56 protein-coding genes, 3 tRNA genes and 1 other annotated feature (2 of these 60 running past the window's edge) are annotated in these 57,333 nt (G+C 54.4%); of the genes, 17 read left to right on the plus strand and 42 right to left on the minus strand.

Translation table 11 applies throughout. From position 1 onward, the window contains the following. The 5 genes from ispH to ribF all read right to left on the minus strand — a co-directional run. Positions 1 to 353: the 5' portion of a 4-hydroxy-3-methylbut-2-enyl diphosphate reductase gene (gene ispH, locus ACMYSK_RS15505; RefSeq protein WP_434636614.1), read on the minus strand. It extends 598 nt beyond the left edge of the window; the window shows 353 of its 951 coding nt (coding positions 1-353); the start codon lies at positions 351 to 353; its stop codon lies beyond the left edge, outside the window. 1 nt (position 354) lies between these two features. Continuing rightward, on the minus strand, positions 355 to 804 hold the full coding sequence (gene fkpB / locus ACMYSK_RS15510) for an FKBP-type peptidyl-prolyl cis-trans isomerase (protein WP_434636617.1): 450 nt from the start codon (positions 802 to 804) through the stop codon (positions 355 to 357). Between the two features lie 112 nt (positions 805 to 916). Then, complete coding sequence (lspA, locus tag ACMYSK_RS15515) at positions 917 to 1,414, minus strand: signal peptidase II (protein WP_434636619.1); 498 nt, start codon at positions 1,412 to 1,414, stop codon at positions 917 to 919. Then, positions 1,414 to 4,230, minus strand: coding sequence for an isoleucine--tRNA ligase (gene ileS / locus ACMYSK_RS15520; RefSeq protein WP_434636620.1), 2,817 nt, complete (start codon positions 4,228 to 4,230; stop codon positions 1,414 to 1,416). Before ileS ends, lspA begins: the two co-directional genes overlap by 1 nt. A 44-nt stretch (positions 4,231 to 4,274) precedes the next feature. Next, positions 4,275 to 5,213 (minus strand): bifunctional riboflavin kinase/FAD synthetase, encoded by a 939-nt coding sequence (ribF, locus tag ACMYSK_RS15525; RefSeq protein ID WP_434636622.1) that lies wholly within the window; start codon positions 5,211 to 5,213, stop codon positions 4,275 to 4,277. A gap of 330 nt (positions 5,214 to 5,543) precedes the next feature. On the opposite strand from ribF, the gene rpsT reads away from it, so the two are divergent. After that, the gene (rpsT, locus tag ACMYSK_RS15530; protein ID WP_003018940.1) at positions 5,544 to 5,807 is read left to right on the plus strand and encodes a 30S ribosomal protein S20; all 264 of its coding nucleotides are present in this window, start codon (positions 5,544 to 5,546) and stop codon (positions 5,805 to 5,807) included. 61 nt (positions 5,808 to 5,868) lie between these two features. On the opposite strand, the gene nhaR is transcribed toward rpsT, so the two are convergent. From nhaR to dnaK, 4 genes are all read right to left on the minus strand, one after another. Further along, on the minus strand, positions 5,869 to 6,768 hold the full coding sequence (gene nhaR / locus ACMYSK_RS15535; protein WP_434636624.1) for a transcriptional activator NhaR: 900 nt from the start codon (positions 6,766 to 6,768) through the stop codon (positions 5,869 to 5,871). A gap of 53 nt (positions 6,769 to 6,821) precedes the next feature. Further along, positions 6,822 to 7,994, minus strand: coding sequence for a Na+/H+ antiporter NhaA (gene nhaA / locus ACMYSK_RS15540; protein WP_434636626.1), 1,173 nt, complete (start codon positions 7,992 to 7,994; stop codon positions 6,822 to 6,824). A gap of 224 nt (positions 7,995 to 8,218) precedes the next feature. After that, on the minus strand, positions 8,219 to 9,355 hold the full coding sequence (dnaJ, locus tag ACMYSK_RS15545) for a molecular chaperone DnaJ (RefSeq protein WP_434636628.1): 1,137 nt from the start codon (positions 9,353 to 9,355) through the stop codon (positions 8,219 to 8,221). An 87-nt stretch (positions 9,356 to 9,442) separates the two neighbouring features. After that, positions 9,443 to 11,359, minus strand: a complete 1,917-nt coding sequence (gene dnaK, locus ACMYSK_RS15550; protein ID WP_434636629.1) for a molecular chaperone DnaK — start codon at positions 11,357 to 11,359, stop codon at positions 9,443 to 9,445. Between the two features lie 441 nt (positions 11,360 to 11,800). Here dnaK and satP point away from each other — a divergent pair, with 441 nt between their 5' ends. After that, positions 11,801 to 12,367 carry an acetate uptake transporter gene (gene satP / locus ACMYSK_RS15555; protein ID WP_045860029.1) on the plus strand — a complete coding sequence of 189 codons (567 nt, stop codon included), beginning with the start codon at positions 11,801 to 11,803 and terminating at the stop codon, positions 12,365 to 12,367. A 47-nt stretch (positions 12,368 to 12,414) separates the two neighbouring features. Here satP and ACMYSK_RS15560 read toward each other — a convergent pair whose 3' ends face one another. The 3 genes from ACMYSK_RS15560 to tal all read right to left on the minus strand — a co-directional run bounded on the left by ACMYSK_RS15560 (position 12,415) and on the right by tal (position 15,495). After that, complete coding sequence (locus ACMYSK_RS15560; RefSeq protein WP_434636631.1) at positions 12,415 to 13,722, minus strand: MFS transporter; 1,308 nt, start codon at positions 13,720 to 13,722, stop codon at positions 12,415 to 12,417. 122 nt (positions 13,723 to 13,844) lie between these two features. Further along, positions 13,845 to 14,432, minus strand: coding sequence for a molybdopterin adenylyltransferase (gene mog / locus ACMYSK_RS15565; RefSeq protein WP_032689545.1), 588 nt, complete (start codon positions 14,430 to 14,432; stop codon positions 13,845 to 13,847). A gap of 109 nt (positions 14,433 to 14,541) precedes the next feature. Beyond that, positions 14,542 to 15,495, minus strand: coding sequence for a transaldolase (gene tal / locus ACMYSK_RS15570; protein WP_434636633.1), 954 nt, complete (start codon positions 15,493 to 15,495; stop codon positions 14,542 to 14,544). A 203-nt stretch (positions 15,496 to 15,698) separates the two neighbouring features. Between tal and ACMYSK_RS15575 the strand changes: the two genes are divergently transcribed. Beyond that, on the plus strand, positions 15,699 to 17,129 hold the full coding sequence (locus ACMYSK_RS15575; RefSeq protein ID WP_434636635.1) for an alanine/glycine:cation symporter family protein: 1,431 nt from the start codon (positions 15,699 to 15,701) through the stop codon (positions 17,127 to 17,129). Positions 17,130 to 17,206: 77 nt separating this feature from the next. Continuing rightward, positions 17,207 to 17,983, plus strand: coding sequence for a peroxide stress protein YaaA (gene yaaA / locus ACMYSK_RS15580; RefSeq protein ID WP_434636637.1), 777 nt, complete (start codon positions 17,207 to 17,209; stop codon positions 17,981 to 17,983). A gap of 41 nt (positions 17,984 to 18,024) precedes the next feature. Here yaaA and ACMYSK_RS15585 read toward each other — a convergent pair whose 3' ends face one another. From ACMYSK_RS15585 to yjjY, 7 genes are all read right to left on the minus strand, one after another. Next, entirely contained in the window at positions 18,025 to 18,315 is a 291-nt protein-coding gene (locus tag ACMYSK_RS15585; protein WP_434636639.1) for a DUF2502 domain-containing protein, read from the minus strand. A gap of 223 nt (positions 18,316 to 18,538) precedes the next feature. Then, a complete protein-coding gene (thrC, locus tag ACMYSK_RS15590; protein ID WP_434636641.1) occupies positions 18,539 to 19,825 on the minus strand; it encodes a threonine synthase in 1,287 nt (428 codons plus the stop codon). 3 nt (positions 19,826 to 19,828) lie between these two features. After that, positions 19,829 to 20,758, minus strand: a complete 930-nt coding sequence (gene thrB / locus ACMYSK_RS15595) for a homoserine kinase (RefSeq protein ID WP_434636643.1) — start codon at positions 20,756 to 20,758, stop codon at positions 19,829 to 19,831. 1 nt (position 20,759) lies between these two features. Continuing rightward, positions 20,760 to 23,222, minus strand: a complete 2,463-nt coding sequence (gene thrA, locus ACMYSK_RS15600) for a bifunctional aspartate kinase/homoserine dehydrogenase I (RefSeq protein WP_434636645.1) — start codon at positions 23,220 to 23,222, stop codon at positions 20,760 to 20,762. A 25-nt stretch (positions 23,223 to 23,247) separates the two neighbouring features. Then, positions 23,248 to 23,365: a sequence feature (Thr leader region), on the minus strand. Further along, a complete protein-coding gene (thrL, locus tag ACMYSK_RS15605; RefSeq protein ID WP_434644158.1) occupies positions 23,304 to 23,372 on the minus strand; it encodes a thr operon leader peptide in 69 nt (22 codons plus the stop codon). Its footprint overlaps the feature before it by 62 nt. A gap of 212 nt (positions 23,373 to 23,584) precedes the next feature. Continuing rightward, positions 23,585 to 24,271, minus strand: a complete 687-nt coding sequence (locus ACMYSK_RS15610; protein WP_434636646.1) for a tRNA/rRNA methyltransferase — start codon at positions 24,269 to 24,271, stop codon at positions 23,585 to 23,587. Positions 24,272 to 24,668: 397 nt separating this feature from the next. Further along, entirely contained in the window at positions 24,669 to 24,809 is a 141-nt protein-coding gene (gene yjjY, locus ACMYSK_RS15615) for a protein YjjY (RefSeq protein WP_049268126.1), read from the minus strand. 95 nt (positions 24,810 to 24,904) lie between these two features. On the opposite strand from yjjY, the gene arcA reads away from it, so the two are divergent. After that, positions 24,905 to 25,621 carry a two-component system response regulator ArcA gene (gene arcA / locus ACMYSK_RS15620; RefSeq protein ID WP_002887843.1) on the plus strand — a complete coding sequence of 239 codons (717 nt, stop codon included), beginning with the start codon at positions 24,905 to 24,907 and terminating at the stop codon, positions 25,619 to 25,621. Positions 25,622 to 25,708: 87 nt separating this feature from the next. Here arcA and creA read toward each other — a convergent pair whose 3' ends face one another. Further along, positions 25,709 to 26,182, minus strand: coding sequence for a protein CreA (gene creA / locus ACMYSK_RS15625; protein WP_434636652.1), 474 nt, complete (start codon positions 26,180 to 26,182; stop codon positions 25,709 to 25,711). Between the two features lie 209 nt (positions 26,183 to 26,391). Here creA and robA point away from each other — a divergent pair, with 209 nt between their 5' ends. After that, on the plus strand, positions 26,392 to 27,261 hold the full coding sequence (gene robA, locus ACMYSK_RS15630) for an MDR efflux pump AcrAB transcriptional activator RobA (protein WP_434636655.1): 870 nt from the start codon (positions 26,392 to 26,394) through the stop codon (positions 27,259 to 27,261). Here robA and gpmB read toward each other — a convergent pair. Further along, positions 27,258 to 27,905, minus strand: a complete 648-nt coding sequence (gene gpmB / locus ACMYSK_RS15635; protein WP_434636656.1) for a 2,3-diphosphoglycerate-dependent phosphoglycerate mutase GpmB — start codon at positions 27,903 to 27,905, stop codon at positions 27,258 to 27,260. The two genes, robA and gpmB, sit on opposite strands and share 4 nt — an antisense overlap. 113 nt (positions 27,906 to 28,018) lie before the next feature. Here gpmB and yjjX point away from each other — a divergent pair, with 113 nt between their 5' ends. Continuing rightward, a complete protein-coding gene (yjjX, locus tag ACMYSK_RS15640; RefSeq protein WP_434636658.1) occupies positions 28,019 to 28,534 on the plus strand; it encodes an inosine/xanthosine triphosphatase in 516 nt (171 codons plus the stop codon). On the opposite strand, the gene trpR is transcribed toward yjjX, so the two are convergent. Together trpR and sltY are read right to left on the minus strand one after the other, a co-directional pair. Then, positions 28,521 to 28,847, minus strand: a complete 327-nt coding sequence (gene trpR, locus ACMYSK_RS15645; protein ID WP_015585187.1) for a trp operon repressor — start codon at positions 28,845 to 28,847, stop codon at positions 28,521 to 28,523. The genes yjjX and trpR overlap by 14 nt on opposite strands. A 127-nt stretch (positions 28,848 to 28,974) precedes the next feature. Then, a complete protein-coding gene (sltY, locus tag ACMYSK_RS15650; protein ID WP_434636660.1) occupies positions 28,975 to 30,912 on the minus strand; it encodes a murein transglycosylase in 1,938 nt (645 codons plus the stop codon). A gap of 358 nt (positions 30,913 to 31,270) precedes the next feature. On the opposite strand from sltY, the gene ettA reads away from it, so the two are divergent. Next, positions 31,271 to 32,938, plus strand: coding sequence for an energy-dependent translational throttle protein EttA (ettA, locus tag ACMYSK_RS15655; RefSeq protein ID WP_434636662.1), 1,668 nt, complete (start codon positions 31,271 to 31,273; stop codon positions 32,936 to 32,938). Positions 32,939 to 33,006: 68 nt separating this feature from the next. Here ettA and nadR read toward each other — a convergent pair whose 3' ends face one another. The 3 genes from nadR to serB all read right to left on the minus strand — a co-directional run bounded on the left by nadR (position 33,007) and on the right by serB (position 36,764). Continuing rightward, entirely contained in the window at positions 33,007 to 34,239 is a 1,233-nt protein-coding gene (gene nadR, locus ACMYSK_RS15660) for a multifunctional transcriptional regulator/nicotinamide-nucleotide adenylyltransferase/ribosylnicotinamide kinase NadR (protein ID WP_434636664.1), read from the minus strand. Between the two features lie 160 nt (positions 34,240 to 34,399). Then, entirely contained in the window at positions 34,400 to 35,782 is a 1,383-nt protein-coding gene (gene radA / locus ACMYSK_RS15665; RefSeq protein ID WP_434636665.1) for a DNA repair protein RadA, read from the minus strand. A 10-nt stretch (positions 35,783 to 35,792) separates the two neighbouring features. Further along, entirely contained in the window at positions 35,793 to 36,764 is a 972-nt protein-coding gene (serB, locus tag ACMYSK_RS15670; RefSeq protein WP_434636667.1) for a phosphoserine phosphatase, read from the minus strand. A gap of 103 nt (positions 36,765 to 36,867) precedes the next feature. Between serB and ACMYSK_RS15675 the strand changes: the two genes are divergently transcribed. Both ACMYSK_RS15675 and lplA read left to right on the plus strand, forming a co-directional pair. Further along, positions 36,868 to 37,509 carry a YtjB family periplasmic protein gene (locus tag ACMYSK_RS15675; RefSeq protein WP_434636669.1) on the plus strand — a complete coding sequence of 214 codons (642 nt, stop codon included), beginning with the start codon at positions 36,868 to 36,870 and terminating at the stop codon, positions 37,507 to 37,509. 11 nt (positions 37,510 to 37,520) lie between these two features. Continuing rightward, positions 37,521 to 38,537, plus strand: coding sequence for a lipoate--protein ligase LplA (lplA, locus tag ACMYSK_RS15680; RefSeq protein WP_434636671.1), 1,017 nt, complete (start codon positions 37,521 to 37,523; stop codon positions 38,535 to 38,537). Between the two features lie 101 nt (positions 38,538 to 38,638). Here the strand turns inward: lplA and deoD are convergent, their stop codons facing one another. The 12 genes from deoD to ACMYSK_RS15740 all read right to left on the minus strand — a co-directional run bounded on the left by deoD (position 38,639) and on the right by ACMYSK_RS15740 (position 49,980). Beyond that, the gene (gene deoD / locus ACMYSK_RS15685; RefSeq protein ID WP_434636673.1) at positions 38,639 to 39,358 is read right to left on the minus strand and encodes a purine-nucleoside phosphorylase; all 720 of its coding nucleotides are present in this window, start codon (positions 39,356 to 39,358) and stop codon (positions 38,639 to 38,641) included. Positions 39,359 to 39,460: 102 nt separating this feature from the next. Then, entirely contained in the window at positions 39,461 to 40,684 is a 1,224-nt protein-coding gene (gene deoB / locus ACMYSK_RS15690; protein WP_434636674.1) for a phosphopentomutase, read from the minus strand. Between the two features lie 52 nt (positions 40,685 to 40,736). Next, positions 40,737 to 42,059: a thymidine phosphorylase gene (deoA, locus tag ACMYSK_RS15695; protein WP_434636676.1), complete on the minus strand. Its 1,323-nt coding sequence runs from the start codon at positions 42,057 to 42,059 to the stop codon at positions 40,737 to 40,739. 55 nt (positions 42,060 to 42,114) lie between these two features. Further along, the gene (gene deoC, locus ACMYSK_RS15700) at positions 42,115 to 42,894 is read right to left on the minus strand and encodes a deoxyribose-phosphate aldolase (protein WP_434636677.1); all 780 of its coding nucleotides are present in this window, start codon (positions 42,892 to 42,894) and stop codon (positions 42,115 to 42,117) included. Between the two features lie 483 nt (positions 42,895 to 43,377). Continuing rightward, on the minus strand, positions 43,378 to 44,157 hold the full coding sequence (locus tag ACMYSK_RS15705; protein ID WP_434636680.1) for a TatD family hydrolase: 780 nt from the start codon (positions 44,155 to 44,157) through the stop codon (positions 43,378 to 43,380). Then, a complete protein-coding gene (locus ACMYSK_RS15710; protein ID WP_434636681.1) occupies positions 44,154 to 45,227 on the minus strand; it encodes a patatin-like phospholipase family protein in 1,074 nt (357 codons plus the stop codon). The genes ACMYSK_RS15705 and ACMYSK_RS15710 overlap by 4 nt, the downstream gene beginning before the upstream one ends. Positions 45,228 to 45,458: 231 nt before the next feature. After that, positions 45,459 to 45,620: a DUF1328 domain-containing protein gene (locus ACMYSK_RS15715; RefSeq protein ID WP_004857650.1), complete on the minus strand. Its 162-nt coding sequence runs from the start codon at positions 45,618 to 45,620 to the stop codon at positions 45,459 to 45,461. A gap of 241 nt (positions 45,621 to 45,861) precedes the next feature. Further along, positions 45,862 to 46,473 carry a molecular chaperone OsmY gene (gene osmY, locus ACMYSK_RS15720; RefSeq protein ID WP_434636683.1) on the minus strand — a complete coding sequence of 204 codons (612 nt, stop codon included), beginning with the start codon at positions 46,471 to 46,473 and terminating at the stop codon, positions 45,862 to 45,864. A gap of 218 nt (positions 46,474 to 46,691) precedes the next feature. Then, positions 46,692 to 48,281 (minus strand): peptide chain release factor 3, encoded by a 1,590-nt coding sequence (gene prfC, locus ACMYSK_RS15725; protein WP_434636686.1) that lies wholly within the window; start codon positions 48,279 to 48,281, stop codon positions 46,692 to 46,694. A 91-nt stretch (positions 48,282 to 48,372) separates the two neighbouring features. Further along, a complete protein-coding gene (gene yjjG / locus ACMYSK_RS15730) occupies positions 48,373 to 49,050 on the minus strand; it encodes a pyrimidine 5'-nucleotidase (RefSeq protein ID WP_434636688.1) in 678 nt (225 codons plus the stop codon). 101 nt (positions 49,051 to 49,151) lie between these two features. Next, on the minus strand, positions 49,152 to 49,598 hold the full coding sequence (gene rimI / locus ACMYSK_RS15735) for a ribosomal protein S18-alanine N-acetyltransferase (RefSeq protein WP_434636691.1): 447 nt from the start codon (positions 49,596 to 49,598) through the stop codon (positions 49,152 to 49,154). Further along, positions 49,567 to 49,980 (minus strand): DNA polymerase III subunit psi, encoded by a 414-nt coding sequence (locus ACMYSK_RS15740; protein ID WP_434636692.1) that lies wholly within the window; start codon positions 49,978 to 49,980, stop codon positions 49,567 to 49,569. Before ACMYSK_RS15740 ends, rimI begins: the two co-directional genes overlap by 32 nt. 193 nt (positions 49,981 to 50,173) lie before the next feature. On the opposite strand from ACMYSK_RS15740, the gene rsmC reads away from it, so the two are divergent. The 4 genes from rsmC to ACMYSK_RS15760 all read left to right on the plus strand — a co-directional run bounded on the left by rsmC (position 50,174) and on the right by ACMYSK_RS15760 (position 51,690). Next, positions 50,174 to 51,202, plus strand: a complete 1,029-nt coding sequence (gene rsmC, locus ACMYSK_RS15745; protein WP_434636694.1) for a 16S rRNA (guanine(1207)-N(2))-methyltransferase RsmC — start codon at positions 50,174 to 50,176, stop codon at positions 51,200 to 51,202. 170 nt (positions 51,203 to 51,372) lie between these two features. Then, positions 51,373 to 51,459: transfer RNA gene (locus ACMYSK_RS15750), tRNA-Leu, on the plus strand. Positions 51,460 to 51,487: 28 nt separating this feature from the next. Then, positions 51,488 to 51,573, plus strand: a tRNA-Leu gene (locus tag ACMYSK_RS15755). Between the two features lie 31 nt (positions 51,574 to 51,604). After that, positions 51,605 to 51,690 (plus strand) — tRNA-Leu (locus tag ACMYSK_RS15760). A gap of 21 nt (positions 51,691 to 51,711) precedes the next feature. Here the strand turns inward: ACMYSK_RS15760 and ACMYSK_RS15765 are convergent. Then, the gene (locus ACMYSK_RS15765; RefSeq protein ID WP_434644161.1) at positions 51,712 to 51,951 is read right to left on the minus strand and encodes a DUF1435 domain-containing protein; all 240 of its coding nucleotides are present in this window, start codon (positions 51,949 to 51,951) and stop codon (positions 51,712 to 51,714) included. 263 nt (positions 51,952 to 52,214) lie between these two features. Between ACMYSK_RS15765 and ACMYSK_RS15770 the strand changes: the two genes are divergently transcribed. Together ACMYSK_RS15770 and fhuF are read left to right on the plus strand one after the other, a co-directional pair. Next, complete coding sequence (locus tag ACMYSK_RS15770) at positions 52,215 to 53,261, plus strand: GGDEF domain-containing protein (protein ID WP_434636696.1); 1,047 nt, start codon at positions 52,215 to 52,217, stop codon at positions 53,259 to 53,261. Between the two features lie 111 nt (positions 53,262 to 53,372). Next, positions 53,373 to 54,161, plus strand: coding sequence for a siderophore-iron reductase FhuF (fhuF, locus tag ACMYSK_RS15775; RefSeq protein ID WP_434636698.1), 789 nt, complete (start codon positions 53,373 to 53,375; stop codon positions 54,159 to 54,161). A gap of 43 nt (positions 54,162 to 54,204) precedes the next feature. On the opposite strand, the gene ACMYSK_RS15780 is transcribed toward fhuF, so the two are convergent. Beyond that, positions 54,205 to 55,548 (minus strand): PTS sugar transporter subunit IIC, encoded by a 1,344-nt coding sequence (locus ACMYSK_RS15780; RefSeq protein WP_434636700.1) that lies wholly within the window; start codon positions 55,546 to 55,548, stop codon positions 54,205 to 54,207. 340 nt (positions 55,549 to 55,888) lie between these two features. Here ACMYSK_RS15780 and ACMYSK_RS15785 point away from each other — a divergent pair, with 340 nt between their 5' ends. Continuing rightward, on the plus strand, positions 55,889 to 56,347 hold the full coding sequence (locus tag ACMYSK_RS15785) for a YbaK/EbsC family protein (protein WP_434636702.1): 459 nt from the start codon (positions 55,889 to 55,891) through the stop codon (positions 56,345 to 56,347). A gap of 15 nt (positions 56,348 to 56,362) precedes the next feature. Here the strand turns inward: ACMYSK_RS15785 and bglJ are convergent, their stop codons facing one another. Then, positions 56,363 to 57,040 carry a DNA-binding transcriptional activator BglJ gene (bglJ, locus tag ACMYSK_RS15790; protein WP_434636704.1) on the minus strand — a complete coding sequence of 226 codons (678 nt, stop codon included), beginning with the start codon at positions 57,038 to 57,040 and terminating at the stop codon, positions 56,363 to 56,365. Beyond that, on the minus strand, positions 56,989 to 57,333 hold the 3' portion of the coding sequence (locus ACMYSK_RS15795; protein WP_434636705.1) for a LuxR C-terminal-related transcriptional regulator. It continues 408 nt past the right edge of the window; only the last 345 of its 753 coding nucleotides appear in the window; its start codon lies beyond the right edge, outside the window; its stop codon occupies positions 56,989 to 56,991. The genes bglJ and ACMYSK_RS15795 overlap by 52 nt, the downstream gene beginning before the upstream one ends.

A 57,333-nucleotide genomic window follows, 5' to 3' on the forward strand; every position in this document is an offset into this window, starting at 1 on the left:
AGGATCGACTCTTCGCCCCGACGGCTCGCGCGAGCGACTTCCATATGCACTTTGGTCACCAGCGGGCAGGTCGCGTCAAAGACCGTCAGGTCGCGGCTTTTCGCTTCGTTACGCACTGCCTGGGAAACGCCGTGCGCGGAGAAAATCAGGATCGCGCCGTCAGGTACTTCACTAATCTGTTCGATAAAAATCGCGCCGCGCTTACGCAGGCTATCGACCACATAGCGGTTATGCACCACTTCATGACGCACATAGATCGGCGCGCCGTAAAGCGTCAGCGCATTTTCGACAATGCTGATAGCGCGGTCAACGCCGGCGCAAAAGCCGCGCGGGTTAGCCAACAGGATCTGCATTTCACCCCTCCAGCGCCGGATCGATTTCCAGCACTTCAATATCAAAATGGACGGTGCGCCCGGCCAGCGGGTGGTTGAAATCAACGGTGATGGAATCGCCGTTCACTTCACGAATCACGCCAGGCATTTCGCTGCCATCCATTGCGGTAAAGAGCATAATCGCGCCGATTTCCGGCTCGCCCGCGTCGATAAACTCGCGACGGGAGAAATACTGGATAAGATCCGGGCTTGGCACGCCAAATGCGGCATCCGGCTCCAGTGAAAACGTAGTTTTATCTCCGGCTTTCAGCCCCAGCAGATGCTGTTCCAGGCCTTCGGAAAGTGATGCATCGCCGAGACGAAACAGCGCCGGTTTACCGTTGTTACGCGTAGACTCTGCGGTGGAACCATCATCAAGTTTCAACGTGAAGTGCACCAGCACCGCGCTGTTGCTTTGTACAGATTTAGACATGCAGGTTTGCTCTAAAGTTTAGGCTGTTTGCCCGGTGGCGCTAGCGTCAGCGGGCAAACAAAAGCGATGTAAACCGTAGGCCGGGTAAGCGCTAGCGCCACCCGGAAATTTTTTACGCTTGCTTCTTCGCGGCGTTTGGCAGGAACCCTTCCAGAACAATCAGCGCCGCACCGATACAAATCGCCGTATCGGCCAGGTTGAAAGTGGCGAAGTGCCAGTCTCCGACATAGAAATCAATCATATCGACGACGAAACCATGCCATAGCCGGTCGAACAAGTTCCCCAGCGCGCCGCCAATAATCAGCGCGTAGGCGATATTGTTCAGCTTTTGCGTGGCCTTCGAGCGGTACATCAAGACCGCCAGTATCACGCAGATACCGATAGCGATGCCGGCAAAGAACCAGCGCTGCCAGCCGCCGCTGTCGGCGAGGAAGCTAAAAGCCGCGCCATAGTTTCGCGCATAATGCAGATTAAGAGACGGGAACAGCGATACCGTATCCCCCAGAGCAAAGCTCTGGAGGATCAGGAATTTGCTGCCCAGATCGATAATCAGCACGGCTACGACGACCCAAAGCCAGCGTAGCCCCGTTGAACAGACAGATTTACTCATCAGGCAAACTTACGTTGTTCGCCGTCACCGGCGACGTTGCTGACACAGCGACCGCAGATTTCTGCGTGTTCCGCCACCTTGCCGACGTCGCTGGTGTAGTGCCAGCAGCGCGGGCATTTCTCGCCCTCGGCTTTATTCAGCACGACTTTCAGCCCTTTCAGCAGTTCACTCTGCCAGGCATCAGCCGGCGCCTGCGCATCGTCGGCAACTTTCGCCCCGGAGGTCAACAGGACAAAACGCAGTTCATCGCCCAGCGCATTCAGCTTCGCTGACAGCGCAGCATCCGCATATAGCGTCACAGCGGCTTCCAGAGAACCACCGACCAGTTTGTCGGCGCGCGCCTGTTCGATAACCTTGTTGACTTCGCCGCGCACCTGCAGCAGCTCGTCCCAGAAGCCGTCGTTCATTGCTTCGTCGTCAGCCAGACCAAATAGCCCTTCATACCACTCACCGGTGAAGACGTATTTCTCACGGGAACCCGGCAGGTAACCCCAGATTTCATCGGCGGTAAAGGACATGATCGGTGCCATCCAGCGAACCAGCGCTTCCACGATATGGAACAGCGCGGTCTGACAGCTGCGGCGTGCCACGCTGTCCGCTTTCGCGGTGTACTGGCGGTCTTTGATGATGTCGAGATAGAACGAGCCCATTTCGATGGAGCAGAAACGCATCAGGCGCTGCACCACTTCATGGAAGTCATAAGATTCGTAGGCCTTCAGGATATCTTCCTGCGCCGCTTTCGCGCAGCCTACCGCCCAGCGGTCCAGTACCACCATCTCTTCCGGTTTCACCATGTCTTTTACCGGATCGAAACCGTTAAGGTTCGCCAGCAGGAAGCGCGCGGTGTTACGGATACGACGATAGCTGTCGGCAGCACGTTTGAGGATCTCGTCAGAGACCGCCATCTCCCCGGTGTAGTCGGTAGACGCGACCCACAGACGCAGAATATCGGCGCCCAGCTTGTTCATCACATCCTGCGGAGAAACGGTGTTACCGATGGATTTGGACATTTTACGCCCCTGACCATCGACGGTGAAGCCGTGGGTCAGTACCTGGCGATACGGCGCTTTGCCCTTCATCGCCGTGGAGATCATCAGCGAGGACATGAACCAGCCACGATGCTGGTCTGAACCTTCCAGATACATATCGGCGGCATGACCGGAGAATTCCGGACGCACGTCAACGACGGAGGAGTGGGTAGACCCGGAGTCGAACCACACGTCCAGGGTATCAGGCACTTTCTCATAGGTATCAGCATCGTCGCCAAGGATGTCGCGAGCGTCGAGATCCCACCAGGCCTGAATGCCGTCGGTTTCTACGCGTTTAGCGACTTCTTCCATCAGTTCCAGCGTGCGCGAGTGCAGCTCCTGAGTCTCTTTGTGTACGAACAGAGACATCGGTACGCCCCAGGTACGCTGGCGGGAGATACACCAGTCCGGGCGGTTGGCTACCATGGATTCAATACGCGCCTGGCCCCAGTCCGGGATCCACTGCACGCCTTTGATCTCTTTCAGCGACTGCGCGCGCAGGCCTTTCTGGTCCATGCTGACGAACCACTGCGGTGTCGCACGGAAGATGATCGGTGATTTGTGGCGCCAGCAGCACGGGTAGCTGTGCTGCATTTTTTCCACGTGCAGCAGCGCACCGCTTTCACGCAGCATCTCAACGATGATGTCGTTCGCTTTAAAGACGTTAATACCATCCAGCGCCGGATAGGTGCCAGGCAGGTAAGCGCCGTCCGGGCCGACCGGGTTGGCAATTTCCAGGCCGTACTTCTGGCTGATGGTGTAGTCGTCCGGACCGTGGCCACCGGCGGTGTGGACCGCACCGGTACCTGCATCCAGAGTCACGTGATCGCCGAGGATCGCCGGCACGTCGAAGTCGAGGAACGGGTGCTTAAAGCGCATCAGTTCGAGCTCGTCACCTTTCACGACTGCCAGAAGGGTGTAATCCGCGATATCCGCGCGTTTCATGACGCTTTCAACGAGGTCTTTCGCTACGATCAGCGCCTGGCCGTCAACCTGCACCAGCGCATAGTCGAATTCCGGTGACAAGGAGATCGCGCGGTTTGCCGGCAGCGTCCACGGCGTCGTGGTCCAGATAACCAGGGAGACCGGGCCGGTGACGTCGGCAATACCGAATTTCGCCAGCACCGCAGCTTTGTCTACTGCGTTAAACGCCACGTCGATAGACGGAGAAGTCTTGTCGTAATACTCCACTTCCGCTTCCGCCAGCGCGGAACGACAGTCGACGCACCAGTGCACCGGCTTCGCGCCTTTGTGCAGGTGGCCGTTGCCGATGATTTTACCCAGCGCACGGATGATGTTGGCTTCGGTTTTGAAATCCATGGTCAGGTACGGACGCGACCAGTCACCCAGCACGCCCAGGCGAATAAAGTCTTTACGCTGCCCGTCCACCTGAGTCGCCGCATATTCACGGCACTTGGCGCGGAATTCTGCTGCGGTGAACTTCTCACCCGGCTTACCGAATTCCTGCTCCACTTTCAGCTCGATCGGCAGACCATGGCAGTCCCAGCCCGGAACATAAGGAGAATCATAGCCCGTCAGTCCTTTGGACTTAACGATAATGTCTTTCAGAATCTTGTTAACCGAGTGACCAATATGAATGCTGCCATTCGCATATGGAGGGCCATCATGCAGAATGAAGGTTTTTTTGCCTTTTTTCGCTGCACGGATGATGCCGTACAGGTCATCATCGGTCCAACGCGCCAGCATTCCCGGTTCGCGCTTGGCGAGATCGCCACGCATCGGGAACCCTGTTTCCGGCAAATTCAGGGTGGATTTATAGTCACTCATCAGATTCTCGGTTCCGTATTTCGGTTTGATAAACACCAACAGGCTTATGCCTGCCTGGCCAGCCCAAAGAACTCGCGGGCCGTTAACTCATCACGTGCAATTTGCGCCTTCAGCTCATCAAGCGACGCAAATCGCTGCTCGTTACGTATTTTTTTACGCAGTATTACATCTATATGGCGACCATAGAGGTCCATTACAACGTCCAGAAGATGCACTTCCAGCTGCTGGCGCACGCCAGCCACCGTGGGACGGGTGCCAATGTTAGCGACGCCCACCAGCGGTTTGTCGCCCAGTCCTGTTACTTCAACCGCATAGACCCCTTTTACCGGGGAAACCTGACGACGCAGCGGTAAGTTCGCCGTCGGAAAACCAATAGTGCGCCCCAGCTCATCGCCGTGGACCACGCGTCCGGAAATGGTAAAGGGGTGGCCCAGCAGGGTTTCCGCCTGAACAAGGTCATCATCCGCCAGCGCCTGGCGCACCGCCGTGCTGCTGATACGTACGCCACCTTCACAGAAGGTTTGGGTACTGGTTACGTCAAAGCCGTATTCGGCACCCGCTTTCTGTAATAACAAGAAATCCCCCTGGCGGCCAGCGCCAAAGCGGAAATCATCACCCACGGCGAGGAACTGCACGCCTAAACGACGCACCAGCAGTTCACTGATAAAATCCTGGGCGGTCAGGGCGGCGAAGCGCCGGTCAAAGCGCACGCACAGCACGTAGTCGACGCTGCTTTCAGCCAGATAGCTCAGCTTTTCCCGCAGGCGCGTCAAACGCGCTGGCGCCTTATCGGCGGCGAACAGCTCCAGCGGCTGTGGTTCGAAAATCATCACCACCACCGGTAACCCCCGCTGGCGGCCCTCGGCGCGCAAACGCTGCAACAGCGCCTGATGCCCGCGATGCACACCGTCAAAATTACCAATGGTCAGCACGCACCCGTGCGGCGCCTGACTGAGATTATGTATGCCGCGTATCAGCTTCATGTCTGGCTCAAAACAGTGAAAATCGTCCGAGTATACCTTGTACAACTGACGACGTTAACCAGCGATTGCACCTCTTCGCCGAAAGATCCCGGGAATTCATCAACTCAGCGCGAGAATGCGGCAAAAACTGCCGGGCCCCATCGTTTTTTATGGTGGAAAGGCTGTATTCGCCAGCAACAAGCTGGTAGAATCTTGCGCCATCACTACGTAATAAAGCGTCGTTGTTTTAAGCGGCGCTTATTTGCACAAATCCATTGACAAAAGAAGGCTAAACGGGCATATTCCTCGGCCTTTGAATTGTCCATATAGAACACATTTGGGAGTTGGACCTTGGCTAATATCAAATCAGCTAAGAAGCGCGCCGTTCAGTCTGAAAAGGCCCGCAAGCACAACGCTAGCCGTCGCTCTATGATGCGTACTTTCATCAAGAAAGTATACGCAGCTATTGAAGCTGGCGACAAAGCTACTGCACTGAAAGCATTTAACGAAATGCAACCAATCGTGGATCGTCAGGCTGCTAAAGGTCTGATCCACAAAAACAAAGCTGCGCGTCATAAAGCAAACCTGACCGCTCAGATCAACAAACTGGCTTAATCGCCCGGCTGTTGTCGCTTTGAAAAAAACCCGCGAAAGCGGGTTTTTTTATGTCTGTGATTTACGCCTGCGGCGTGATGAACAGTGACGAATAGTCGCGATTGCAGATCCGCTGCACCGCCGGATGCTGAATCATCCTTTCGGCAAAAATAGCGTGATACTCTTCCATCACATTATCCATCCGACCGATCTCAATAATCGACTCATCCTGATAGAAGTCGTGCGCATAAAGCGTCGGCGCGACAAAAATCGCATTGTGCGCCGCACCGAACGCCTTCATCAGTGCCGCATCGTCAAACTCACCGAGAATCTCCACCTTCAGCCCCTGTGAATTGAACCAGTTAAGGAGCTTGCGCCCCAGCATCGAGCGACGGCCAGGGATTAGCAAACGGCGCTCCTCCAGACAGGCGGGGAACGGTTTTTCCGGCGGCGGATTCATACACCAGAAGCTGACGCTGCACTCGCCGATACGCACGGAAAACAGCCCTTCCTGCTGGGTAGAATCAATGGGACAGTCGGAGATAATCATATCGAGCTTATGCTGGCTGAGCTGTTCCAGCAGCATTTCGTGGGTCGACTCAAAGCAACGCAGGTGAATCTGTTCATTATCCACGACCGCCGCATCAAGTATCCCGCTCACCAGCCTTTTCGATAACGCATCGGCAACGCCGACGTCGAACAGCAGGTTAGACTCTTTGCGATAGTTCACAATATCGAGCATCTCCTGGCTTAGCGTGAACATGCGATCCGCATAGCGGAACACCAGCTCGCCCAGCTCGCTCGGTTCAAGCCCGCGCCCCTTGCGTTTAAACAATTTACCCTGCAAACGCTCTTCAAGCGCCTTGATTTGCCCGGTGATAGTTTGCGGTGTCAGGAACAGAGCCTCGGCTGCGCCGACAACAGAGCCTTCTTTATAAACGTGCCAGAAGTAGTACAGGTGGTTGTAATTAATATGCGACATGTTTCTCTCCCTGATAATGCCAGGGGGAGCCCTGGCAGGCTCCCCATCGAATGTTAAGCCATAGGGGTATCCGCGACACGCCTACGCAGTATCATATATCCGGTCACGGCCGACAGAACTGAACCAATCAGGATGCCAAGCTTGGCCCAGTTAATTAATCCAGGGTCAACGCTGCTAAAGGCCAGACTGGCGATGAAAATCGACATCGTGAAGCCAATCCCGCACAGAATACCGACCGCCACAATCTGCTTGCAGGTCGTCCCTTCCGGCAGTGAAGCCCACTTCAGCTTGAGCGCCAGCCAGCAGAACAGGCTGATACCCAACGGCTTACCGATAAACAGCCCGGCAATAATGCCCAGCGGCAGGAGTGACGTCAGCCCTTCGATCGTTACCCCTTGCAGCGAGACGCCCGCATTTGCGAAGGCGAAAAGCGGCAGAATCAGATAAGCCACCCACGGATGCAGAACATGCTCAAGCTGCTTCGCCGGCGATTTGCCGCCTTGCTCCTTCAGCGGGATCATAAAGCCTACGATCACCCCGGCTAACGTTGCGTGCACGCCGGATTTCAACACCGCAGTCCATAGCACCGCACCGACCAGGATATAGATACCGGTGCGCCGGACGCCGCACAGATTAAGCCCAGCCAGCACTACGATTGCCCCTGCTGCCACGGCCAGCGACAGAACGGAAAGATCATTGGTATAAAACAGGGCGATAATAACGATGGCGCCCAGGTCGTCGATAATCGCCAGCGCCATCAGGAAGATTTTCAACGCCGGCGGCACGCGGCTACCCAGCAGCGCCAGGACACCCAGTGCAAAGGCAATATCGGTCGCCGCCGGAATGGCCCAGCCCTCACGGGTAATAGGATCCTGAGCATTAAACGCCAGGTAGACCAGCGCCGGGACAATCATCCCCCCCAGAGCGGCCACAACCGGGAAAACAGCCTGACGACGGCTGGCCAGCGCCCCCTGGATCATTTCACGCTTCACTTCCAGGCCAATCAGCAAGAAGAAGACGGCCATCAGTGCATCGTTAATCCACAGCAGCATGTTCTTATTGATTTCTAACGCACCCACACGCAGCTGGACGGGGGTTTCCAAAAAGGAATGATAAAGACCGCTGGTCGCACCAGTATTAGCCAGCACCATAGCCAACGCGGCGGCAAAAATGAGGATTATGCCCCCTGAAGCATCGCTACTGAAAAAACGCTGCAGATGTTTCACTTTTACTCTCTCTATAAGGCTAATTCATCGATTAAACTATTCTAATCGCCATAACACTTCGAAAAAACAAGTTTATTATTGCGTTATAGCTCGATTTTTACGATATAAAGCAGGCGGCAAAGTCAGACTCTGACCGGGAAGATTTCAGCCATCATTAACAGATAGCGGGCTATAAACAAAAAAGCCACTTTAGCAATAAAGTGGCTTTTCAGAATTGCAGAAACTTAGCGCGTCAGGTCGTCGAAGAATTTCTTCACGCCATCAAAGAAACTTTTGGAGCGCGGGCTGTTTTTCTCACCCGTCGGGCCGCCAAAACTTTCCTGAAGATCTTTCAGCAGCTGCTTCTGTTTTTCATTCAGCCCTACCGGCGTTTCGACCACTACGCGGCACAGCAGATCGCCCTGCGCGCCACCGCGTACGGATTTCACACCTTTACCACGCATGCGGAATAGCTTACCGGTCTGCGTTTCGCCAGGCACTTTCAGATTGACCCTACCATCCAGCGTCGGGACTTCAATCTCGCCGCCGAGGGCAGCCATGGTGAAGTTGATCGGTACTTCGCAGTACAGGTTATTGCCTTCACGCTCAAAGATCGCATGCTGCTTAACCTGTACCTGTACGTACAGATCGCCCGCCGGAGCACCGTGCTCGCCCGCTTCGCCTTCGCCTGACAGACGAATACGATCGCCGGTATCAACACCCGCCGGGATTTTGACCGACAGGGTTTTGGTTTTCTCTACGCGTCCGTGACCGTGGCATTTATTGCACGGGTCTTTAATCAGCGTACCGCGCCCCTGGCAGTGTGGACAGGTCTGCTGAACGGCGAAGAAGCCCTGACGCATCTGCACCTGACCCGCACCGTGACAGGTTGGGCAGGTTTGCGGTTTGCTACCGGCTTTAGCACCGCTGCCGTGGCAAACATCACATTCTTCCAGCGTCGGGATGCGAATCTCTTTGGTCACGCCGCGAACGGCTTCTTCCAGCGTCAGTTCCATGTTGTAGCGCAGATCGGCGCCACGCGCTGCGCGCTGACGACCACGACCGCCGCCGAAGATATCGCCGAACACGTCGCCAAAGATATCGCTAAAATCGGCACCGCCGCCAAAACCGCCGCCGCCTCCGCCCATACCACCTTGTTCAAAGGCGGCGTGGCCGTACTGATCGTAGGCCGCACGCTTCTGGTCATCAGTCAGGATTTCATACGCTTCTTTAATTTCTTTAAATTTCGCTTCGGCCTCTTTATCACCCTGATTGCGGTCCGGGTGGAATTTCATGGCCAGGCGCTTGTAAGCCTTTTTGATTTCACGCTCTTCCGCTGTTTTGGAAACGCCTAAAATCTCGTAATAATCTTGCTTTGCCATTGGTGTTTTTCAGCCCCTTAACATGCGTGCACGGGCGGAGAGGAAACCTCTTCGCCCGTGCCAGTGTTTTACCCGTTCAAAGGGCGATTATTTTTTGTCTTTCACTTCTTCAAACTCCGCATCAACGACATCGTCGTCCTTCGCGTTGCTTTCGGAAGCTTCAGCACCGCCAGCCTGCTGCTGAGCGTGTTGCTGCTGAGCAATTTCCATCAGCTTCTGGGAAGCCTGGGCCAGCGCCTGCATTTTCGCTTCAATGTCCGCTTTATCTTCGCCTTTCAGAGAAGTTTCCAGTGCGGTCAGTGCAGACTCGATAGCGGTTTTGTCGTCGGCCGGCAGTTTGTCGCCCGCTTCTTCAACCTGCTTACGGGTGCTGTGCAGCAGATGGTCACCCTGGTTACGGGTCTGAACCAGCTCTTCGAACTTACGGTCAGATTCCGCGTTTGCTTCCGCATCGCGAACCATTTTTGCAATTTCTTCTTCGTTCAGACCAGAAGAAGCTTTAATGGTGATTTTCTGCTCTTTACCGCTATTTTTGTCTTTCGCGGACACGTGCAGGATACCATCGGCATCGATGTCAAAGGTGACTTCGATCTGCGGCATACCGCGCGGTGCCGGGCTAATCCCATCCAGGTTGAACTGACCCAGTGATTTGTTATCGGAGGCGCGCTTACGCTCACCCTGAATCACATGGATGGTGACCGCAGACTGGTTGTCTTCAGCGGTAGAGAACACCTGGCTGTGCTTAGTCGGGATAGTGGTGTTTTTGTTGATCAGCGCAGTCATCACGCCGCCCATGGTTTCGATACCCAGCGACAGCGGGGTAACGTCCAGCAGCAGAACGTCTTTGACTTCACCGGTCAGTACACCACCCTGAACCGCAGCACCGATCGCCACAGCTTCATCCGGGTTAACGTCTTTACGCGGCTCTTTACCAAAGAACTCAGCAACTTTCTTCTGAACCATTGGCATACGAGTCTGGCCACCGACCAGGATAACGTCCTGGACGTCGGAGACGGACAGACCCGCATCCTGCAGCGCAACTTTCAGCGGCTCGATAGAACGGTTAACCAGGTCTTCAACCAGGCTTTCCAGTTTCGCACGCGTCACTTTGATGTTCATGTGTTTCGGACCGGTGGCATCTGCTGTGATGTACGGCAGGTTCACGTCGGTCTGCTGAGCGGAAGAAAGCTCGATTTTCGCTTTTTCAGCCGCTTCTTTCAGGCGCTGCATTGCCAGCGGGTCGTTACGCAGGTCAATGCCCTGATCTTTCTTAAATTCGTCAACGAGGTAGTTGATCATACGGCTGTCGAAGTCTTCACCACCCAGGTGGGTATCACCGTTGGTTGCCAGAACTTCGAAGGTTTTTTCGCCGTCAACTTCGTCAATCTCGATAATCGAAATATCGAAAGTACCACCACCGAGGTCGTAAACCGCGATAGTGCGGTTACCCACTTCTTTGTCCAGACCATAAGCCAGCGCGGCGGCGGTCGGTTCGTTGATGATACGTTTGACTTCCAGACCTGCGATACGGCCAGCATCTTTGGTAGCCTGACGCTGAGCATCGTTGAAGTATGCAGGTACGGTAATAACAGCTTCGGTTACCGGCTCACCCAGGTAATCTTCAGCGGTTTTCTTCATTTTTTTCAGCACTTCAGCAGAGATCTGCGGCGGTGCCATTTTCTGACCTTTTACGTCAATCCATGCGTCGCCGTTGTCAGCGCCGATGATTTTGTAAGGCATGATGGCTTCATCACGCTGCACTTCTTCGTCCTGGAAGCGACGGCCAATCAGGCGTTTGATCGCAAACAGAGTATTTTGCGGGTTAGTCACTGCCTGACGTTTAGCCGGCTGACCTACCAGGATTTCGCCGTCCTGCGTGTAAGCAATGATAGAAGGCGTGGTGCGGTCGCCCTCGGCGTTCTCCAGCACACGAGCAGTTGTACCATCCATAATCGCGACACAAGAGTTGGTTGTCCCCAGGTCGATACCAATAATTTTACCCATCTAAACGTCTCCACTAAAAATTCGATCAACATGTGGTTGTAAACCTGTAATAAGGGCGAAACCTATGGTTTCAACTGCCCAGACATCATTTTTTTCAGGTTCATTCACTGCGGTTGACTACAAGATGGGGTCGCCCATCGCTTCATCAAGGGGGGAAGCAAAAAAAATTTTATCTTTATTGCCGCATGAAGAGAGGAATTTAAGGGGACTGGTATCAGGAGCTGACAGAAAAGCGGTATTTCCGATAACTCTCCTCCCGTCAGACGTGCCCGCTCCCCGCCTGACGAGGGCGAACAATCACCTTTCGTCTGAGCCAACGTAAATTGGCGAAAAATACCCCGCCAGATCATAGACAGTTACCCTGCGCCTCATTATTATGCCGCGCCCCGTCACCGAGTGGTGGGGTAATGCTTCCCTTTCTAATCATTATTTTGAGGAATTATGGGCAACACTAAGTTGGCTAATCCGGCACCGCTGGGCCTTATGGGCTTTGGCATGACCACTATTTTGCTTAACCTGGCAAATAGCGGCCTGTTCGCGTTTGATGTAGCTATCCTGGCGATGGGCATTTTTTACGGCGGCATTGCGCAGATTTTCGCAGGCCTGCTGGAATTTAAAAAAGGCAATACCTTTGGTTTAACCGCTTTTACGTCCTACGGCGCCTTCTGGCTGACGTTGGTCGCTATTCTTCTCATGCCGAAAATGGGCCTGGCAGAAGCGCCTAATGCGCACTTCCTGGGCATGTACCTCGGTCTGTGGGGAGTGTTTACGCTGTTTATGTTCTTCGGCACTCTGAAAGCCGCACGCATGCTGCAATTCGTTTTCCTTAGCCTGACAGTCCTGTTTGCGCTGCTGGCAATCGGCCACCTGGCAGATAACGAAGGTATCGTGAAAATCGCGGGCTGGATTGGTTTAGTCTGCGGCGGTAGCGCCATTTATCTGGCAATGGGTGAAGTCCTGAACGAGCAGTTTGGTCGCACCGTACTGCCGATCGGCGCGCCTCATTGATAAAAAATACCCTCGTCCCGTCGGGATGAGGGTATTCATGCGGTGCATCACGGTCGCTGTAACTCACCGCCTTCATCAGCCACATCACTCTGCATTCCCTGACGTAACCAGACCCCTAATCCCAGTCCCATCAGCGAAAGCGCCAGTACATACCAGGCAGGTGCCATTGGCGACACCCCCATCAACATGGTGACGGCAATCGGCGTCAGGCCGCCAAAAATGGCGTAAGAGACGTTATATGAGAAGGAAATGCCGGTAAAGCGAACTTCCGCCGGGAAGGCCCGCACCATAACGTAAGGTACGGCACCCACGACGCCCACACACAATCCCACCGTACCGTACAGCAGAAACAGCTGCTCTGGGCTGCTGCCGGAAAGGTGGTAAAACGCCCAGCTGGAGACGGCCAGTAGCAAACTGCCGACGATGAACGTCCGGCTGGCGCCAAAACGATCCGCCGCCAGCCCCGCCAGCAGACAGCCAATACACAGCATAATCGTGGCAATACTGTTAGCCTGTAGAGTGATTGCCGGCGCAAAGCCGTAATGCTTTTGTAGCCAGACCGGCGACATCAGGATAACCACCACAACCCCGGCGGATAACAGCCAGGTCAACAGCATCGAAACCACCACCGCTTTCTGATGTTTCAGCACCACGGATTTGACCGGCAGTTCCTGCGCTAAAGCTTTACGTCGCTGCATCTCGAGGAATATTGGTGTCTCCTGCAACCAACGGCGCAAATACATGGCCACCAGGCCAAAGATGCCACCTAGCAGGAAAGGAATACGCCAGCCGCCATCGTGAATCCCCTGCGGCGTCAGACTGGTGTTAATCAGCGTTGCGACCACCGACCCCAGCAGAATGCCGACCGTCAACCCAGCGGTCAGCGTACCGCAGGCGATCCCGATGCGTTTTTCCGGCACGTGTTCGGCGACAAAGACCCAGGCGCCGGGCACTTCCCCTCCGATAGCCGCCCCCTGCAGAATACGCATCAGCAGCAGCAATAAAGGCGCAATCATGCCCATTGACTCGTAGGTTGGCAGCAGGCCTATCGCCAGGGTCGGCAATGCCATCAACAAAATGCTCAGGGTGAACATCTTCTTACGGCCAACCAAATCGCCAAAGTGAGCCATGATAATGCCACCCAGGGGACGCGCCAGATAACCGGCGGCGAAGATGCCGAAGGTCTGCACCTGGCGAAGCCATTCCGGGATATCCGCCGGGAAGAACAGCTCACCAACGACGGCGGCAAAGAAGACGAAGATAATGAAATCATAAAACTCCAGCGCGCCACCCAGGGCAGCCAGCGTCAGCGTTTTATAATCTTGTCGATTCAGAGGTCGGGTATGTTGTGACATAACGAACGATTCATCCTGAGGTGTGTAGGTGTCATCACGTAATGTGTAAAGTAAAAAACACTATATCGTAAATAAAACAGCACACCACCGACAATACAGGTTATGTCAGGAAAGCATAAAATTCAGGATAAAGTTTCGCGCCTTGCGCTTTTTGGGCGAAATGCCGCTACGACTTCGGCGTTTGTCTCGACATATGGCCCCTCCAGCAACTGTACACAATAAGGTACACTTGCGAAGATCCCATGCACCAGAACCTTGCCATCAGCATCTTTTACGCCTTCAAGGGTTTCCTGAATAGCTTTCGGCTGGCCCGGCAGATTCAAAATCAATGCCTGCTTGCGGATAACACCCACCTGGCGAGAAAGGATAGCCGTTGGCACGAAGTGTAGGCTAACCTGGCGCATTTGCTCACCAAAGCCTGGCATAACGCGGTCGGCCACGGCCAGGGTTGCATCCGGCGTCACGTCACGTCGGGCAGGACCGGTTCCTCCGGTGGTTAACACCAGGTGGCAGGCCATCTCGTCAACCAGCTCGCACAGCGTTTGTTCGATAATCACCTGTTCGTCAGGGATCAGGCGGGTCTCAAGCTCAAATGGGGTAGTCAGCGCACGCGCCAGCCACTCTTCAAGTGCCGGGATGCCTTTATCCTGATACACGCCGCTGGAAGCGCGATCGGAGATGGAAACTAAGCCGATTCGTAAGGTATTCATCGTTATTCCGTTCAAACAGTACAATTAGACGGAATGATACACGCTGGGAGGAAATACAGACAGGGCTCAAGAGAAGTAGCGTGACCGGGAGCCCGGCCACGCGCAATGATTACAGCAGGTCGCCGATCATTTTTTCCAGTTTTTCCTGGTCGATCGCAAACTTACGAATACCTTCCGCCAGTTTGTCTACCGCCATCGGATCCTGGTTGTGCTGCCACAGGAACTGGGATTCAGTAATACGTTCCGGGCGTGCTTTCACTTCGCCGCTAAACGTCAGTTTACGTTCGATAGCCCCTTCGCTTTCAGCCAGCTCTTTCAGCAGAGCCGGAGCGATGGTCAGGCGGTCGCAGCCGGCCAGCTCAAGAATTTCACCGACGTTACGGAAGCTTGCGCCCATCACGACAGTTTCGTAGCCGTGCTGCTTGTAGTATTCGTAGATTTCACTGACGGAAACCACGCCCGGATCTTCAGCCGGTGCGTACTCTTTCTTATCAGTGTTCGCTTTGTACCAGTCGAGGATACGGCCAACGAACGGAGAGATCAGGAACACACCCGCTTCAGCACAAGCGCGAGCCTGGGCGAAGGAGAACAGCAGAGTCAGGTTACAGTTGATGCCTTCTTTTTCCAGCTGCTCGGCGGCGCAAATACCCTGCCAGGTGGAAGCCAGTTTAATCAGAATGCGATCGTTACCGATGCCCGCATCGTTGTACAGCTTGATGATGCGTTTCGCTTTGGCGATAGATGCCTGGGTGTCGTAGGAAAGACGCGCATCCACTTCGGTCGAAATACGGCCTGGAATCAGCTTAAGAATTTCAAGACCAATGTTCACCGCCAGCTTATCGGATGCATCGATAATCTGCTGAGCGCGATCGCTGCTCTGGCCGCGGGCCCAGACGATAGCGTCATCAATCAGCTTACGGTACTCAGGAATCTGAGCCGCGCCAAGAATCAAAGAAGGGTTAGTCGTGGCATCCTGAGGCTGATACAGCTTCATTGCCGCAATATCTCCGGTATCAGCTACGACAGTGGTGTACTGACGCAGAGAAGTCAATTTATCCGTCATGATAGTGTTTCTCTTAAACAGCAGTTAAGGGGATGTAACCGGTCTGCCAAGATGATAACACGCTGCATGTTCAGCGCAACTGCGGACCATGCCAGACCGCAGAGTGTGATAAACTGGATGAATTAATTCTCTGAATGCTAAGGGATTGTCACTGAATTGGTAACGCTTACACTAGCGTTCCGGCATGGACAAGAGGATAGTTAATGCCTGATTTTTTCTCTTTTATCAATGAAATACTCTGGGGCTCGGTAATGATTTATCTGTTACTGGGTGCCGGCGTCTGGTTTACCTGGCGAACGAAATACATTCAGTTTCGTTATGTTCGCCAGTTTGGGAAAAGTCTAAAGAAAAGCCTCCTGCCCCAGCCCGACGGGTTAACCTCTTTTCAGGCCCTGTGCACCAGCCTTGCCGCGCGCGTAGGCAGCGGGAACCTGGTCGGCGTCGCGCTGGCGATATCCGCAGGCGGGCCCGGAGCCATCTTCTGGATGTGGATCTCCGCGCTGCTCGGCATGGCCAGTAGCTTTGCTGAATGTTCCCTTGCTCAGCTCTACAAAGAACGCGATGCCCACGGGCAATTTCGCGGAGGCCCTGCCTGGTACATGTCCCGTGGCTTAGGGATGCGCTGGATGGGCGTCATGTTTTCGATCCTGCTGCTGCTGGCCTATGGCGTTATTTTTAACACCGTTCAGGCCAACTCGATCGCTAATGCGATGACCTATGCTTTCGATCTTCCGGCGATCGTTACCGGCAGCGTGCTGCTTCTGGCAACCCTGTTGGTTATCATGCGTGGCTTACGCGGCGTGGCGAAGTTAATGCAGTGGATCGTACCGCTGATGGCGCTGCTATGGGTTGCCACCAGCCTGCTGATCGGCCTCTGGCATATCACAGCGCTACCGGCTATTTTCGAAACGATTTTCCGCTGCGCATTCGGCTGGCAAGAAGCCGCCGCCGGTGCGGTGGGTTATACCATCAGCCAGGCGCTCACCAGTGGTTTTCAGCGCGGCATGTTCTCTAACGAAGCGGGAATGGGGTCTACGCCTAATGCCGCTGCAGCCGCCGCCTCCTGGCCTCCTCACCCGGCGGCACAGGGGATCGTGCAAATGATCGGTGTCTTCATCGATACCATCGTCATTTGCACCGCCAGCGCCGTGATTATCATGCTGGCGCCGCTCGACGACGCAGAAGATACGGTGAACGGCATCCAGACTATCCAGCACGCCATGACGGCACTGATCGGCAGCTGGGGGGCGGGATTCGTGGCACTTATCGTGCTGCTCTTCGCCTTCAGCTCCATCGTGGCAAACTACATCTATGCAGAAAATAACCTGATATTTCTGCGTCTTAATAGCCCCCGACATCTCTGGGCGCTCCGAATCCTCACCCTGGCGATGGTACTCACCGGAACGCTGATCGGTTTGCCAGTCGCCTGGCAGCTGGCGGATACCATTATGGCGCTGATGGCCATCACCAACCTCACCGCCATTTTACTTCTGTCCCCAACGGTGCGGATCCTGGCCAGCGATTATCTTAACCAGCGGCGGCTGGGCGTACAGCCAACCTTTGACGCCACACGGTACCCGGAAATCAGCCAGCAGCTGGCGCCTGGCGCATGGGATGACCTGCCGCGTGAATAACGCGGCAATCGCAGCTATCGATCCCTCCGGGGTCTTTTTTTGTTAAAGTCACGGAAAATCCCCTACAAGGACCGGATATGCTGATTCTTATTTCACCTGCAAAAACACTCGACTACCAAAGCCCGCTGGCGACAACACGTTACACCCAGCCTGAACTGCTGGAGTATTCCCAGGAGCTTATTGGTATAGCGCGCCGGCTCTCAGCGCCGCAGATCGGTAAGCTGATGAGCATCAGCGATAAGCTGGCAGACCTGAACGCCACCCGCTTTCACGACTGGCACCCGGACTTCACTCCGCAAAATGCCCGTCAGGCGATTCTGGCCTTTAAAGGCGACGTTTATACCGGGCTACAGGCGGAAACCCTCGGCGATGACGATTTTGATTTTGCCCAGCGGCATTTGCGCATGCTTTCCGGCCTCTACGGCGTGCTGCGCCCGCTGGATCTTATGCAGCCCTATCGTCTGGAAATGGGGATTAAGCTGGAGAATGCCAAAGGCAAAGATCTCTACCAGTTCTGGGGCGAGGTGATTACCGACAGGCTGAATCAGGCACTGAAAGCGCAAGGGGACGATATCGTCATTAACCTGGCCTCAGATGAATATTTCAGATCGGTGAAGACCAAACAGCTGCAGGGAAAAATCATTAAGCCGGTCTTCCTCGATGAGAAAAACGGTCAGTTTAAAGTGATCAGCTTCTATGCCAAGAAGGCGCGCGGCTTAATGAGCCGCTATATCATTGAGAACCGCTTAACCCAGCCTGAGCAGCTAACCCGCTTCGACAGCGAAGGCTATTTCTTTGACGCCGAAGCCTCCGGCAAAAAAGATGAAATGGTCTTTAAACGCCGCGAGCGTTAACCCCTTCCCGGCCGCCCTTGTCAGCGGCCGGGGCATGAGACTTAGTGATGATGCCAGTCACGATCCGGGCCATGGCCGCGGTCGTGGTCATCATGACGATCGTCATGGCGATGTTCGTCATGTTCACGCCAGTGGTTATCGCGCCAGTCGTAATGACGACCCCACCATTCGTGGTCGCGCCAGTGGCCGCCATCCCAGTAGTTACCGTGATTGTCACGATCGCCAATTTGCAGTTTGACCGCTGGCACCAGCGTAATTTCCGAGGCGTGAACCAGAGCAGGAGCCACCAGCGACATCGAAAGCGCAAGGATCACAGACTTCAGCGTTGACATAGGTTTCCCCTTTATTAACTGTCCCCGGATGGGGCGATAACAAAAGATTAACTCTCCGCAACACCGCTGGTTATTCTCCGCAATCCTAATCTCTGACGCCCGGCATTTATTGGTAATTCATCCATTTTTCCTGCCTGATTTCTACATCATTTCTCCTTTTTCGCCCATAAAAAAGCCGGGCATTAAGACCCGGCTTGAGAATGTCGTGCAGCGATAGCGGCCGTTATGCTTTACCCATCATCAGCTGACGCAGCGCGGCGAAATCGGCTGGCAGATTATGCGACAGCAGCGGCAGGTCGGCGCGTTCGGCCAGCTCTTTCGGCAGCGGCAGCGTCTCCTGCAGGATAGCGTCCACGCTCTCTTTGAACTTGGCAGGATGCGCAGTACCGAGGAACAGACCATACTCGCCAGGCTGCAGCTGGTCGCGCAACGCACGATAAGCAATCGCCGCATGCGGTTCTGAGGTATAGCCAATCGCGTTTAGTTCACGCATGGTGGATTTGGTGGTCTCGTCGTCCACGGCCGCATAGCCCAGCTCATTGAGGCGCCAGATTTTGCGACGGAACAGCTCTTCCACACGTGGCCAGTTGTTCGGCTGGCTGACATCCATGGCGTTCGATAACGTTGCCTGAGTCGCTTTCGGCGCCCAGTTACCGTCCTGCAGGAAGCGCGGAACGGTATCATTGGCGTTGGTAGCAGCGATAAAGCGTTTGATCGGCAGACCTAAAGACTTCGCCAGTAACCCGGCGGTCAGGTCGCCGAAGTTCCCGCTCGGCACCGAAATGACCAGTTGGTTGCGCGCGTCCTGCGGCAGCTGCGCCACCGCTTCAAAGTAGTAGCAAATCTGCGCCAGCAGGCGGCTGATATTGATGGAGTTCGCGGAGTTCAGGCCCAGAGCTACCTTCAGCTCTTCATCGTCAAACGCCTGTTTCACCAGCGCCTGGCAGGCGTCGAAGTCACCATCGATAGCCACGGTTTCGATATTGCCGCCCAGAGTACAAAACAGCTTTTCCTGCAGCGGGCTGATCTTGCCGCGCGGGTAGAGAATAACAACTTTCACGTTCGGCAGGCCGTAAAACGCATGTGCGACCGCCGCACCGGTATCACCGGAGGTTGCTGTCAGAATCGTTACCGGTTTGTCGCCAGCGATATGGGTCAGCATCTGCGCCATAAAACGGCCGCCAAAATCCTTAAACGCCAGCGTCGGGCCGTGGAACAGCTCCAGGCAGCCAACATCATCCTGCACCTTACTGACCGGGGCCGGGAAGGTGAAAGCGGCGGCGATGCGCTCTTTGAGAACATCCTGCGGGATTTCGTCGCCAATGAATGCTGACACAATTCTGGCGCTGCGGGAGACTAAATCCATCTCCAGCATATCGTCGATTTCAGTCAGGCTAAATTCCGGCAGATCGTGCGGGAAGAACAGCCCCTGTTGCTTGCCAAGCCCCTGCGTTACGGCCTGCGCAAAGCTGACCTGTTCGTTATGATCTTTTAAGTTATAGAGTTTCATTGGTTATCCCACTACTCGTGCGCCCGCCGTGTCCAGCCGGCAAATATGAACGAAGCCTTCCTGATTTTGCAGATAATGCGTGCCCAGCCAGTCCGCGACGCGCTGCGCAGTTTCCGGCTTATCGCACAGCGCAAACAGCGTCGGGCCAGAGCCGGAGATGCCACACGCCTGCGCACCGATCTCCATCGCTGCCTGACGTGCTTCACTGAAGCCCGGCAGCAGTTTGGTGCGATACGGTTCGGCAATGACATCTTTCATCAATTTCGCTGCCAGCTGCGGCTGGCGGGTGTAGCAGGCATGGATAAAGCCCGCCAGATGACGACCGTGAGCGATGCAATCCTGGCGGCGATACTGCGCCGGGAGGATGGCTCGCGCTTCCGCCGTCGAGACTTTGATTCCGGGATACGCCAGAACCCACAGCCATTCGTCAAACCCCGGAACCTGCTGGCTGATGATGCCATTTTCTTCAATCATCAACTGCATGCCGCCCAGGTAGCAAGGTGCGACGTTGTCATAATGAATACTGCCGGAGATGCGCCCTTCCATCTCACCCATCAGCGCCAGCATGCGCATCTCATTCAGCGGCTTACCGCAGAATTCATTCATTGCTACCAGCGCGGCGACGACCGAGCAGGCGCTGGAACCGAGGCCTGAGCCAATCGGCATATTCTTTTCCAGCACCATCGCAACCGGTACGTTTTTACCGATTTCCTGGCAGAAACGCTCCCAGCACTGGTAAACAATGTTCTCCTGCGGTACAGAAGGCAGTTTGCTGGCAAAGCGGCCAACGTTTTGCAGGCTGAAGCTTTCTGCCGCTTCAACCGAGACGTTGTCTCCCAGCAGCGTGCCATTAACCGGAGTGACCGCCGCGCCCAGCACATCAAACCCGACGCTCATATTGGCACTGGAAGCCGGGGCATATACTTTGACCATCTTAAACTCCTAACTTCCATGACAGGGTGCGTAACAGGTCAGCAAACACGCCGGCCGCCGTGACATCGTTACCCGCACCATAGCCGCGCAGCACCAGCGGCAGCGGCTGATAATAATGGCTGTAAAAGGCCAGAGCATTCTCGCCATTTTTCACTTTGAACAGCGGATCGTTACCGTCAACGGCGGCAATTTTCACGCGACAGGTTCCATCCTCTTCGATGTTACCGACGTAACGCAAGACTTTACCTTCATCGCGCGCTTTGGCGACCCGCGAAGCAAACTCGTTATCCAGAGAGGGCAGGCGCGCCATAAAGCTCTCAACGTCACCGCTGGCATCAAATTGCGCCGGCAATACTGGTTCGATGACAATGTCGGACAGCTCCAGCTCACGGCCGGTTTCACGAGCCAGAATCAGCAGCTTACGGGCAACATCGACGCCAGAAAGATCGTCTCGCGGATCGGGTTCGGTGTAGCCCATTTCTCGCGCCAGCGTTGTCGCCTCAGAGAGATTCATCCCCTCATCCAGCTTACCGAAGATAAATGACAGCGAGCCGGAAAGGATCCCGGAGAATTGCAGCAGCTCATCGCCGGCGTTCAGCAGGTTTTGCAGGTTTTCGATCACCGGCAGGCCAGCACCAACGTTGGTATCGTAGAGGAATTTACGTCGCGAGCTGCTGGCGGCATGACGCAGCTGATGATAGTAATCCAGCGAGGAGGTATTGGCCTTTTTATTCGGGGTAACCACGTGGAAACCTTCGCGCAGGAAATCGGCGTACTGATCGGCAACCGCCTGGCTTGACGTACAGTCAACGATAACCGGGTTCAGCAGATGGTACTCTTTGACCAGACGAATCAGGCGGCCCAGATTCAGCGACTCTTTCGCTTCGGCCAGCTCCGCGCGCCAGTTTTCGAGATTCAGACCGTGCACGTTGGTCAGCAGAGCCTGCGAGTTAGCCACGCCGCAGACGCGCAGGTCGATATGTTTATTCTTCAGCCAGCTCTGCTGACGCTTGATCTGTTCGATCAACGCGCCGCCAACACCGCCGACGCCGATCACAAAGACCTCAATCACCTGATCGGTGTTAAACAGCATCTGATGGGTCACGCGCACGCCGGTGGTCGCATCATCATTGCTGACCACAACGGAGATAGAACGCTCAGAAGAGCCTTGGGCAATTGCGACAATATTGATATTGGCGCGAGCCAGCGCGGCGAAGAACTTCGCGGAGATCCCACGCAGCGTGCGCATACCATCGCCAACCACGGAGATAATCGCCAGACGATCCATGATCGACAGCGGCTCCAGTTGACCCTCTTTCAGTTCAAGATAGAACTCATCTTCCATTACCCGTTTTGCGCGTGCACAGTCGCTCTGCGGAACGCAGAAGCTGATGCTATATTCCGATGAGGACTGGGTAATCAGCACAACCGAAATTCCGGCGCGGGACATCGTGGCAAACACGCGGGCTGCCATGCCGACCATGCCTTTCATCCCCGGACCAGAGACGTTAAACATCGCCATATTATTGAGGTTGGAGATACCTTTAACCGGCAGACCATCCTCATCAATGCTGGCGCCAATCAGCGTACCCGGCGCCTGCGGATTGCCGGTATTTTTAATCAGGCAGGGGATCTGGAACTGAGCAATAGGGGCAATGGTACGCGGATGCAGCACTTTAGCGCCGAAGTAGGACAGCTCCATCGCTTCCTGATAAGACATCGACTTCAGCAGGCGTGCATCGGGGACCTGACGCGGGTCGCAGGTATATACCCCATCAACGTCGGTCCAGATTTCACAACAGTCGGCGCGCAGGCAAGCGGCCAGCACGGCAGCAGAGTAGTCAGAGCCATTACGCCCCAGCACCACCAGCTCCCCTTTCTCGTTACCGGCGGTAAATCCGGCCATCAGCACCATATGGTCGGCCGGAATATGGCTGGCGGTAATGCGGCGGGTTGATTCAGCAATATCGACGGTGGATTCGAGGTAATGTCCCACTGCCAGCAGTTTTTCGACGGGGTTAATCACGCTAACTTTGTGGCCGCGTGCTTCCAGCAGGCCTGCCATCACGGCGATAGATAACTTCTCACCACGGCAAATCAGTGCGGCATTGACGCTATCGGGGCACTGGCCAAGCAGGCTGATGCCGTGCAGGACGTGTTTAATCTGGGCAAACTCTTGCGCGACAAAGGCTTTTAGCTGTGCCAGCGGGAACCCCGGCTGCGCGTCGGCGAGGCCCTGCAGCAGTTCAGCAAAAATGCGTTCAGCGTCGGAGATATTAGTGAGCGCGTCCTGACCACCGATGGTTTTTTCAATCATCGCGACCAGATGGTTGGTAATTTTCGCCGGGGCAGACAGGACGGTTGCTACCTGCCCCTGCCTGGCATTGCTCTCCAGAATATCGGCAACCCGCAGAAAACGTTCTGCATTTGCCACTGATGTACCGCCGAACTTCAACACGCGCATGGTTGTTACCCCTAGATTTTTTGTCGAAAAAAAAGCCCGCACTGTTCAGGTGCGGGCTTTTTTCTGTGTTTCCTGTACGCGTCAGCCCGCACCTTTACCTGTGGTAATGGTGATGGTGATAATTGTTGTCATCATGCCGATGCGTTTCATGGATGTTGTGTACTCTGTAATTTTTATCTGTCTGTGTCCTGTGCCTATATTGGTTAAAGTATCTGCCGGTCTAAGTCAACGAATTTTTACATTTCGCTCACTTCGGAGGTTCGGGTCAATGCGCCATAACGACCTGACAATTCACCTGAACCGGCGGACCATCACGCTGAAAACTGGTAGATCTAACCATATATAAAACTTATAACAGAACTTTACTCTGACAGGTTTTTTTCAATATCGTGCAGCAATCGGTGCAGCATTGCCGTATCTCGCTGCTGTAAAAGCCCAATTCGCTGCTGGAGCCAGTCGGTCAGTTTGACGTCTTCGTCCACGCCCAACCGGGTCAATAAATCGAACGTCCGCAGACGTAATGCCTGTAGCTGATTTTCATCCACGCAGGTGGAAACGGCCGACGCCTGCTGAACCAAAGAGGTCAGTTGGTAGCAATAGACCATCACCGATTGCCCTAAGTTAAGTGAAGGGTAGTCGGCCACCATCGGTACACCGGTCAGCACATCTGCGAGAGCCAGCTCTTCATTGGTAAGCCCGGAGTCTTCCCGACCAAATACCAGCGCCGCGTGGTTCATCCATTGAGCTTTTTCTACCATGAGCGGCAGAAGCTGCTGCGGTGTTGCGTAGTAATGGAAGCGCGCCCGGCTACGGGCCGTGGTTGCAACGGTAAAATCAACATCATGCAGCGCCTGCTCAAGCGTTGGATAAGTGCTTATATTATCGAGAATATCTCCGGAACCATGCGCAACCCAGCGCGCGGCAGGCTGCAAATGGGCATCGCTATCAACGATGCGCATATCGCTAAAACCCATGGTTTTCATCGCGCGTGCAGCTGCGCCAACATTCTCTGCCCTGGCCGGGGCGACTAATACAATAGATACATGCATGGTGGCTCTCTTCTTACTCTCTCACGCGGCGAAAATGAAAATCATCCCCATTTTACGCGGCGAAAATTTACAAATTTGCAACAAAAATCACTAAAATTGCGCTTTATTACCCATAAAAAAGCCTAAACTGTTTCCAACGAACCACGCCAGGGAGTATGTTAACAGAACACATTTATCCATATGTTTGCCAATGATATTTACCTCAACGGTGCTTGACGAACATTGGATTCAGTATGTTTATCAATTTACCAGCGCAACCATTTGAGCTGTGTAAGATTTGTGACTATAAATAGCATTTCAATACAATGATTTCACAAGACTGTTAACGTGCTACAATTGAATTTGATATATGTCAACGAAGCGTAGTTTTATTGGGTGTTCAGCCTCTCTTAGCCTGTTATATTGCTGTTAAAATGGTTAGGATGACAGCCGTTTTTGACACCGTCGGGTCCAGAGGGAAAGTACCCACGACCAAGCTAATGATGTTGTTGACGTTGATGGAAAGTGCATCAAGAACGCAATTACGTACTTTAGTCATGTTACGCCGGACATGTTAATTTGCGACATGTACCAGGCAGGTCAGGGACTTTGGTACTTCCTGTTTCGATTTAGTTGGCAATTTAGGTAGCAAACATGCAGACCCCGCACATTCTTATCGTTGAAGACGAGTTGGTAACACGCAACACGTTAAAAAGTATTTTCGAAGCAGAAGGTTATGATGTGTTCGAAGCGACCGATGGCGCGGAAATGCATCAGATCCTGTCTGAAAATGATATCAATCTGGTTATCATGGATATCAACCTGCCAGGTAAAAATGGTCTCCTGCTCGCGCGTGAACTGCGTGAACAGGCTGACGTCGCGCTGATGTTCCTTACCGGCCGTGACAACGAAGTTGATAAGATTCTGGGCCTCGAAATCGGCGCTGATGACTATATCACTAAACCATTTAACCCTCGTGAACTGACCATTCGCGCGCGCAACCTCCTCTCCCGTACCATGAATCTGGGTACCGTGAGCGAAGAACGCCGCAGCGTAGAAAGCTACAAGTTCAACGGCTGGGAACTGGATATCAATAGCCGTTCTCTGGTCAGCCCAAATGGTGAGCAGTACAAGCTGCCGCGCAGTGAGTTCCGCGCGATGCTGCACTTCTGCGAAAACCCGGGCAAGATCCAGTCACGTGCTGAACTGCTGAAGAAAATGACCGGCCGCGAGCTTAAGCCGCATGACCGTACCGTTGACGTGACCATCCGTCGCATTCGTAAGCATTTCGAGTCTACTCCGGATACACCGGAAATCATCGCCACGATTCACGGCGAAGGTTATCGCTTCTGCGGCGACCTGCAGGAATAACATACATTTTTCCCGCTCCCGCAACGTAAAAACGGCGCTTATGGCGCCGTTTTTTTATTTGTGGTTCTGCTGCCTGCGCGAACGCTGTTATTTATTCCATGGCATGATCGGCACGGCGCTGAGCGCATTCTTCGGCGAACCATCAACAACTTTATCCGAATAGCTCATGTAGACCAGCGCATTACGTTTGCTATCGTAAAAACGGACCACCTGCAGCTTTTTAAACACCAGGGAGGTGCGTTTCTGGAAAACCACATCGCCCTGCGACTTGCCGTTTTTGATTTTATCGTTCAGCTCGATCGGCCCCACCTGCTGACAGGAAATCGCCGCATCTGAAGTATCTTCCGCCAGCCCCAAACCGCCCTTAATCCCACCGGTTTTCGCGCGACTGATATAGCACGTTACGTTCTGGACATCCGGATCGTCAAAGGCTTCGACGACGATTTTATGGTCCGGACCAAAGAATTTGAATACGGTATCAACGGAGCCAATTTGTTCCGCTTGCGCAACCTGGCAGCCCGCCAGTAAAAGCAGCCCCGCAACTAACTTCTTGTATTTCATATTGTTACCATTCTTTTAAAATTTTGCTAAGTGATGATTATAGACCCAGATGAAAAGGTTTATAGATCACAGCGTTACAAAAAAACCTCACCCGATCGCTGACAAATCGCATTTATAAGCAAAAAAAACACTGAATGCTAAAACATCAAAAAATGCTATTATCCGCTACCTTAGTAGCAGGCACCTAAGTTTAAGGATGAGGACATTTTATGGATCAAGCAGGGATTATTCGCGATCTCCTTAGCTGGCTGGAAGGTCATCTGGATCAACCACTATCACTGGATAATGTGGCGGCCAAGGCGGGTTATTCCAAGTGGCATTTGCAAAGAATGTTTAAAGACGTGACCGGCCATGCCATAGGTGCCTATATTCGCGCTCGCCGTTTATCGAAATCAGCGGTCGCCCTGCGTTTGACTGCCCGTCCGATTCTCGACATTGCGCTACAGTATCGTTTTGACTCACAGCAGACCTTCACCCGCGCGTTTAAAAAGCAGTTTTCTTTGACGCCGGCGCTGTACCGCCGCTCTCCTGACTGGAGCTCTTACGGCATGCGTCCCCCGCTGCGCCTGGGTGAGTTCACGATGCCGCAGCACGAATTTGTCACTCTGAGCAATACCCAGCTGATTGGCGTCACCCAAAGCTACACCTGTAAGCTGGAGGAAATCTCCGACTTCCGGAACCAGATGCGCGTTCAGTTCTGGCGTGATTTCCTTGGCAATTCTCCGTCGATTCCGCCAACGCTGTACGGCCTGCACGAACCGCGTCCGAGCCTCGAGAAAGACGACGAGCAAGAAGTTTTCTACACCACTGCGCTAACGCCGGAGATGGCCAACGGCCATCTGCACAACTCCCATCCGGTCATCCTGGAAGGCGGCGAGTATGTGATGTTCACTTATGAAGGATTAGGAAGCGGGCTGCAGGAATTTATCCTGACGGTATATGGCACCTGCATGCCAATGCTGAACCTTACCCGCCGCAAGGGTCTGGATATCGAACGCTTCTTCCCTGAGGATGAAAGCCGGGATCAAGAAACGCCGATTCAGCTGCGTTGTGAATACCTGATCCCGATTCGTCGCTAACGCTGTAGCTCATCCATCGCGGGGGCGTCTAAATGCGACACATCCCCCGCGGTTTCCACGACCCAGCCCGATGCCAGCCACAGACTCTGCTGATAATCAACGCGAGAAATAGAGCAGTTGCGCAGACGCAGGCGGCGTTCAGCATGTGCCGGTAGCCCCAGAATCGTACTGACCAGACAGCCCAGAGCAATACCGTGACTCACCAGCAGCGGCCGGCTGCCGGCAGGCAAATCCAGACAGGACGCCAGCGCCGCGTGCATACGCTCGCTCAGCTCCAGCATTGATTCCCCCTGCGGGATGCGCCCATCCGGAGTGCCGTCAACTAACCGGCGACGCCACTCTTCTTCTTCCTCGCTCAGCGAGTCGATATGGCGTTTCTCAAGAACCCCCATATCCAGCTCACGCAGCCGCGAATCAAGGATGACATCGCAACCGCAGGCCTCCGCGATAATCTCTGCCGTCCGGCGCGTACGCCCCAAATCACTGGCAATGATATGCGTAATGTCCAGCGTTCTGGCGCGTTCACCGACCTGCCAGGCCTGGCGTTCACCGTGAGGGGTTAGCGGGCTGTCTGACTGGCCCTGAATACGCCGCTCGGCGTTCCACTGCGTTTCGCCATGGCGAACAAGGTGTACCTGTAACATGCTATTTTTCCGTTCTGTGCTCTTCACAATTTCGGCTGCCAGCGTCGCGCGCTGCATCGAAAACGATTTGGAGTATACTGCGATGACGTAAATTTATTCTGAGTTGTTTGATTATGCACCATGTTGTCTCAGCTACCACTAATCCCGCCAAAATTCAGGCAATTCTACGGGCTTTTAACGAGATCTTCGGCGAAGGATCCTGCCACATTGAGTCCGTCTCCGTCGAGAGTGGCGTACCTGAACAGCCATTTGGCAATGAGGAAACGCGCGCTGGCGCACGAAATAGAGTAGCCAATGCCCGCGCCGTACAGCCGAATGCCGACTTCTGGGTCGCCATTGAAGCCGGGATCGACGAAGGCAGCACCTTCAGTTGGGTGGTGATTGAGGATCGTCATCAGCGCGGAGAAGCGCGCTCAGCAACGCTGCCGCTCCCGGAGGTGATTCTGGAAAAAGTACGTGCCGGGGAAGCACTAGGGCCGGTGATGTCGCAACACACCGGCATTGATGAAATCGGTCGTAAAGAAGGGGCCATCGGCGTCTTTACCGCCGGTAAGCTCACGCGCAGCAGCGTCTATCACCAGGCGGTGGTACTGGCCTTGAGCCCGTTCCATAACCTTATTTACCGTTAAGCAGGGCCTGCTCCAGCCACTGTCGCAGCTCGGGCGGTGCCGATTTCAGGCTGTTGGAACCACGGGTAATGGTGGCTATGCCGGCGCCGAGCTCGCTTTTCAGCTCACGCTGGCTCATCTCACCACGCAACAACTCTTCAATGATCCGCACGCGAGTGCCCAGCGCTTCGCGCTCATCGGGCGTCAGCATTAATTGCAGCAATGGCAGATGCAGATCGTCGGCGTACGCCTGCTGGAGTAACGCCACGAAGCGAAGCCATTCCTGATGACGCTGTTCGGCTACCGCCGCTGAATAAGGGGATTGTTGGGTCATGTTACGCCGCCTGTCGGATGTACTCATTAACGAGTACAAAGCATAACATACTCCGGTTAATACTCTATGGATTTCGCGTAACGAAACGGCCACCGGACCGAAACCGTCACACGAAACCCGGAGAGTATCAGTAGCGCTGCTGCCACTCAGCATCGCTCAACATCGATGCTTTCTGCCCCATAAAATAACGGTAGTAGGCATCGTAGGAGAGCACGTTCTTCACGTAGCCACGCGTTTCCGAGAACGGGATACTCTCGATAAACGCTACCGCATCGATTCGCCCGGCGCTATTGCCCTGCCAGGTTCGAACTCGTCCAGGACCAGCATTGTAGGCCGCGGAAGCATAAATGCGGTTATTACCAAACTGCTGGTAAACATATTGCAGATAGCTGGTGCCAATATTGATGTTGGTCTCGGGATCCAACAGCTGCGATGGGCTGCTGTAGCCTGGGATGCCAAACATACTCACCGTATGGGTCGCCGTACCCGGCATGATTTGCATCAGACCGCTGGCGCCAACCGGCGAGCGCACTTTCGGGTTCCACGCGCTCTCCTGGCGGGCGATCGCCATCGCATAGCTCTGCGGGATAGCTTTGCCGCTGATATAGCGCGCGAAGAGATCATTGTAAGCCAGCGGGAAACGCTCCTCCAGCTGATCCCACAGCTTCCCGGCAATCGTCGCCTGAACGCTGAGATCCCACCAGTGCTGGTTGAATGCATAGCGCGCCAGCTGCGCCTGCTGATCTTTCGTCCGGCTGGTCACCAGATTTGCCCATTCGCTGCGGGCTGTATTGTCCATATTCCAGTACATCAGCTCGCGCACCCTGGCCATTTCCGGCCCGGAGGTTAGCGCAGGATCGAGATTTGCTGGCGCTTTATCGATCCGGAAGGTGAATTCTTCTCCCAGACGCTGGGCAGCAATCATCGGGTAGAAACCGCGCTGCTGCATCAACGAACGGAGGATCGCTTTCGCCTCGTCGTCACGTCCGCGCTCCATCAGCAGGTCCGCCTGCCAGTAGCGCCACTCATCTTTCTCTTTCGCTTCCATCGGCAGACGAGCCAGCCAGGTATTCAACCCGTGACGATCCCCCGCGCCCAGCGCCATTCGCACTCGACGTTCCACTAACGCGGTAGATTGCGAACGCATAATGGCGTCATCGCGCCAGATGGCTTGCTCTTCGGTCACATCGCTGCCCATCAGGCGCCAGGCAACGATATCCCGTAATTCCTGGGTTTGATCTTCATTAAGCTGCTGCGCCTGCACCAACGACGGGATCATCAGCCGGGCGTTTTCGGCATCCTGACGGGCCACGCTGGCAAAGGCTACCGCCGCCATCTGGCGGGTAAAATCCGTCGCACCGGTGGTGCGGGCAAAGGTCATGACGGTATTCGGATCGTTTGCCAGCGCGACAACTGCCGACGCAATCGTCTGGTAGTCAGGCGGCATCTGCTGGGCCAGGGCGCTCACCAGGCCGGTGTTGCCCGCCTTCATCGCCAGACGGATGCGTTCGAGATAAGCCAAAGGGTCCTGTTTGCCGGATGAACGCCAGGCGCTAAACAGCGCATCACAGGCGTTAGGCTGGCTTTTACCGGTCAGCCACAGCGTTTTCGCGCCATCCCAGGCTTCCTGCGCCTGGCCCACGCTCAGTTTCGCGTAGTAGTAATTACACTGTGCTTCGGTACTGGTCGGCTTATCCGGGCTGAACGCCAGCAATCCACTCCAGTCGGTACGGCGCGCCAGCTCGTTGACGAAACGAGATTTCAGAGAGCGGGCGGGCGGCAGCGTCGGGTTCGCTTCAATGAAGTTTTTCACCACCAGCGTCGGCTGGTTCATCAAATCATCGGTTATCTGCCGGTACTGAAGATAGGGGTATAGCGGGTAGGTCGTCAGCGTTGGCATGAGCTGTTCGACAACGGACATCTGTCGGCTATCCCAGGCCTGCTTAATTTGAGCATAGCGGCTGCGCTGTTCATCCAGTGAATCCGCATGCGCCAGTTGACTGAACGTCAGCAGACTCACGCTGGCCGCCAGAAGACGCCATGCCATCGTTTTGGCTTTTTCCACAAGCTCTTCCTCTGTTAAAAGTACATCTCACTACATCAGAGCAGCATCATGCCGCTTTTTAAATGTCCCGGTGTCACTATAGATATGCTAACCAGACAACGGCAAACGTGCCACGTCCTGGACATTTTTTTACTCTTCTGTGAATCCCATCGCCTCTCTGGGATTAAAGCGCGAAAAAGGCTACACTTCGCCTTTGAAAACTATTCACTACCCTACTCAAGATCATTCTGTCTGCATCAAGGCGGCAAGAGAGGAAATCCCCGGAAGCATAGATAGCTATGTCACCAGGATTTTCGAATGCAGCCAACGCTGAGACAGCCAGAAGGATGAAGAGTATATAAAAGAGGCGAAGTCCAACGTGGCTCAATTCGTTTATACCATGCATCGTGTCGGCAAAGTGGTTCCGCCGAAACGTCATATTTTGAAAAATATTTCCCTGAGCTTCTTCCCTGGCGCGAAGATCGGCGTTCTCGGTCTGAACGGCGCCGGTAAGTCTACCCTGTTACGTATTATGGCCGGCATCGATACCGATATCGAAGGCGAAGCTCGCCCACAGCCGGGCCTGAAAATTGGCTACCTGCCGCAGGAGCCGAAGCTGAACCCGGATCAGACCGTACGTGAGTCCGTCGAAGAAGCGGTTGCCGAAGTGGTTAACGCGCTGAAAGGCCTGGATGAGGTGTACGCGAAGTACGCTGAGCCGGATGCCGACTTCGATAAGCTCGCGGCGCAGCAGGGCAAATTCGAAGAGATCATTCAGGCCCACGATGGCCATAACCTGAACGTTCAGCTGGAGCGTGCGGCCGATGCCCTGCGCCTGCCGGACTGGGATGCGAAAATCGCGACCCTGTCGGGTGGTGAACGCCGCCGCGTGGCGCTGTGTCGCCTGCTGCTGGAAAAACCGGATATGCTGCTGCTCGACGAACCGACCAACCACCTGGATGCCGAATCCGTGGCCTGGCTGGAACGCTTCCTGCACGATTTCGAAGGGACCGTTGTGGCGATTACCCACGACCGTTACTTCCTCGATAACGTTGCCGGCTGGATCCTCGAACTGGACCGCGGCGAAGGGATCCCGTGGGAAGGCAACTACTCCTCCTGGCTGGAGCAGAAAGATCAGCGTCTGGCGCAGGAAGCCTCTCAGGAAGCGGCACGCCGTAAATCCATCGAGAAAGAGCTGGAGTGGGTACGTCAGGGCGCGAAAGGCCGTCAGTCTAAGGGCAAAGCCCGTCTGGCGCGCTTTGAAGAGCTTAACAACGTTGAATACCAGAAACGTAACGAAACCAACGAACTGTTTATTCCACCTGGCGCCCGTCTGGGGGATAAAGTTGTTGAAGTCAGCAACCTGCGCAAGTCTTATGGCGACCGCGTGTTGATTGATGATTTGACTTTCTCGGTACCGAAAGGCGCCATTGTCGGGATCATCGGGCCGAACGGCGCCGGTAAATCGACTCTGTTCCGCATGATGTCCGGGCAGGAACAGCCTGATGCTGGTTCGATAACCCTGGGTGAAACCGTGAAGCTGGCTTCCGTCGACCAGTTCCGCGACGCGATGGATAACAGCAAAACCGTCTGGGAAGAAGTTTCCGGCGGGCTGGATATCATGAAGATCGGCAACACCGAGATGCCTAGCCGTGCCTACGTCGGTCGCTTTAACTTTAAAGGCGTCGATCAGGGTAAACGCGTAGGCGAACTCTCCGGCGGTGAGCGCGGTCGTCTGCACCTCGCGAAGCTGCTGCAGGTTGGCGGCAACGTGCTGCTGCTCGATGAACCGACCAACGACCTGGATATCGAAACCCTGCGCGCGTTAGAAAACGCCCTGCTGGAGTTCCCGGGCTGCGCGATGGTTATCTCGCACGACCGTTGGTTCCTCGACCGTATCGCGACCCACATTCTGGATTACCAGGATGAAGGTAAAGTCGAATTCTTCGAAGGTAACTTTACCGAATACGAAGAGTATAAGAAACGCACCCTCGGCGCCGATGCCCTGGAGCCAAAGCGTATCAAGTACAAGCGTATTGCGAAGTAATAAAAACGGGTGGCAAATGCCACCCGTTTTTTTATCCTCAGCGCGCTTCAAGGACACTCAGGCCACCATTACCCCGGCTCGCCCATCAGCTGTTTAACCAGGTCAACGCAGCGCAGGAAGCGCGTGTCGTAATCAGACTCTTTCACATGCACAAAGTCTATCTCATTCTCTTTGAGCAACGACACCAGCAGCGTCTGGAACTCCTTGCGATCCACCGAGCTGCCGAGGCTACGTAAGCCATCGGCCACCCACGGCGTATTGTTCTCCAGCAGAATCACCAGGTCGAAGCGATACTCGTCGATCAGCGCCTGAACGAAGGGATGCTCGCGCCCTTCATACTTCAGGCAAAATGCCTGGGTACTGACAAAATCGGTGTCGATAAACGCTACCTTGTTGGCATATTTAACAGCAAAATCAATATACTGTGCGTGGCCAAGCGCAATTTTGTCATAGTCGGAATACTGTAGCGCCATCTCATCGCCCCCGAGATGCGAGAAGACGTAATCGCGGCCATACTCCCAGGCGCTGGTGGTATTAAAGATATTCGCGAGCTTATTGACCAGCGTCGATTTACCGCTCGATTCACCGCCGAGAATCGCCACCGTACGCACGAAGAACGGTTTCACTTCCGTCGGGATATATTCCCAGTAGCGGAACGGGTTTTCACGAATCTGCCCGCCGCTGATGCTCATAAAGGTGCGTTTCGGATCGATCAGCACGGTTTCGATCCCCAGATGCTGTAGATACTGCTGAGCATCGGCCTCTTCCGAAGTGTAGATCCAGTTTGGCTCAATCCCTTTATCGCTCATAAATGCGCGGATCCCGCGGCTCCAGACATCCCAGCCGTGCGGATAAGGCTCCATCCCTTCTTCATTAAACGCATGAATGCGGATATTTTTCTGATACTTAAAGGTTTGCAGCAGCCAGCGCAGACGATCGGATACCGTCGGCTGTTGCGACATCGCACTGTCTTCAAACAGCTGACGATCGCGGGTATCGTCGTAGCCCATGATGATATGCAGCTCGTCCACCTGGCTACAGGCGCGCTGGATCAGATAGATATGCCCCGTGTGCAGCGGGTAGAACTTACCGAATACTACGCCGACGCTCTTTTGCCGACGCGGAAATTCCAGACCAAGAAAACGGTGCAGCGCTTCCAGCTTCTGCGCGCTCGGGCTTTTGATTTTGGCATTCAGCAGCTGGCTCAGATAGCCTTTGGTCATTCCGCTGGCTTCCGCGACCTGTTGCAGCGTACAGCCCTTTTGCTTAATCGCGGTTTTGAGATAGTCGAACGATGACACAAGAGCCTCCTGCTTTAGCAATACTGAAGAAATACCCTGTCGGTTGCGAACGGCAGACAGACGACTGGCGGGCCATTCCCGATGAGCCAGGTCAACTCAGTCATTCGGGCGGACGAACGCAGTCAGCGTCTCTGCCACCGGCAAGACGACGGGTACCTAATTATAAGTCGTCAAACACGTTTAGGGCGTCTGAAAGCTTTTTCACACCAAAGATTTGCATCCCTTCTGGTGCTTTTTTCGGTACGTTGGCTGCCGGGACGATAGCGCGGCGGAAGCCGTGTTTTGCCGCCTCGGAGATGCGCTCCTGGCCGCTCGGTACCGGGCGGATTTCGCCGGATAACCCCACTTCGCCAAACACGACCAGATCGTGCGGCAGCGGGCGATCGCGCAGGCTGGAGACCATCGCCAGCAGCAGCGCCAGGTCGGCGCTGGTTTCCGCGACCTTGACCCCGCCGACGACGTTAACAAAGACATCCTGATCGGCCATCTGCAGGCCGCCGTGGCGGTGCAGTACCGCCAGCAAAATCGCCAGACGGTTCTGCTCCAGCCCAACCGCTACACGGCGCGGGTTAGACATCATCGAATGATCGACCAGCGCCTGAATCTCCACCAGCAGAGGACGGGTGCCTTCCCAGACCACCATCACTGAGCTGCCGGAAGTCACTTCATCGCCGCGGCTGAGGAAAATCGCCGAAGGGTTGCTGATTTCACGCAGCCCCTGCTCGGTCATCGCGAATACCCCCAGCTCATTCACCGCGCCGAAGCGGTTTTTATGGCTACGCAGGGTACGAAAGCGGGAGTCGGCATCACCGTCCAGCAGCACCGAGCAGTCGATACAGTGTTCCAGCACCTTCGGTCCGGCCAGCGAGCCATCTTTGGTTACATGACCCACCATAATAATGGCCACATCGCGGGTTTTCGCAAAGCGCGTCAGATAGGCTGCCGTTTCGCGGACCTGGGCAACGCTGCCCGGCGACGACTGGACGTCGGCCATATGCATCACCTGGATCGAGTCGATGACCATCAGCTGCGGCTTTTCTTCATCGGCTATCTGGCAGATTTGTTCAATGCTGGTCTCAGAGAGCATATTGAGGTTAGCGGTCGGTAGCCCCAGACGGTGCGCGCGCATCGCCACCTGTTGCAGCGACTCTTCCCCGGTGACGTACAGCGTTTTCATGTTTTCCGACAGCCGGCACAGCGTCTGCAACAGCAGCGTCGATTTACCCGCCCCCGGGCTGCCGCCAATCAGAATCGCGCTGCCCGGCACCACGCCGCCGCCAAGCACGCGGTCAAACTCTTTAAAGCCGGTGGAGAAACGCGGGAGCGCCTCAAGGCTTATCTCCGACAGCTTTTGCACCTTCGAGGCGCCGGCATTCCCGGCGTAGCCCGTCAGACGTTCGTTTCTCGCCACCTGCGGCGAAGCGGCAATACGCACCTCGGTGATGGTATTCCAGGCATGGCAGGCGCTGCACTGCCCCTGCCAGCGCGGGTAATCCGCACCACATTCATTACAGACAAATGCGCGTTTTGGAGCTTTCGCCACGTGTAACCTCTTACTTTTGATTCATGCTGCCGGAGAGGATACAGAAGACCCCCATCAGGTCAGCGTGGCGGATGGTGACTTCCGCCTGCTCATTCACTTTTGGTTTAGCATGATACGCGATCCCCAGACCTGCCGCCTTGATCATCGGTAGATCGTTGGCGCCATCGCCGATCGCGACGGTTTGCGTCGGCAGAATTTCATATTTTTCCGCCAGTTTTCTCAGCGTGGCGGCTTTATATTTGGCATCGACGATATCGCCAACGACGTTTCCGGTCAGCTTACCGTCCATGATCTCCAGCTCATTGGCAACCACGGCATCAAGATGCAGCTTGTCGCGCAGGTATTCGGCGAAGAAGGTGAAGCCGCCGGAGGCAATCGCCACCTTCCAGCCCAGCGTTTCCAGCTTCAGCACCAGCTGCGCCAGCCCCGGCATCAGCGGCAGCGATTCCCGCACCTGCAGCAGAATATTGGCGTCGGCATCTTTCAGCGTCGCCACCCGCTGGCGCAGGCTGGCAGTAAAATCCAGCTCGCCGCGCATCGCGCGTTCGGTCACTTCCGACACCATTTCGCCGGTTCCGGCCAGTTTGGCTATCTCGTCGATGCATTCGATTTGAATCGCCGTGGAGTCCATATCCATGACCAGCAGCCCAGGCGTGCGCAGATGCGGAATTTTCCCCAGCGGTGCCACATCCAGCCCCGCTTCGTGCGCCAGTCGGGTTGCTCGCAGCGTCAAAGAGCCCGCCAGACGAATAACCTGATAATCTTCGACAACCCAGGAGGCAACGATAACCAGAGCTGCTCCCAGCTCACGTTGCCAGGCCGTCAAACGGCGTTTATCGAGACCGCGCCCGTAGAGCAGCCAGCCGCTGCGTCCGGCGTGATAATCCAGCGGCATGACCTCATCACCGCTCAGCGAAAGCGGTAATCCAGGCCACAGGGAAACATCTTCGGGCAGATCGCACCAGGTCAAACTGTTTGGCATTACGGCTCCACATTTCTTTATTCAGGCCAGGAAAATAACGCATGAGGCTACCTTGTAACCAGCGCTTCTGGCAACATTAAGCTGTAAATATTAAAGGTGGAATATGGTACGCGCAAAACTGAAATTCCGACTGCATCGCGCCGTCATTGTTCTTATCTGTCTCGCACTTCTCGTTGCCCTGATGCAAGGAGCGTCGTGGTTCAGCCAGAACAGCCAAAAGCAACGTAATCCACAGTTAGAAGAACTGGCTCGCACTCTTGCGCAGCAGGTTACGCTGAATCTGACGCCGATGATGCGCAGCGAGACCCCTGATGAAAAGCGCATCGGCCAGCTGCTGGAGCAGCTCACCCGCCAGAGCCGGATCCTCGACGCCGGTGTCTATGACGATCAGGGCGATCTGGTCGCTCGTTCAGGCGAAGGGGTCAACGTACGCGACAGACTGGCGCTGGACGGCAAAAAAGCCGGCGGCTACTTCAACCAGCAAATCGTGGAGCCTATTCAGGGCAAAAACGGCCCGCTTGGCTACCTGCGACTGACGCTGGATACCCATACGTTAGCCACCGAGGCAAAACAGGTGGATAATACCACCAACATTTTACGCCTGATGCTACTGCTGTCGCTGGCTATCGGCGTCGTGCTGACCCGCACGCTGTTGCAGGGCAAGCGCACCCGCTGGCAGCAATCGCCCTTCCTGCTCACCGCCAATAAGCCGGTGCAGGATGAAGACAAAGATGAATCAGAATAAGGAAATCGCTGATGTCGACGCTACGCCTGCTGCTCTCAGATTCTACTGACCCCTGGTTCAACCTCGCCGTTGAAGAGTGCATTTTCCGCCAGATGCCCGCCACCCAGCGCGTGCTGTTTCTGTGGCGCAATGCCGACACGGTGGTCATTGGCCGGGCGCAAAACCCGTGGAAAGAGTGCAACACCCGTCGGATGGAAGAAGATAATGTCCGCCTGGCTCGCCGCAGCAGCGGTGGCGGCGCGGTATTCCACGACCTCGGAAACACCTGCTTTACGTTTATGGCGGGTAAACCGGAGTACGACAAAACCGTCTCCACCCAAATTGTCCTGGCTGCGCTGGGTACGCTGGGCGTTACGGCACAAGCGTCCGGGCGTAATGACCTGGAGGTCAAAACCGCCGAGGGGGATCGCAAAGTCTCCGGTTCAGCCTATCGCGAAACTCCGGACCGCGGTTTTCACCACGGAACCCTGCTGCTGAACGCCGATTTAAGCCGCCTGGCAAACTATCTCCATCCGGATAAAAAGAAGCTGCAGGCGAAAGGTATCACCTCGGTACGCGGGCGCGTGGCAAACCTGGTCGAGCTCCTGCCGGCTATTACGCACCAGCAGGTCTGCTCAGCGATTGAAGAGGCTTTTTTCGACTACTACGGCGAGCGCGTCGCCGCAGAAGTGATTTCGCCGGATAAGACGCCGGATCTGCCAAATTTTGCCGAGACCTTCGCTCGCCAGAGCAGCTGGGCGTGGAATTTTGGTCAGGCACCCGCCTTCTCACATCTGCTGGATGAACGTTTTGTCTGGGGCGGCGTTGAGCTGCATTTCGACGTTGAGAAAGGACATATCACCCGTACACAGGTATTTACCGACAGCCTGAATCCGGCGCCGCTGGAAGCGTTGGCCGCGCGATTGCAGGGCTGCCTGTATCGTGCTGATGTGCTGCAACAGGCGTGCGAGGCGCTACGGGTGGATTTCCCGGAACAGGAGAAGGAGTTGCGTGAGCTGGCGGCGTGGATTGCGGGCGCGGTACGCTAATAAAAAAAGCCGGATGGCGGCTACGCCATCCGGCTTACAGGTTCTGCACCGTTTCGTCGGCCCGGCCAGCGTAGCGCCACCGGGCAATACAAATACAATGCTTACTCTTGATCGCCCAGCAGAACGGATTCCAGCGCGATTTTGATCATATCGTTAAACGTCGTCTGACGCTCAGCAGCAGTGGTCTGCTCGTGAGTACGAATATGATCGGAAACAGTGCAGATTGTCAGCGCTTTCGCCCCGAACTCCGCCGCCACGCCGTAAATACCGGCCGCTTCCATTTCCACGCCCAGGATGCCGTATTTTTCCATCACGTCAAACATGGTCGGATCCGGCGTATAGAACAGATCTGCGGAGAAGATGTTGCCCACGCGAGCATCAACGCCCAGAGCTTTCGCTGCATCAACCGCGTTACGCACCATGCCGAAGTCAGCGATAGCGGCAAAATCGTGGTCTTTGAAACGCAGACGGTTGACTTTAGAGTCGGTGCACGCCCCCATGCCGATCACCACATCACGCAGTTTCACATCGGCACGGACCGCACCGCAGGAACCGACGCGAATAATCTTCTTCACGCCGAAATCGGTGATCAGTTCTTTGGTGTAGATGGAGCAGGACGGGATACCCATACCGTGACCCATGACGGAGATCTTGCGACCTTTATAGGTGCCGGTAAAGCCCAGCATGCCGCGCACGTTGTTAACTTCACGCACGTCTTCAAGGAAAGTTTCCGCAATATGCTTTGCACGCAGCGGGTCGCCAGGCATCAACACGACGTCAGCGAAATCACCCATTTCTGCATTAATGTGAGGAGTTGCCATCTTCAGTTCCTTTTACATTGTTGTTTTTGCCGGGTGGCGGCTACGCCTTGCCCGGCCTGTAAAACCGTAGGCCCGGTAAACGAAGCATCACCGGGCAATCAATCACAGCATGTTCTTGCCGTAGTCCATGGCTGAAGTACCGAAGTAAGACGCCAGCGTCTGGCCAATATCCGCGAAGGTTTCACGGTGGCCCAGCGAACCCGGTTTTACTTTCGGGCCGTATACCAGAACCGGAATATGCTCACGCGTATGGTCGGTACCCTGCCAGCTTGGGTCGCAGCCGTGGTCAGCGGTCAGGATCAGAATGTCATCTTCACCCACCAGCGCCATCAGCTCCGGCAGACGACGGTCGAACAGTTCCAGGCCCGCAGCATAACCGGCGATATCACGACGATGCCCCCAGGAAGAGTCGAAGTCCACGAAGTTAGTGAAGACGATAGTCTTATCACCCGCTTCTTTCATCTCCTTGATGGTCGCATCGAACAGCGCATCCAGACCGGTCGCTTTCACTTTTTTCGTGATCCCGCAGTTGGCATAGATATCGGCGATTTTCCCAACGGAAACCACGTGGCCGTCTTTCTCGTCCACCAGCTTCTGCAGTACGGTCGGCGCCGGCGGTTCAACGGCCAGATCGTGACGGTTGCCGGTGCGCTGGAAGTGCCCCGGTTTATCGCCAACGAACGGACGCGCGATAACGCGACCAATGTTGTAACCGCCCTCAGTCAGCTCCTCACGCGCGATTTCACACAGCTCGTAGAGTTTATCCAGACCAAATGTCTCTTCATGGCAGGCAATCTGGAACACGGAGTCAGCGGAGGTATAGAAAATCGGCTTGCCGGTTTTCATATGCTCTTCGCCAAGCTCGTCCAGAATAACCGTACCGGAAGAGTGACAGTTACCGAGGTAGCCCGGCAGATTGGCGCGTTTAACCAGTTTATCCAGCAATTCCTGCGGGAAGCTGTTCTGGTGGTCGCTGAAGTAGCCCCATTCGAACAGAACCGGTACACCGGCGATTTCCCAGTGTCCAGACGGCGTATCTTTACCGGAAGAGAGCTCATGAGCCCAGGCGTATGCGCCAATCACGTCCGCATTCGCGTCCATCCCGGCGGCGATTTTACCGGTCGAGCCCTGGTGGGCCTTAACCAGGCCCAGACGGGTCAGGTTGGGCAAATTCAGCGGGCCTTTACGACCATGATCAGCCTCGCCCTTAGCACAGGCTTCTGCAATGTGGCCCATCGTGTCTGAGCCAACGTCGCCAAAGCGAGCGGCATCTTCAGTCGCACCGATGCCGAAGGAGTCCAGCACCATAATAAATGCACGTTTCATATTATTCTCCGTACCTTTTGCGCTGCAAAAAAGCGATCAGATCAGTATACCGCTATTCGGTGATTCGACGATAGACCGTCGGGGTTTCTTTCGGTGCCGTATCGTCCAGTTTAATTGCCGCTTTGACCGCTTTGGCAGCTTCCTGCCAGCTGGTTTCGTCTTTCGCGTGAATCACTGCCAGCGGTCGCTGCCCGTCAACGCTATCACCGAGGCGAGCCATGTCGGTAAAGCCGACGCTATAGTCAATCGGATCGGACGCCTGACGACGGCCGCCGCCCATCGACACCACCGCCATACCCAGCGCACGGGTGTCCATTTCAGCGACAAATCCTTCACCATCAGCGTAGACCGCTTTGCTCAGCATGGCAGTCGGCAGGTAGTTATCGTAGTTCTCGACGAAATCGTTCGGCCCTTTTTGAGCGGCGACCATCCGGCCAAACACTTCGGCCGCTTTGCCGTTGTCCAGCACCGCCTGCAGTTTCGCCCGCGCGTCGGCGTCGTTCTGAGCCAGCTTGCCGGAAATCAGCATTTCGACGCACAGCGCCATGGTCACATCAAACAGACGCGGATTGCGATATTCGCCGGTCAGGAAGCGGACCGCTTCGCGGACTTCAACCGCGTTTCCGGCGCTGGATGCCAGCACCTGGTTCATATCGGTCAGCAGCGCGGTGGTGCGCACGCCGGCACCGTTGGAAACGCCAACGATCGCTTCGGCAAGCGCGGCGGAAAGTTCGTAAGTCGGCATAAAGGCGCCGCTGCCTACTTTAACGTCCATCACCAGCGCATCCAGGCCTTCAGCCAGTTTTTTCGCCAGAATCGATGCGGTGATGAGCGGGATGGAGTCCACCGTTGCGGTAATATCGCGGGTGGCATAGAAACGTTTGTCGGCAGGAGCCAGAGAGCTGGTCTGCCCGATGATGGCGACGCCAACATCTTTAATAATCTCGCGGAAACGAACGTCATCCGGGAAAATATCGAAGCCCGGAATGGCTTCCAGTTTGTCGAGGGTACCGCCGGTATGGCCGAGGCCACGCCCGGAGATCATCGGCACATAGCCGCCGCAGGCCGCAACCATCGGGCCAAGCATCAGAGAAGTCACATCGCCGACGCCGCCGGTAGAGTGCTTATCCACAATTGGGCCGTTCAGATTGAGGCTTTTCCAGTCGAGGACGGTTCCGGAATCCCGCATTGCCATGGTCAACGAGACGCGTTCCGGCATAGACATATCATGGAAGAAAATGGTCATCGCCAGGGCAGCAATTTGCCCTTCTGACACGGTGTTATCACGAATGCCATTGATGAAGAAGCGGATCTCTTCGTCACTCAGCGCGTGACCATCGCGTTTTTTACGAATAATTTCTTGTGCGAGAAACACGGTACCCCCAATAAATCAGGTTAAATGCGGCGGAAAAACCGCCGCGAAAGGAGAATTAATATGCGCTTGCGCTCTTGCCGTCCCCGTGACCCAGCGCTTTCAGCAGGCTTGCCAGCAGGCTGGATGCGCCGAAACGATAGTGACGAGAATCCGCCCAGTCCGCACCGAACAGCTCATCGGCGATGGCCAGGAACTGCTGTGCATCTTCGGCGCTACGCACGCCGCCCGCAGGCTTGAAGCCAACGGTTTTCTGTACGCCCATATCGCGGATCACTTCCAGCATGATACGTGCGCTTTCCGGCGTCGCATTTACCGGCACTTTACCCGTCGATGTTTTGATGAAATCCGCACCGGCTTTGATAGAAATTTCAGAGGCTTTACGAATTAACGCCTCTTCTTTCAGCTCACCGGTTTCGATGATCACTTTCAGCAGTACGTTCGCTGCCGCGCAGGCTTCTTTACACGCTTTCACCAGATCGAATCCGACCTGCTCGTTACCAGCGATCAGCGCGCGATACGGGAATACCACGTCGACTTCATCCGCGCCATAGGCAATCGCCGCACGGGTTTCTGCCAGCGCGATATCGATGTCATCGTTACCGTGCGGGAAGTTGGTGACCGTCGCAATGCGGATGTCCGGGGTGCCCTGCTCGTTTAACGTTTTGCGAGCAATCGGGATAAAGCGCGGATAGATGCAGATAGCCGCTGTATTTCCTACCGGCGTTTTTGCCTGATGGCACAGAGCGATCACCTTTTCATTGGTGTCATCGTCATTCAGCGTAGTCAGGTCCATCAGTTTTAACGCGCGCAGGCTGCTTGCAGATAAATCAGTCATTTCATACTCCGACGGCTTAATGCCGGTTCAATAGTTTGTTCATCTAGCGAGTCTGTTACTATTGTAACATCACATCGCCGTTACACTTCGACATTCATCACAGTTAATGAAAACTCACCTAGAATTTGCATTACTGTAATGTGACACGGATCACTATTATCAGCCTCGTATCCCACTCCGTGGCGGCAGCTTTACTTTAAGCATAATCAGAATTCCCTGCCCTGAGATGATGTTAATATAATAACATGACAATCTGTTATTTCTCGACAAAACCGGATGCATTTTGTGCTTAAAAATGAGATTTATTCTTTATCATATGAAAAATAAGAAGTTTATTTTAATTCAGAAATGATGGAATTATAACACCAAGAAGATACCGGAAGGGAGGATGTCAGTACTGTGGCGTGATGAGGTCCGTAACATCTCCGCCAGCCGCAGCGGATGCCTGGCCCGCGGCGCAGGTAGCGCCTTGTGCCAGACGTGTTACATGGCACAGAACAACGCGTGTGTATTTTGTATCAGGGCACTCGCAATGACATCCGTAGGTTCCTGCCGTAGCTCACATAGCGAGGCAAAGACACGTGCCACCTGCTCTGGCCGATTTGGCTGCCCCTGAAAACCATTGAGCGGCATATCCGGGGCATCCGTCTCCAGCAACAGTGACGATAGCGGCAGGCGGGCCATCACATCACGCGTTTTGCTGGCCCGCGGGTAGGTAATTGTCCCGCCGACGCCGATTTTGTAGCCTGACTGCACGAAGCGTTCCGCTTGCTGTAAACTTCCCGCAAAACCATGCACCACGCCGGTCCTCGGCAGCGCATGTTTTTTCAGCAGCATTGCTAACTTATCATGGGTGCGTCGGGAGTGCAGAATCACCGGCAGATCGTAACGCTTCGCCAGCCGCAGTTGCGCCTCCAGCATCACCTGCTGACGATCAAACTGCGGATCGTCGCGATAAAGATCGAGACCGATCTCTCCTACAGCAACCAGCTTGCGATGACGTTGCCGCAGACAGGCTTCCAGTATCTCAAGGCTTCGCTCATCATGCCGTTCGATGGCAATGGGATGTAGCCCCACGGCGGCATACACCGCCTCATGCTGTTCTGCCAGGGCTAATACGCGGGGGAAGTAATCTGCTTCGATGGCCGGAACGATAATCTGGATGACCCCTTCTTTTGCCGCTCTGGCAAGGCTCTCGCTTTCGTGATCGGTAAAAGGAGGAAAATCAAAATGGCAATGAGTATCGATAAACTGCAACGTCATGCCAGGTCCTCGTTATCAAAGCGGGCATCATTGGCCTGCGGGGTGGTAACAAAGGTAGCCGCGAGCGGATCGTTAGCGACAGATGTCGGCGGAACAACAACCGAAGTCGGCTGCGTGACCCGTGGCAGATGACGTACCAGCGGCGGACGGTCGGCAAGCAGTTTCCCCACCGTCGCCAGAAAATAGCGCCCGCACTGACGCCCGGTCTTGTAGTCTTCCAGCAGCGCCGGTAGTCGGCTTCCCAGTGCCATACTTTTAAGCGGTTTTTGCGGAAAAATTTCCAGGATCCGCAGCTTGCCCGGCGGCTTCTCAATAAACTGCTGGGTGGTACGATAGGTTTCTTCGTGGTGCTGGACCAGGTTCACAAACGGCTGCAGGCTGCTTTCGCCAAGCCAGCGTTCCATCCGCTTAAACCACTGCGGGGTATAGAACATCTGCGAGGGCACCGTGCGGATCACCACAATGGTTTGCGCCCCTCGCCGGGCCGCTTCCTGCACGGGAATAGCATCACTGACGCCGCCATCCAGATAGCTGATGCCGTCCAGCATAACGCCGCTGCGATAAAATCCGGGGATCGCGCTGGAGGCACGGATCAGGTCGAGCCAGGTGGTCTGCGTGGGTGCAAAATAGTTTGGCGTATAGTCATCGCCGCGGCAGGCGCACATCCACAGCTCTTTTCCCTGCGCGAACCGATCCTCTGCATAGCTCATCGCCAGCGGCATTTTTTGTGCCGTGCTCTCCACCAGCCAGTCGAGGTCGATAAGATTGCCACCGCGAACAAAACGCATAGGATCGAAGAATTCCCGTGCCGTAGTGTAACGGGTGATAACCTTACGGGCATAGCCCTGCTGGTTGCACATGTAGGCCGACAGATTCTGCGCGCCGGCGGATGTCCCCAGCATAATGTCAAAAGGGTTGAACCCGGCGCGCATGAACTCATCCAGCACTCCGGCGGTAAAAATACCTCGCTGACCGCCGCCCTCACACACCAGGCCAAGTTTGCCCGGACGAAATGGTTTGACAGACAACGGTGCGATATTGCCAAGCGTAACGGGAATTCGATGCCCCACTCTGCTTTCCTGTTCTGTTTATTCTAGACGCACAAAATGATCCGCTTTATAACAGGCCGCCTGTGTTCCCCGACCTGTCACTCGACGTTCCCCCGCCCGTAAGCAGTCTTACATTCCCGCAATTATTACCCCCCTGAAACCACGAAAGCCAGTCCTGAGGACTGGCTTTATGTAAAACTCGATGTCATGAAAACGCGTTTCGCGTCTTACGCGGCAGAGAAAGACCGCTTGCTATGGGCGCCGGCGCCCGGTAAACAGGCTCACCAGGAACAGAATAATACCGACGACAAAGACGATTTTCGCAGCCCAGGCAGCCGTACCCGCCAGGCTACCGAATCCTAACGCTGCGGCAATCAGTGCGATGACCAAAAAAATAATGCCCCATCGAAACATAATGTGCTCCTTACCATAGTGGATAACGGTCGCTTTTCTGCGCGCTCAGGCCACGCATACATCAACCCTGTAGTGCTCTTTTTGCTTTACTCGTCATACATCTATTACTGGCAGGCGGGCTGTGCCCGCCATCTTCAATAAATGACCTGAATAAGCGCCAGAGGACGCTTTCGTTTACTGCCCGCCCGTAATTCAAAATGTTGGATAGTGAGCGGGAAATAACGTTATTAAATGAATGGGATTATTTAACGCTGAGATCGTTTTCTACGTTTTTGACGCCAGAAACGGCTTTAGCAATATCCGCCGCCCGATCCGCCTGCTGGCGAGAATCAACGGTTCCGGATAAATGCACGGTACCGGCGTGGGTTTCAACCGTCACTTTTCGCGATGGCACAATATCATCCGCCAACAATTTAGCTTTGATTTCGCTGGTAATTGCCGTGTCGCCTGCGTACCCCTTGAGGCTTGCCGACTTATCTTCAACCACGCTCAGCTTGTCATTAACGGTGGTTACGCCTTTGACATCTTTCGCCACGCTCAGCGCCAGTTCTTTTTGCGCAGAGCTGTCGACGGATCCGCTCAGAGTGACTGCTTTATTCTCCGTTTTCACCGAAATATCGCTGCTGCGAATATCTTTATCGTCAATCAGCGCCGCTTTCACGCGGGCGGTGATTGTGCTGTCATCCATAAAGTCGCCGACTTTATTCAGCGAGCTGTCGACGGCCTGACCCGCGCTAGTGGCAACCGATTGTGCGCTGTCCGCCGTCGGATTTTCTGCATATGCCGAGGCGCTTACCATGGCTGAGCCTAAGAAGAGAGCCAGCAACGTCCCGGCATTCTTTAGTCTTGTCATCGCTCTATCCTCGTTATTTCTATATCGGTAAAGCAAAATAAGTAGCTTATTAAGCCAGAATCTTAAAAATTACTTATTAAATATAGTAGAAGGTCATGAGAGAGACGGGAAATATGCACAAAAAATCACGCTGATGGGGATCTTTAAGAACTTTCTATAACGCTGGAAGCCGCAAAAAAATAGCATGGAGCGCGGCAAGAACCGCGCTCCGAAAGGGATTAGTGCTCGCGCGTTTTACGGAACAGAACTTCAGGGTAACGTTCCTGAGTCAGATTCAGGTTAACCATAGTTGGGGCGATATATGTCAGATTATCACCGCCATCAAGGGCCAGCTGAATTTCGTTTTTACGCTTAAATTCCTCAAATTTTTTCACGTCAGTGGATTCCACCCAACGTGCGGTCGCCACGTTCACCGATTCGTAAATCGCCTCAACGTTGTACTCACTCTTCAGACGAGCCACGACCACATCAAACTGTAGCACACCGACTGCACCGACAATAAGGTCGTTATTGGCGATTGGCCGGAAGACCTGTACCGCGCCCTCTTCAGAAAGCTGAACCAGCCCTTTCAACAGCTGTTTCTGCTTCAGCGGATCCTTCAGGCGAATACGGCGGAACAGCTCCGGCGCAAAGTTCGGGATACCGGTGAACTTCATCATTTCACCCTGGGTGAAGGTGTCACCAATCTGAATAGTACCGTGGTTGTGCAGACCGATAATATCGCCAGGCCAGGCTTCCTCTACGTGAGAACGGTCGCCGGCCATAAAGGTCAGCGCGTCGGAAATCACCACGTCTTTGCCGGTACGAACCTGGCGCAGCTTCATGCCTTTCTCATACTTACCGGATACCACGCGCATAAAGGCCACGCGGTCACGGTGTTTCGGGTCCATGTTGGCCTGAATTTTAAAGACGAAGCCGGTAAACTTCTCTTCTTCCGCCGCCACTACACGAGTATCGGTTTTACGCGGCATCGGCGCTGGCGCCCATTCAATCAGGCCATCCAGCATATGATCCACGCCGAAGTTACCTAAGGCCGTCCCAAAGAAGACTGGCGTAATTTCACCTGCCAGGAACAGCTCTTTATCAAATTCGTTTGAGGCGCCCTGAACCAGTTCCAGCTCATCGCGCAGCTGCTGGGCCAGATCGTCCCCAACGGCCCGATCGAGCTCTGGGTTATCCAGACCTTTCACGATCCGCACTTCCTGGATGGTGTGGCCCTTACCGGTCTGGTAGAGATAAGTTTCATCTTTATACAGATGGTACACGCCCTTAAACAGCTTACCGCAGCCAATGGGCCAGGTGATCGGCGCACAGGCAATACGCAGCTCGTTCTCAACTTCGTCCAGCAGTTCCATCGGATCGCGGATATCACGGTCGAGTTTGTTCATGAACGTCAGGATCGGCGTATCGCGCAGGCGGGTAACTTCCATCAGTTTACGGGTACGATCTTCAACACCTTTTGCCGCATCAATGACCATCAGGCAGCAGTCCACCGCCGTCAGAGTACGGTAGGTATCTTCGGAGAAGTCTTCGTGGCCCGGGGTGTCCAGCAGGTTAACCAGGCTGTTGTGATACGGGAACTGCATCACCGAGGTGGTAATGGAGATACCACGCTGCTTTTCCATCTCCATCCAGTCTGATTTTGCATGCTGGCTGGAGCCACGGCCTTTAACGGTACCCGCGGTCTGAATCGCCTGTCCGAACAGTAATACCTTCTCAGTGATGGTCGTTTTACCGGCATCCGGGTGAGAGATAATGGCAAAAGTGCGGCGTTTAGCCACCTCTTGCAGATAAGGAGACAACGTCATAATTCATTCTTCTTAGTAAACGCGGCAACCGGCCACGCATGTGGAATACAAAAAATTGCGGCTATTTTACCCATCAATGGGGGGGAGGCAATCAGTGTTTACACAGGAGCTGCTCCAGTTCGCTTAAAGAGGTCACCGTCCAGTCAGGATGAAGATCCGCAGGCAATTCACGCTGGTGGGCATTCAGCCAGCAGGTGGCCAGGCCGGCGTTCACGCCGCCGCGAATATCGGACTCAGCCGTATCACCGACCATCAGCACGCGAGAACGATCGGGATGACCCGCCTGCGCCAGCGCGTATTCAAAAATGCGTGCGTCCGGCTTCGCGACGCCAACCTCTTCAGAAATAATCAGTAAATCAAAGTGTTCACGCAAACCGGTGCGTTCCAGGCGGATCTGCTGCAAGGATGTAAAGCCGTTGGTGATGATCCCCATCTTCACCTTCCCCTGCAGCGCGTTCAGCAGCGATACTGCCCCCGGAAGCGGGGAACAAATCTCAGCCATCGCATTCATAAACGCATCGTTGAGTTCGCCTGGCGGCACGCTAAGGCGGTCTGCCCAGCTATCAAAACGCTGATGCTGCAACTGTAGCGAAGTGATAGTGCCGTTTTGATAATCCACCCACAGTGGCTTATTCACGGCCTGATAGTCCTGAAAATCTTCGGCGCTAAAAGTCACGCTATAGTCGAGAAACATCCGCTGCAAACCGGTAAAAGAGTCGAACGTAAACAACGTTTCGTCGGCATCAAAAAAAATCCAGTCCCACTTCATCGTATCACCCCGTCATTACCCGCCCCAGAGGCGTTGTGTTGCAGCAGGTCTGAGTATTTCAGCTCCAGACTTGCCCATGAAAAAGCCTACCGGGTAGGCAGTTACATACTGATTGGCAGCGCCATGATGATCGCATCCTCACGCCCGTCGGTCGTGGGGTAGTAGTTGCGGCGGATGGTTGCCTCGTTAAAACCTAAGTTCTCATACAGCGCAATGGCCGCAGCGTTAGACGCGCGAACCTCCAGCCACAGCGTAACGACGCCGCGTTTTTCGACCTCGTCAATCACCCGCTCCAGCAGCTCCCGCCCCAGACCGCGTCGCTGAAAGGCCGGATCGACGGCGATATTAAACAGGGTCGCCTCGTCCAGCACAATTTGCGTAATTGCGAAGGCCGCCATCTCGCCATCGACCGTCAGTTGCAGATTCAGATAGCGTTCGCCCTGATTACTGGCAAAGGTTTGTTCGCTCCACGGAAAAGCGTGGGCGCGTTGTTCTATTTGCCAGGCACGGGGCAAATCAGCCGTGTTGAGGGTAGAAATCGTGTTCATGAGCGCAGATTTGTTGCCAAAACGCCATACGGGCAGGCGCGCTGGTCTGAAGTTCATCAAAAGCGGGCGTCGAAACCTGTGCGCCCGCCAGCAGCAACGGTGCGTCAGTACCCAGCCGCCAGCTGTTGCAGCGGCTATCCTGCGGCAACATCGCCACGCGATCGGGCGTGAGTTGCAGCACCTGCTCAGGCGTCAACGCCAGAGCACGTAAAATATCGCTGATTAACGGTTCCGTCAGCGACGGCAGATGTTCCGCCACCATCACTAAACGAATATGCCCAGGAAGCGAGATAGCGATTTCACCCTGCAACGCCCCGGGGCGACGCAGCGACCACTGGGTGATACCCAGCTGCTGTAATTGCCAGTCTCGTCGGGAAGTCATAGCGAAACACTCCTGTTAATCAAGCGCGCAATATAGCAAATCCGTCGTATCTGCGCCAACAAACTACGTACGACGCCCCTGCAATTCGGTCAGACACAACATCTACGTTCAGACAGCGCCGGGAGCGCCAACAAAGAGGCAGCGTTTTGGATAACGTGTATAATCGGCGCCAGTCTTAATGAAGGAGTGTTTCATGTCTGCTTTTACCCCGGCAAGTGAAGTCTTGCTGCGCCACAGTGATGATTTCGAACCCGCACGCGTTCTGTTTGCCGGTGACCTGCAGGATGACCTGCCCGCACGTCTGGACACCGCGGCCAGTCGCGCCCACACCCAGCAGTTTCACCACTGGCAGGCCCTGAACGGCCAGATGGGCGAAAACGTCCGTTTTAGCCTGGTGGCCGAAGCCGGCGACGTTGCCGATTGCGACACGCTGGTGTACTACTGGCCAAAGAACAAACCGGAAGCGCAGTTCCAGTTGATGAACCTGCTGTCGCTGCTGCCGGTTGGGATCGATGTTTTCGTCGTCGGTGAAAACCGCAGCGGCGTTCGCAGCGCCGAACAAATGCTGGCCGAGTATGTTCCCCTGACGAAGATCGACAGCGCACGCCGCTGTGGGCTGTATCACGGGCGTCTGGAAAAACAGCCGACTTTCGATCCCGAACAGTACTGGGGCGAATATCCGCTGGAAAATCTGACCATTAAAACGCTGCCAGGCGTATTCAGCCGTGACGGACTGGACATTGGCAGCCAGCTGTTACTCTCAACGCTAACGCCGCACACGAAAGGTAAAGTACTCGATGTTGGCTGCGGCGCAGGTGTGCTGGCGACGGTACTGGCCAGCCATTCACCGAAGGTCCGCTTGACGCTCTGCGACGTCAGCGCGCCGGCGGTCGAAGCCAGTCGTGCAACGCTTGCCGCCAACGGTATTGAAGGTGAAGTGTTTGCCAGCAACGTGTTCTCCGAAGTAAACGGTCGTTTCGACATGATTATCTCCAACCCGCCGTTCCATGATGGCCTGCAGACTAGCCAGGAAGCTGCGCAAACCCTGATTCGCGGTGCAGTCCGTCACCTGAACAGCGGTGGAGAGTTGCGAATTGTCGCTAACGCCTTCCTGCCATATCCAAACGTGCTGGATGAAATCTTTGGCTTCCACGAAGTGATTGCTCAAACGGGCCGGTTTAAAGTCTATCGTACCGTCATGACCCGTCAGGCGAAAAAATAATTCGTCTCCCTCTCCGGTGGCCGGACAACCGCGCCGCCGGCTCTCCCTCGCTAAAACCCGACCATTTTTGCAACAATCAATCCAGGCCACACAATTAACTATTGACGAATAGCTGAAAACCACTAGAATGCGCCTCCGTGGTAACGATACTTTCTGAGTATCGATGGTATGCGAAGGTGGCGGAATTGGTAGACGCGCTAGCTTCAGGTGTTAGTGTCCTTACGGACGTGGGGGTTCAAGTCCCCCCCCTCGCACCATAAACCACGCAGATATCGCTCGCACTGTGCGAAGGTGGCGGAATTGGTAGACGCGCTAGCTTCAGGTGTTAGTGTCCTTAGGATGTGGGGGTTCGAGTCCCCCCCCTCGCACCAACGAGGCGATATCAAAAATTAAGAATACTGTGCGAAGGTGGCGGAATTGGTAGACGCGCTAGCTTCAGGTGTTAGTGTCCTTAGGATGTGGGGGTTCGAGTCCCCCCCCTCGCACCAATATTCTTACCCTTCTCTGCATTATCCCATCAGCTTTAAATTCAACGTCATCAGCATTATCCCACTGATCAACGCCACGCATGACGGCAACAGAACAAAATGTCGTAACCGCCGGTGCCAGATCATCAATGCCGACATCAATAGCCCGACCGTCACCAGCCCACGCCAGGCATCTACCGACAGATCGGCAAATCCCAGCACAGCAATCAGTACGCCAGGAAGCAGCACTCCCCATCCACTGCCTAAAGTTCGCTGCAACATGTTTTCACCTTTCAAAGCGATAATGATAACCAATATCATATGATAATGTTTATCATTTGTCATGCTGCGCCCCTTAGGATATTTCGTTCTTTACGTTCGAGCTGATGACATAGATTAGTGAAGGTGATAAATTAAACGAACAACACTAATGCATTAAAATATTTGATCATTTCGCAAAAACCGCACTATGTGGATTGCTTTTACTCGTTCATTTTTGGCAGCCATCATTTTGAAATTTAATGACTAATCACGATACACTCAATATGACTGCACAATCCTGGCAACAACATTACGACAAAAAATATCAATATTCCTTACGGCTTTTTTTGCTGCTAAATTTTATTTCTGCCTTTCTATCCTTAGTCAGCCCGCTCTTTACTACCGTCAGCCTTACTCTGCCCTGCATCCTGATCGTTATACTTAGTAGCGCCCTGGTCCTCTGGCACTGGAAATTTTCACAGCACAAAATAAGTATTCCCGTTATTTCTCTGATATTTGGTGTTTTGTGGGCATGGCATATAACAGAAAAAGCATTATTACTGGCACCGCCTCATTTTAACTTTCTGGTCATTGCGTTATTAAGCATATTATTTATTGGTGCAATTGCCTTTCCCAATAATATCATTGCCTTTACCCTGCACTCTTTACCCACGTTTATCGTCTGTCTGGTCCTTGCCGAGGGTGAACAATGGCTACGAATGCTGTACTGCCTTGCACTTCCCATCGCCGGTATTACGCTACAGAGCATCATTCAAAAACGCAGCGATGCTCTCACCAAAGGGCTGATGGATAAATTGTTACTGGAACGCAACACCCTCAACGATCTCAGTATGCTGGATCCACTCACCGGTTTATATAACCGACGCGGTCTGCAGAACCGGCTGGATACCCTCCTGGCGGTGAGTGATAATGACCACCATGTACTGCTGCTGGATATCGACCATTTTAAAGCCTACAACGACCACTACGGGCATATGATGGGCGATCAGGCGTTGATCCAGGTCTCTGCCGCCATTCGCAATGCCGTGCGCTCGCGCGATATCGTCGCACGCTTTGGCGGTGAGGAGTTTATGGTGCTGTTAACAAACAGCACTGCGGAAGCCGCGTCTCTGGCCGCAGAGCGTATCCGCCAGCAGGTCTACGATTTGAAAATTCCACATATGTTTAATGAAAGCGTCGCCACCAATGTCACTATTAGTATTGGGATGACGCCGCTCAAGGACTCCGACATCGATGGCGCCCTGAAAAGAGCCGATACTGCGCTCTACGAAGCGAAGGGTCAGGGACGCAATATTATCCTCGCCAGCTGACAACACCACCTATCATACCCACCCCGTGAGGCAGACAAATTTCTTGCCATCGCCCGGACAACTAACTAGTATCACTAATCATTATCATTTAGATTCCTATCCGGCGATTTGATGGCTTACCGTTCTGCTTCATTCAGCAATGACATCATCTGGCAGGCCCCGTTGCCGCCGGCCGGGCATGCGTTGGCACATGCTATTCGGGAAAAAATCACCGCTCTTCGCCCTCATCTGCTGGATTTTCTGCGCCTCGATGAGGAAGCCCCGCATTGCGCACTAACGCTCGCTGAATGGTCAGCGCCCATGATGCTCAGCTCCCTGCTGGCAACCTATTCCGATCATATCTATCGCAATCAGCCGACGATACCGCGTGAACAGAAACCGCTGCTTTCGCTTTGGGCGCAATGGTACATCGGCCTGCTGGTACCGCCGCTGATGCTGGCATTACTCAGCGAAGAGAGCGCCATCAGCCTTGCTCCGGAGCATTTCCGCGTTGAATTTCACGAAACAGGCCGTGCAGCCTGCTTTTGGATTGATGTCCATGCGGACTCCTCCGCCAAAGCGCATTCGCCGCAAGCTCGTGTGGAAACGCTGGTTAACTGCGCATTGCGACCGGTAGTACAGGCCCTGGAAGCAACCGGTGATATCAATGGCAAACTTATCTGGAGCAATACCGGCTATCTGATCAACTGGTATCTGGGGGAAATGAAAGCGCTGCTGGGTGATGAACTCGTTGCCGCCCTGCGTCAGCACTGCTTCTTTGAAAAACAGTTTTCTGATGGCCAGGACAATCCGCTGTGGCGTACGGTAATTTTACGTGAAGGGCTTCTGGTGCGGCGCACCTGCTGCCAACGTAACCGTCTGCCCGATGTTCAGCAATGCGGAGACTGCACGCTGAAATAATGCCCGTTGCTGCGGGCGGCGACAGGGCCGCCCGCGGGTTTTCTTATGCTGTCTGCTGGCTTTCTTCCGCCACGCGCTGAGCCTCTTCGGCTTCCTGCTCTAACAGCTGTTTCTCGTACACCTTGAAGAACGGGAAGTAAATAACTGCGGAGACGCAGGCCAGCACAACCACCAGTATTGCCGCCCGGAAATCCCAGCCCAATGCCCACGCGCCGCCAATCGGTGCCGGGGCCGTCCACGGTACAACTGAAATCACTCGCCCAATCAGGTCCAGCTTCATCGCAGCCCATGCCAGTACGGCGTTCACCATCGGCGCCAGCAGGAACGGGATAAAGAATACCGGGTTCATCACGATAGGCGTCCCGAAAATGACCGGTTCGTTAATATTGAACAGGCTTGGCACTACGCTCAGACGGCCGATTGAACGCAGATGCGCCGACCGACTGCGCAGATAGCAGAAGACCAGGCCCATTGTGGCACCAGACCCTCCGATAACAATAAAGAACGTCCAGAATGCCTCCATAAAGATATGCGGAAGCGGGGCTCCTTGCGCCAGCGCCTGCTGGTTCATACCCAGGTTAGTCAGCCAGAACATTTGCAGCATGCCAGAGACAATTGCCGCACCGTGGATCCCGGCAAACCACAGCAGATGGCCGATCAGCACCGCCAGTAAAATCGCCGGCAGCGAGTCCGCTGCGGACACCAGTGGCTTAAAGATGGCCATGATGGCCTGTGGAATAAGCATGTCAAAATGGTGCTGAATAAACAGGCTCAGCGGATAGAGCGTCAGCACCACTACCAGCACCGGAATCAGCAAGTCAAAGGAGTTTTTGATCATCGGCGGCACCTGATCCGGCAGGCGAATACCGATATTACGTGCCTTCAGGAAACGCATCATTTCAACGCAGTACACCGCTACGAGGATCGCCGTAAAGATCCCCGTACCGCCGAGACTGTCTACCGGCAGGGTGCCGTTCGTTTTCGGCGCGGCCACCAGCAGGAACGCCATAATTGACAGCATGCTGCACATGAAAGGATCAAGCTGGTTGCTCTTCACGTAGTGCTTGCCGAGGTTATAAGAGATCGCGGCACAGATATAGATAGACATAATGCCCATCGTCATATCAAACGGGGTCAGAATGCGCCCTTCAAACTCTTTCGCCAAATCCAGCCAGGCGCGTGCAAACCCCCAGGTGGTATCCGGGGAAAACGGCGGGTACGCAAAGACCAGCAGGAATGACCCGACAATCATAAATGGCATCGCCGAGATAAAACCGTCACGGATAGCCATCACGTGGCGCTGCGACGAGATTCGCCCGGCTACGGGGCTAATATAATTTTCTACGAAGCGAAATATCAGATTAAACGCAGCATGGTTAGCAGACATAGCAGCCCTCCTGACAGGCTTTAGATACTGGCCCAACAACGATTATTCTGCCGTTGTGATGAAACAGGTTCTGGAAAAGGAAAACTACGTCAGCCATTCCATTCGCTATACTGTTCAAATCAGCACGATTCATACACGGCTCTTTTGTTATAAGTGACACAGGGAAGTTACCTATTCAGTATTCATCTCAGTGACCATAACAGCAACCGGTTACAGTAACCGGTTGCAGCGATTGTGAAGAAGATCCAGAAATTGGAATAATTCCGGATTATCAATCAACAATATTTACACTCCTTCGGGCTTATGACAGATTAAATCGGACACCAATCAGGAGAACCCAATGAGTCTGCAGTCCGTGCGGCAGTTCTTTGCCGAGCTTGCCCCCGATATCGACATCATCGAGATGAATCAAAGTACGGCAACCGTAGCACTGGCAGCCGCGGCGCATCACGTCGAACCCGGGCAAATTGCGAAGACCCTCTCTTTAAAAATCAAAGAACAGGTGGTACTCGTTGTCGCCAGCGGCAATGCCCGGCTGGACAATAAAAAACTGAAGGACGCATTTGGTGCGAAAGCACGTATGCTCAGCAGCGATGAAGTGGTGATGTTAACCGGCCATCCGGTCGGTGGGGTATGCCCATTCGGGCTGGAAAATCCACTGGCAATCTATTGTGATATTTCACTGAAGCAATATCCGGAAGTCTTACCAGCTGCGGGTGCAATCCATAGTGCGGTGCGTATTTCACCGGACAGAATGGCCCAGCTGACGGCAGCTACCTGGATCGATGTTTGCCAGTAAATATCAGGAGCACGGCTACATCCTCTCCGCCTCAGCAGCGTCTTTATCGCATGGTGGCGGGAGATGTATCAGAAGATCGGCCGCACTCAGTAGCCCGAGATCGGAGCTGAAACCCAGCCTGGCCATCGCATTACATTTGTGGGCACGAATGGTTTTGATATTCCGACCCAGCTGAACCGCTATCTCTGGCAATGAATAACCATCGGCCATGCAGCGAAGAATACTTTGCTCGATTGGGCTGGGAATGAGGCGATGAACCCCCTTCTGCCTAAACGGCTCATTGCGCAGTGAGGTTTGTTGCGCCAGAAGCAGAAGGAGTTGTTCCTGTAACGTCTCGCGGGGTGTCGATTTATTTAATATACCGTGTAGATGGAATGGTGCCAGCTGATTAATTAAGGAGGCCTCCCTTATATTATCTGCTAAAACAACCCGGCAAACATCCGGGTTAGAACAAGCAATCTCATGGAGAAAAAGCAAACTTTCCAGCCGCAGTTGACGATGACCGGAAAGTGAAAAAATAACCGCCGTAACATCCAGGATATTCAATGCGTATTTCAATGACTGAACATTGTTAAAAAAAAGAACGCTCGCATTTATGTTTTGTCGATCGTTTAAGATAAAACGAAGCGCCGCCTCCGTCATTACACACTGTTCGACGACAGCAATACATTGCGCTTCGTTTCGTTTTTCCATTCTGGCTGTTCTCCATATTCTGAGTATATGTTCAACACTTTCATTCCTTGTTCGCTATTAACCCAGGCATACATCTGCGCATTACTGCGTAAAGATAAACGGCGCATCGCGCTATTTTTTTGCGCACTAATTGTCTTATTACTTTTTTTCAATAACGAGGCAATTTGATTAATCCCCCATCCTTTTGCCAGAAGCCGTAAAACCTTCCGTTCAGATGGCGTCAGAACGCTCACCGCCTCCTGACTGAGCTTGAGGCTGCCCGTTTCCTGGATGAAAAAAGCCTGCCTGACGCC

The organism is Klebsiella sp. I138 (assembly GCF_051131765.1).
GTDB lineage: Bacteria > Pseudomonadota > Gammaproteobacteria > Enterobacterales > Enterobacteriaceae > Klebsiella.

Coding starts and splice junctions, on each gene's coding strand:
- fkpB (WP_434636617.1), bottom strand. CDS start 804: ATGTCTAAATCTGTACAAAGCAACAGCGCGGTGCTGGTGCACTTCACG.
- lspA (WP_434636619.1), bottom strand. CDS start 1,414: ATGAGTAAATCTGTCTGTTCAACGGGGCTACGCTGGCTTTGGGTCGTC.
- ileS (WP_434636620.1), bottom strand. CDS start 4,230: ATGAGTGACTATAAATCCACCCTGAATTTGCCGGAAACAGGGTTCCCG.
- ribF (WP_434636622.1), bottom strand. CDS start 5,213: ATGAAGCTGATACGCGGCATACATAATCTCAGTCAGGCGCCGCACGGG.
- nhaR (WP_434636624.1), bottom strand. CDS start 6,768: ATGTCGCATATTAATTACAACCACCTGTACTACTTCTGGCACGTTTAT.
- dnaJ (WP_434636628.1), bottom strand. CDS start 9,355: ATGGCAAAGCAAGATTATTACGAGATTTTAGGCGTTTCCAAAACAGCG.
- dnaK (WP_434636629.1), bottom strand. CDS start 11,359: ATGGGTAAAATTATTGGTATCGACCTGGGGACAACCAACTCTTGTGTC.
- satP (WP_045860029.1), top strand. CDS start 11,801: ATGGGCAACACTAAGTTGGCTAATCCGGCACCGCTGGGCCTTATGGGC.
- ACMYSK_RS15560 (WP_434636631.1), bottom strand. CDS start 13,722: ATGTCACAACATACCCGACCTCTGAATCGACAAGATTATAAAACGCTG.
- mog (WP_032689545.1), bottom strand. CDS start 14,432: ATGAATACCTTACGAATCGGCTTAGTTTCCATCTCCGATCGCGCTTCC.
- tal (WP_434636633.1), bottom strand. CDS start 15,495: ATGACGGATAAATTGACTTCTCTGCGTCAGTACACCACTGTCGTAGCT.
- ACMYSK_RS15575 (WP_434636635.1), top strand. CDS start 15,699: ATGCCTGATTTTTTCTCTTTTATCAATGAAATACTCTGGGGCTCGGTA.
- yaaA (WP_434636637.1), top strand. CDS start 17,207: ATGCTGATTCTTATTTCACCTGCAAAAACACTCGACTACCAAAGCCCG.
- ACMYSK_RS15585 (WP_434636639.1), bottom strand. CDS start 18,315: ATGTCAACGCTGAAGTCTGTGATCCTTGCGCTTTCGATGTCGCTGGTG.
- thrC (WP_434636641.1), bottom strand. CDS start 19,825: ATGAAACTCTATAACTTAAAAGATCATAACGAACAGGTCAGCTTTGCG.
- thrB (WP_434636643.1), bottom strand. CDS start 20,758: ATGGTCAAAGTATATGCCCCGGCTTCCAGTGCCAATATGAGCGTCGGG.
- thrA (WP_434636645.1), bottom strand. CDS start 23,222: ATGCGCGTGTTGAAGTTCGGCGGTACATCAGTGGCAAATGCAGAACGT.
- ACMYSK_RS15610 (WP_434636646.1), bottom strand. CDS start 24,271: ATGCATGTATCTATTGTATTAGTCGCCCCGGCCAGGGCAGAGAATGTT.
- yjjY (WP_049268126.1), bottom strand. CDS start 24,809: ATGACTAAAGTACGTAATTGCGTTCTTGATGCACTTTCCATCAACGTC.
- arcA (WP_002887843.1), top strand. CDS start 24,905: ATGCAGACCCCGCACATTCTTATCGTTGAAGACGAGTTGGTAACACGC.
- creA (WP_434636652.1), bottom strand. CDS start 26,182: ATGAAATACAAGAAGTTAGTTGCGGGGCTGCTTTTACTGGCGGGCTGC.
- robA (WP_434636655.1), top strand. CDS start 26,392: ATGGATCAAGCAGGGATTATTCGCGATCTCCTTAGCTGGCTGGAAGGT.
- gpmB (WP_434636656.1), bottom strand. CDS start 27,905: ATGTTACAGGTACACCTTGTTCGCCATGGCGAAACGCAGTGGAACGCC.
- yjjX (WP_434636658.1), top strand. CDS start 28,019: ATGCACCATGTTGTCTCAGCTACCACTAATCCCGCCAAAATTCAGGCA.
- trpR (WP_015585187.1), bottom strand. CDS start 28,847: ATGACCCAACAATCCCCTTATTCAGCGGCGGTAGCCGAACAGCGTCAT.
- serB (WP_434636667.1), bottom strand. CDS start 36,764: ATGCCAAACAGTTTGACCTGGTGCGATCTGCCCGAAGATGTTTCCCTG.
- ACMYSK_RS15675 (WP_434636669.1), top strand. CDS start 36,868: ATGGTACGCGCAAAACTGAAATTCCGACTGCATCGCGCCGTCATTGTT.
- lplA (WP_434636671.1), top strand. CDS start 37,521: ATGTCGACGCTACGCCTGCTGCTCTCAGATTCTACTGACCCCTGGTTC.
- deoD (WP_434636673.1), bottom strand. CDS start 39,358: ATGGCAACTCCTCACATTAATGCAGAAATGGGTGATTTCGCTGACGTC.
- deoB (WP_434636674.1), bottom strand. CDS start 40,684: ATGAAACGTGCATTTATTATGGTGCTGGACTCCTTCGGCATCGGTGCG.
- deoC (WP_434636677.1), bottom strand. CDS start 42,894: ATGACTGATTTATCTGCAAGCAGCCTGCGCGCGTTAAAACTGATGGAC.
- ACMYSK_RS15705 (WP_434636680.1), bottom strand. CDS start 44,157: ATGACGTTGCAGTTTATCGATACTCATTGCCATTTTGATTTTCCTCCT.
- ACMYSK_RS15715 (WP_004857650.1), bottom strand. CDS start 45,620: ATGTTTCGATGGGGCATTATTTTTTTGGTCATCGCACTGATTGCCGCA.
- osmY (WP_434636683.1), bottom strand. CDS start 46,473: ATGACAAGACTAAAGAATGCCGGGACGTTGCTGGCTCTCTTCTTAGGC.
- prfC (WP_434636686.1), bottom strand. CDS start 48,281: ATGACGTTGTCTCCTTATCTGCAAGAGGTGGCTAAACGCCGCACTTTT.
- yjjG (WP_434636688.1), bottom strand. CDS start 49,050: ATGAAGTGGGACTGGATTTTTTTTGATGCCGACGAAACGTTGTTTACG.
- rimI (WP_434636691.1), bottom strand. CDS start 49,598: ATGAACACGATTTCTACCCTCAACACGGCTGATTTGCCCCGTGCCTGG.
- ACMYSK_RS15740 (WP_434636692.1), bottom strand. CDS start 49,980: ATGACTTCCCGACGAGACTGGCAATTACAGCAGCTGGGTATCACCCAG.
- rsmC (WP_434636694.1), top strand. CDS start 50,174: ATGTCTGCTTTTACCCCGGCAAGTGAAGTCTTGCTGCGCCACAGTGAT.
- ACMYSK_RS15765 (WP_434644161.1), bottom strand. CDS start 51,951: ATGTTGCAGCGAACTTTAGGCAGTGGATGGGGAGTGCTGCTTCCTGGC.
- ACMYSK_RS15770 (WP_434636696.1), top strand. CDS start 52,215: ATGACTGCACAATCCTGGCAACAACATTACGACAAAAAATATCAATAT.
- fhuF (WP_434636698.1), top strand. CDS start 53,373: ATGGCTTACCGTTCTGCTTCATTCAGCAATGACATCATCTGGCAGGCC.
- ACMYSK_RS15780 (WP_434636700.1), bottom strand. CDS start 55,548: ATGTCTGCTAACCATGCTGCGTTTAATCTGATATTTCGCTTCGTAGAA.
- ACMYSK_RS15785 (WP_434636702.1), top strand. CDS start 55,889: ATGAGTCTGCAGTCCGTGCGGCAGTTCTTTGCCGAGCTTGCCCCCGAT.
- bglJ (WP_434636704.1), bottom strand. CDS start 57,040: ATGGAAAAACGAAACGAAGCGCAATGTATTGCTGTCGTCGAACAGTGT.